Raw genomic sequence first — 57,124 nt, 5'->3', positions numbered from 1 at the left:
TACAAGGGTGACCAGCACCCCCACGCTGCGCAGCAGCCGGTGCCGTTCGAGATCACCCAGGTCGCGCAGTAAGTCCGGCCACCCCCTAAGACTGAACAGAATCTGAGGAGAATCGTGGCCGAGACCACCACCGAGCAGCCGGTCGAAGAGACTGAGCTCGTCGACATCGACAGCTACACCACGGAGTCGGACGTCCCCGTCGAGGGCGAGTACACCTCCGAGTCCATGGCCTCCCGCTTCGGCGACCCGCAGCCGGCCGCCGGCCTGGGCCGTCGCAAGAACGCCATCGCCCGCGTCCGGATCGTCCCGGGCTCCGGCAAGTGGAAGATCAACGGTCGCACCCTCGAGGACTACTTCCCGAACAAGGTGCACCAGCAGGAAGTCAACGAGCCCTTCAAGGTGCTCGAGCTCGAGGGCCGCTACGACGTCATCGCCCGCATCGCCGGTGGCGGTGTCTCCGGTCAGGCCGGTGCGCTCCGTCTCGGTGTCGCCCGTGCGCTGAACGAGGCCGACGTCGACAACAACCGCGGCGCGCTCAAGAAGGCCGGCTTCCTCAAGCGCGACGACCGTGCGGTCGAGCGCAAGAAGGCCGGTCTGAAGAAGGCCCGCAAGGCCCCGCAGTACAGCAAGCGCTAATCGCTCGCTGCCTGCACGTACTCCGAACGCCCCGGCGGCACGCCTGTGCCGCCGGGGCGTTCGTTTATCACAGCCTTCGGGCGTATAACGGCACAAGACGCTCACAGGCTTGTGCGATCGGATGATCAGGCATCGTAGGCCTGGTACGCGGAAGTCCCGTGCGTGGGCCGCACCGGCACAGGACTTCCGTCACTGACGCTTCCTCAGGAGGACACGTGGGACGACTCTTCGGCACGGACGGCGTGCGCGGTGTCGCCAACGCGGATCTGACGGCCGAGATGGCGCTCGGTCTGTCCGTCGCGGCGGCGCACGTACTGGCTGAGGCGGGCACCTTCGAGGGCCACAGGCCGACCGCGGTGGTCGGACGGGACCCCCGGGCGTCCGGCGAGTTCCTGGAGGCCGCCGTGGTCGCCGGCCTCGCCAGCGCCGGCGTCGACGTCCTGCGCGTCGGCGTGCTGCCGACACCCGCGGTCGCCTACCTGACCGGCGCGCTCGGCGCCGACCTCGGCGTGATGCTCTCCGCGAGCCACAACGCCATGCCCGACAACGGCGTCAAGTTCTTCGCCCGCGGTGGCCACAAACTCGCCGACGAGCTCGAGGACCGCATCGAGTCCGTCTACGACGAGCACCGCACCGGCGCGCCCTGGGACCGGCCGACCGGCTCGGGCGTCGGACGCGTACGGACGTACAGCGAGGGCTTCGACCGGTACGTCGCCCACCTCATCGCCGTCCTCCCCAACCGCCTCGACGGGCTGAAGATCGTCCTCGACGAGGCGCACGGCGCCGCCGCCCGGGTCTCGCCGGAGGCGTTCGCGCGCGCCGGCGCGGAGGTCATCACCATCGGCACCGAGCCGAACGGGCTCAACATCAACGAGGGCTGCGGGTCGACCCACCTCGACAAGCTGAAGGAAGCGGTCGTCTCGCACGGCGCGGATCTCGGCATCGCGCACGACGGCGACGCGGACCGGTGCCTCGCCGTGGACCACACGGGCGCGGAGATCGACGGCGACCAGATCCTCGCGGTGCTGGCCCTCGCCATGCGGGAGCGGTCCGTGCTGCGGTCCGACACCGTCGTGGCGACCGTCATGTCCAACCTCGGCTTCAAGCTCGCGCTGGAGCGGGAGGGGCTGACGCTCATCCAGACGGCGGTCGGTGACCGGTACGTGCTGGAGGAGATGAAGGAGCACGGATACGCCCTCGGCGGCGAGCAGTCCGGGCACGTGATCATCCTGGATCACGCGACCACCGGGGACGGCACGCTGACCGGGCTCATGCTGGCGGCTCGGGTCGCGCAGACGGGACGGACGCTTCGGGAGCTGGCGTCCGTCATGGAGCGGTTGCCGCAGGTGCTGATCAACGTGCCGGACGTCGACAGGTCGCGTGTCGGGGACTCGGCCGAGCTCGCTGCTGCCGTGAGTGAGGCGGAGCGGGAGCTGGGGGCTACCGGGCGGGTGCTGCTGAGGCCCTCCGGGACCGAGCCGTTGGTGCGGGTGATGGTCGAGGCGGCGGATATTGATCAGGCTCGGTCTGTGGCTGGGCGGTTGGCCGATGCGGTGAAGTCGGCGCTGGGGTAGTTGGCAGGGCCGGGGAGGAGGCGGGGCTTCTGTGCGTTGCGGGCCGCGGGTTCGTCGTGGCTGGTCGCGCAGTTCCCCGCGCCCCTTTGGCGGTGCTGTTCTACCGCTTGATTGCACGTTGACGAGACCAGAGCCATTTCTGGGCCAGCAGGGTCATCGTTCCCGCCAGGACGATGCCCATGAGGTTCAGGAGGAGTTGTTCTGTTGAGCCCCAGGTCTGGTTCGTGTCGCCGTAGCTGAGGGCCACTGCCGCGTTGGCGGCTGCCGGGACCGTCGTCACCGAGATGGCCACGCCCACCAGGGCGCCGGACTTGGCGGAGGTCAGGGAGAGGGTGCCGGCGATACCTGCGAGGACGGCGACGATGAAGGAGAAGGCGTCGGGGGCGTAGACGAAGCCGGTCTGGGGGCGGTCGGCCTCCAGTTGGGCCTTGCTGAACAGGTCGAGGGCGTCCATGAAGAGGCTGAAGCCCACGGTCACCGCCATGGCCGCGGCGAAGCCCACCAGGAGTGCGATCAGTGAGCGCAGGGCCAGGCGCGGGGCCCGCTGCACGATCGAGGTGGAGATGCCGGCGAGCGGACCGAACTCCGGGCCCACCGCCATCGCGCCGACGATCAGGACCGCGTTGTCCAGCACCACACCGCAGGCCGCGATCATCGTCGCCAGTGTGATGAAGGCGAGGTAGGTGACGGAGAGAGTCGACTCCTCGTGGGTGGCGTCGGTCAGGTGTTCCCACAGGACCGCGTCCGCGCCTTCGCCCGGCGCCTCCGCCTCGGCCTTGTCGGCTCGCTTGGAGAGCGACAGGTCGATGTTCTCGACGGCGATCGAGCCGCTTTTGTCCAGGCCCAACTCCTGGAGGGCGCTGAGGAGTTCGTCTCCCGCCTCACGGGCGACGTCGCACAGGACGACGTCTCCCGCCGGGTTGCGGGCGGCGCCCGGCAGCACGACGAGATGCGTGGTGCCGACCGTCCTCTCGATCAGACGGACCACGTCGTCGGTCTTGTCGGACGGTGTGATCAGGCGCAGATGCAGCATGACGCCTATCTAACAGGTCGCCGTCACAGCTTCCGCAGCCGCAGTCGCTGCACCTTGTGGTCCTGGCCCTTGCGCACGACCAGGGTGGCCCGGCCGCGGGTGGGGGCGATGTTCTCCACCAGGTTGGGCTTGTTGATGGTGCGCCACAGGGTGCGGGCGTAGTCGAGGGCCTCCTCCTCGGAGACCTGGGTGTACTTGCGGAAGTACGAGTTCGGGTTCTGGAAGGCGGTCGCGCGCAGTTTGCGGAAGCGGCTGAGGTACCAGTGCTCGATGTCCTCGGTGCTCGCGTCGACGTACACGCTGAAGTCGAAGTAGTCGGCGAGGCCGACACGGGTGCGGCCGTCGCTGCCGGGGAGGGCGGGCTGGAGGACGTTCAGGCCCTCGACGATGAGGATGTCGGGGCGGCGGACCGTCAGGCGCTGGTCGGGGACGATGTCGTAGATGAGGTGGGAGTAGACGGGGGCCGTCACCTCGTCCTTGCCGGCCTTGATGTCGGCGACGAAGCGGGTGAGGGCGCGGCGGTCGTAGGACTCGGGGAAACCCTTCCGCGACATCAGGCCCCGGGCCTCCAGTTCCCTGGTCGGGAGCAGGAAGCCGTCCGTGGTGACCAGTTCCACGCGCGGGTGCTCGGGCCAGCGGGAGAGCAGGGCCTGAAGGAGGCGGGCGACGGTGGACTTGCCGACGGCGACCGAACCGGCGACGCCTATGACGAAGGGGGTGCCCGACTGGGAGCCCTGTTCGCCCAGGAAGGTGTTGAGGGCGCCTCTGAGGCCGTCCGTGGCGCCGACGTAGAGGTTGAGGAGGCGGGAGAGCGGGAGGTAGATGTCCCGCACCTCGTCGAGGTCGATGACGTCACCGAGGCCGCGCAGCTTCTCGACCTCCTCGGCGGTGAGCGGCAGCGGCGTCTTGTCGCGCAGCGCGCTCCACTCGGCACGGGTGAGGTCGACGTAGGGAGTCGCCTCCGGCTTGTGCCGGTGGGCGCTCCGGGGCATCGAGGAGACCGGAGAGATCACAGTCCATTGTTAACGGAGTTTGAACGCGATGGCGGGTGTGCTCCGTCACGCTCGCCGTTGGAGTGGGTTTTCGTGGCCGTTCGGGGCTGTGGATTTCCGAATTCGGGCACGCGGCGCCGAAAAATGCCGGGCTTCGGCCCGTAGGCTGCGGCTCATGTGCGGAATCGTGGGATACGTGGGGTCGCAGTCGGCCCTCGAAGTCGTGATGGCCGGGCTGAAGCGTCTGGAGTACCGCGGGTACGACTCGGCGGGCGTCGCCGTGTTGGCGGACGGCGGGCTGGCCGCCGCCAAGAAGGCCGGAAAGCTGATCAACCTGGAGAAGGGGCTGGTGGACCGGCCCCTGCCGACGGGGACCACCGGCATCGGGCACACCCGGTGGGCCACGCACGGCGGGCCGACCGACGCCAACGCCCATCCGCACCTCGACAACGCGGGGCGCGTCGCCGTGGTGCACAACGGCATCATCGAGAACTTCGCCGTGCTGCGGGCCGAGCTGGCGGAGCGGGGCCACGACCTGACCTCCGAGACGGACACCGAGGTCGTGGCGCATCTGCTCGCCGAGGAGTACTCCTCCTGCGCCGACCTGGCGGAGGCGATGCGACTGGTGTGCGGGCGTCTGGAGGGCGCGTTCACGCTGGTCGCGGTGCATGCCGACGATCCGGACGTGGTGGTGGGGGCGCGCCGGAACTCGCCGCTGGTGGTGGGCGTCGGAGAGGGCGAGGCCTTTCTCGCCTCGGACGTCGCCGCGTTCATCGCCCACACGCGGTCGGCGATCGAGCTGGGTCAGGACCAGGTGGTGGAGCTGCGCCGGGACGGGGTGACGGTCACAGGCTTCGACGGCCACCCCGCCGACGTGCGCACGTACCACGTCGACTGGGACGCGTCGGCCGCGGAAAAGGGGGGTTATGACTACTTCATGCTCAAGGAGATCGCCGAGCAGCCCAAGGCGGTCGCCGATACGCTGCTGGGGCGCATCGACGCGTCCGGTTCGCTGACCCTGGACGAGGTGCGGATCTCCGCCTCGGAGCTGCGCGAGGTGGACAAGGTCGTCATCGTCGCCTGCGGTACGGCCTTCCACGCCGGGCTGATCGCCAAGTACGCCATCGAGCACTGGACCCGCATCCCGTGTGAAGTGGAGCTGGCGAGCGAGTTCCGCTACCGGGACCCGATCCTCGACCCGCGGACCCTGGTGATCGCCATCTCGCAGTCCGGCGAGACCATGGACACCCTGATGGCCCTCCGTCACGCCCGCGAGCAGGGCTCCAAGGTGCTGGCGATCTGCAACACCAACGGCTCGACGATCCCGCGCGAGTCGGACGCCGTGCTCTACACGCACGCCGGGCCGGAGGTCGCCGTCGCCTCCACCAAGGCGTTCCTGACCCAGCTGGTCGCCTGCTATCTGGTCGCGCTGTACCTGGGCCAGGTGCGCGGCACCAAGTGGGGCGACGAGATCTCCGCGGTCGTCCGCGACCTGGCGCACATCTCCGGCGAGGTGGAGCGGGTCCTGGAGACGATGGAGCCGGTACGGCGACTGGCGCGCACGCTCGCCTCGAAGAACACGGTGCTGTTCCTCGGCCGCCATGTGGGATACCCGGTGGCCCTGGAGGGCGCGCTGAAGCTGAAGGAGCTGGCGTACATGCACGCCGAGGGGTTCGCGGCGGGCGAGCTGAAGCACGGGCCGATCGCGCTGATCGAGGAGGATCTGCCGGTGGTGGTGATCGTGCCCTCACCGCGCGGCCGGTCCGTCCTCCACGACAAGATCGTCTCCAACATCCAGGAGATCCGGGCGCGGGGTGCGCGGACCATCGTCATCGCGGAGGAGGGCGACGAGGCGGTCGTCCCCTACGCCGACCACCTGATCTCGATCCCGGCCACCCCGACACTGCTTCAGCCGCTCGTCGCCACGGTGCCGTTGCAGGTGTTCGCGTGCGAGCTGGCCACGGCACGGGGGAACGAGGTGGACCAGCCCCGGAACCTGGCGAAGTCGGTGACCGTGGAGTGAGGTGAGGCGTCGAGAAGCGGGCGGCCCCGACGGTCACCTCGTGGGCTGGGCAGGATCTAAGGTGCAGCGCATGAGCATCATCGGGGTCGGGATCGACGTCGCCGAGATCGAGCGGTTCGCCGCGTCGCTGGAGCGTACGCCGGGGCTGGTTCGGCGGTTGTTCCGGGAGAGTGAGTTGTTGTTGCCGAGCGGGGAGCGCCGGGGCGTTGCCTCGCTCGCCGTGCGGTTCGCCGCCAAGGAGGCTCTGGCGAAGGCGCTCGGGGCGCCGCCCGGCCTGCTGTGGACCGATGCCGAGGTGTACGTCGAGGACAGTGGGCGGCCCCGGCTGCGGGTGACCGGGACCGTTGCGGCTCGGGCGGCGGAGCTGGGGGTGATGTCGTGGCATGTGTCGTTGAGCCATGACGCGGGGGTCGCGTCGGCCGTGGTGATCGCGGAGGGGTGAGGCGCCGGTCCGTGGCCCGACCCCGTCCGGCCTGCTTCAGCAGATGTTCTGGGTCGTGTTGACCCGGGTGAGGTTGCGGAACGTCGTGTTCTCGCCGCACGGGCTTTCCCGGATCGCCGAGTTCGTCATCGTCAGGTTCTGGACGGTGACGTCCTTGTTGTTCGGGAACTCGGAGCGGGCCGCGAGGCGGATCTCGCCGCCGCCGGTGACGGTGCCGCTCTGGGCGGCGAGGGTGACGTTGTAACAGTTCTCGATCAGGATCGCGTTGTTGCCGGTGTTGGAGAGCGTCACCTTGTCGATGACCGCGCCGCCGCTCTCCGACACGCAGAACACCCCGCGTCCGCCGCCGCGCGCGATGACCTCGCCGACGCGGATGTTGGTCGGATAGCCGCTGCCCACGCGGCCGTTGCGGTTGGCCATGCGGAAGGCGGCGTACCCGGTGCCGGTGCCCGCGTTGTCCGCGTCCACCTTTGTGACGGTGGCGTTGACGGTCTGGTTGAGCAGTAGCCCCGACTCGCCCACGTCACGGGCGGTGACCGTGCCGATGGTGAGCCCGTCGACGCCGTACGTCTCGACCGCGTGGCTGGACGCGCCGGAGACGTACACCGTGTCGATGCGGACGTTGCGCGTCCACTGGCTGGTGTCGCCGCGGTTGTCGATGCGGACGCCGAGGCCGCGGGAGAGGCGCATGTCGAGTTGGCCGAGGACCACGTTCTGGACGTTGCGCAGGAAGACGCCGTACAGCGGGGTGCCGGTCAGGTTGAGGTGCTGGACCTCGATGTCGCGGGTGCCGCGGGAGTAGATCGGGGCCTGGTCACCGGAACCCGTACCGGTGACGTTGATGGTGCCGCAGACGTCGAGGGCCGTGTAGCTGGGGAGGGAGATGCGTGAGCCGGCCGAGACGGAGCCCGAGCCCCGTACGACCACCCTTTCTTTGGCGGTGCGGCCGGCGGTGAGGCTGTTCACGGCCGCCTGGACCGCGGCGCGCAGGTCGGAGCCGGTGTAGACCGTGCTGCTGCCGCGCCGGGCCGTCCAGGTGCTGCCGTTGAGGACGGCTTCGGCCTGGTAGGAGCCTTCACCGCAGGCGGCGGCGCGGGCTGCGGCCGGGGCGCGGAGGGGGTCGCGGCGGGGGCCGCGGTGGCGGGGGCCGTCAGGGCGGCGGCAGCGGTGGCGAGGGTGGCGGCGGCTGTGGTGATGCGGCAGAAGAGTGCGGCTCTGCGTCCCATGAGGTCCGTACCGTCCGTCCTGTCGTCGAATCGAAGGGCCCGTGTTCGACTGAATCGATTCATCCTGTGGGGGCCGCGAGTTTGGCAAAGGGGTGGCAAAGCGTCAATGGGTGCGACGCGGTGAGGCGGGGACGGGGAAGACTCGACCGCATGCGTAGTGCGTACAGCGTGGAGACGGTCAGGACCGCCGAGCGGGAGCTGATGGCGAGGCTCCCGGAAGGGGCGTTGATGCAACGGGCGGTGGCCGGACTGGCCGCCGCCTGCGCCGACTTGCTGGGCCGGGTGTACGGCAGCCGTGTCGTCCTGCTGGTCGGCAGCGGCGACAACGGCGGCGACACCCTCTACGCCGGGGCCCGCCTCGCCCGGCGTGGCGCGGGGGTCACGGCGGTGCTGCTGGCGCCCGAGCGGACCCACGCGGGCGGTCTGGCGGCGTTGCGGAGGGCAGGTGGGCGCACGGTCGCACCCGGCGCCGGGGACGCGCTGATCGAGCGGGCCGATCTGGTGCTGGACGGCATCGTCGGGATCGGCGGCAAGGGCGGCCTGCGGCCGGACGCGGTGCCACTGGCGGCCGCCGCGGAGCGGTCGCGGGCCGCGATCGTCGCCGTGGACCTGCCCAGCGGCGTGGACGTGGACACGGGCGAGGTGCACGGGGCCGCCGTACGGGCGGATCTGACGGTCACGTTCGGTACGCACAAGCCGGGGCTGCTCGTCGACCCGGCGCGGGAGTACGCCGGGTCGGTCCGGTTGGTCGACATCGGGCTGGAGCTGCCCGCGCGGGCCGAATTGGAGGCCCTGCAGCACGCCGATGTGGCCCGGTTGCTGCCCAGGCCGGCCGCCGAGAGCGACAAGTACCGGCGGGGCGTGGTGGGCATCGCGGCCGGGTCCGCGCGCTATCCCGGGGCGGCCGTACTCGCGGTGGCGGGGGCGCTGCGGGGCGGTGCGGGGGCCGTGCGGTACGTGGGCCCCGCGGGGCACGCCGTGATCGCCCGGTTCCCGGAGACGCTCGTGTCGGACCAGGGGCCGCGGCGGGCGGGGCGGGTGCAGGCGTGGGTCGTCGGGCCGGGGGCCGGGGACGACGCGGCGACCGTGGCGGAGGTGCTGGAGGCGGAGGTGCCGGTGCTGATCGACGCGGACGGGTTGCGGTTGGCGGAGGTGGCGGCCGTGCGGGGGCGGGGGGCGCCGACCTTGATGACTCCGCACGCGGGGGAGGCGGCCGCGTTGTTGGGCGTGGCCCGCGAGGAGGTCGAGGGGGCGCGGCTGGCCGCGGTGCGGGAGCTGGCGGGGCGGTACGGGGCGACGGTGTTGTTGAAGGGGTCGACCACGTTGGTGGCGGACGCGGGGGGCGACGGCGTCGTGCGGGTGAACGCGACGGGCACCGGGTGGCTGGCGACCGCCGGGAGCGGGGATGTGCTGTCGGGGTTGGCCGGGTCCCTGCTGGCCGCGGGGCTGTCGGCGGTGGACGCGGGGAGCGTGGGGGCGTACCTGCACGGGCTGGCGGGGCGGTTCGCGGCGGAGGGGGCGCCGGTGGGTGCGCATGATGTGGCCGAGGCGGTGGGGCGGGCCTGGCGGGATGTGGTGTCGTGAGGGTTTCGCCCCCGTCGCCCTTACCCGTCCCATCCCCAGGGGCTCGGCCCCTTCGGCCCCGCCAGGGGGCTGCGCCCCCGGACCCCCGCTCCGGCCCTGGACGGGCCTCGTCCTCGGTCGCCGGACGGGCTGGATGATGTTGGTTGCTGTGGGCTGTCGGGTGGCTCTGAGACACTGGTGACGCCATGAATGAGACAGCACCTGTGCCGACGGCGCCCCTGCGAGCCCGTGCCGAGATCGACCTGGCCGCGTTGCGGGCCAATGTGAGGGCCCTGCGCGGGCTGGCGTCGGGCGCGGAGCTCATGGCCGTGGTCAAGTCCGACGGGTACGGCCACGGCGCGATCCCGTGTGCGCGGGCGGCCGTGGAGGCGGGCGCGACCTGGCTCGGTACGGCCACGCCGGAGGAGGCCCTCGCGCTGCGCGAGCGCGCCGGGGTGCCGGCCGAGGTGCGGATCCTGTGCTGGCTGTGGACGCCCGGCGGGCCGTGGCGGGAGGCGATCGAGGCCGATCTCGACGTCTCGGTGAGCGGGATGTGGGCCCTGGCCGAGGTGCGGGAGGCGGCGCGGACGGCCGGGCGGCCGGCCCGGATCCAGCTCAAGGCCGACACCGGGCTCGGGCGCAACGGCTGCCAGCCGGGGGCGGACTGGGCCGAACTGGTCGGTGAGGCCCTGCGCGCCGAGGCCGAGGGACTGGTCCGGGTCACGGGGCTGTGGTCCCACCTCGCCTGCGCCGACGAGCCCGGGCATCCCTCCATCGAGGCCCAGGTGAGCCTCTTCCGGGAGATGGTGGCGTACGCCGAACAGCAGGGCGTACGCCCCGAGGTGCGGCACATCGCCAACTCGCCGGCCACGCTCACGCTGCCCGAGACCCACTTCGACCTCGTCCGCACCGGGATCGCCCTCTACGGCATCTCGCCCAGCCCCGAGCTCGGCGCCCCCGCCGATTTCGGGCTGCGTCCCGTGATGACGCTGTCGGCGTCCGTCGCGCTGGTGAAGCACGTCCCCGGCGGACACGGCGTCAGCTACGGCCACCACTACGTCACTCCGGGCGCCACCACCCTCGGCCTCGTCCCCGTCGGCTACGCGGACGGCGTCCCGCGGCACGCCTCGGGGACCGGGCCGGTCCTGGTCGGCGGCAAATGGCGTACCGTCGCCGGGCGCGTGGCGATGGACCAGTTCGTCGTCGACCTCGGCGGCGACGAGCCCGAAGTCGGCGCGGAGGCGGTCCTGTTCGGGCCCGGCGACCGCGGTGAGCCCACCGCCGAGGACTGGGCGCAGGCGGCGGGCACCATCGCGTATGAGATCGTCACCCGGATCGGAACACGCGTTCCCCGCGTCTACGTCAATGTGGCCACCTGAATGTGTCCACATGTGTGCGGGCGCACGGATGCGGCCATGTGAATGAGCAACAAGGCGGGTAACCCGCACAGACACGGCATGGGACACACCCGCGTCACCCCCACCGGCGAGACCGGCGACACCAGCGATCCAGCGGCGAAGAGGAGCGGTACGTGAGCGAGAGCAGTGCGGAGGCCGTCGCGCACGCCGCCTCGGCGGCCGTGGCCTCCGCCGCGGACGCGACGGCCGGGGGCTGGCGCAGGGCGACCGGCATCGCGGGCGCCGCGATAGGCGTGCTCGCCGCCGGCGCGGCCGCCGGTGTCGCACTCGAACGGATGACGGTCGGCCGGGGCATGCGCAGAAAGGCGCAGCTCGCCCTCGACTCCACCGGACCGTACGGGTCGCTGCGCGGGACGCCCGGCAAGGCGTACGCGGAGGACGGCACCGAGCTGTACTACGAGGTCGACGACGTCGAGCCCGAGGGCGGCCCGGCACCGCGTCGGCGCCGGCTCTTCGGCCGCAAGGCCCCCCTGCCGGTCACCGTCGTCTTCAGCCACGGCTACTGCCTCAACCAGGACTCCTGGCACTTCCAGCGGGCGGCACTGCGGGGTGTCGTACGGACCGTGCACTGGGACCAGCGCAGCCACGGCCGGTCCGGGCGCGGGGTGGCGCAGATCCAGGGCGACGAGCCCGTCACCATCGACCAGCTGGGCAGCGACCTGAAGGCCGTCGTCGACGCCGCCGCGCCGGACGGGCCGATCGTGCTCGTCGGGCACTCCATGGGCGGCATGACGGTGATGGCGCTGGCCGCCCAGTACCCCGACTTCATCCGGGAACGCGTGGTGGGGACCGCCCTGGTCGGTACGTCGTCGGGGCGGCTCGGCGAGGTCAACTTCGGGCTGCCCGTCGCGGGCGTCAACGCGGTGCGGCGGGTGCTCCCCGGAGTGCTGAAGGCGCTGGGGCAGCGGGCCGAGCTGGTGGAGAAGGGGCGCCGGGCGACGGCGGAGCTGTTCGCCGGGATCATCAAGCGGTACTCGTTCGCGTCCCGGGACGTCGACCCCGGGGTCGAGCGGTTCGCCGAGCGGATGATCGAGGGTACGCCGATCGACGTGGTCGCCGAGTTCTACCCGGCGTTCACCGACCACGACAAGACCGAGGCGCTCGCCCACTTCACCGACATGCCGGTGCTCGTGCTGGCCGGGGTCGCCGACCTGGTCACGCCCAGCGAGCACAGCGAGGCCATCGCCGACCTGCTGCCGGAGGCCGAACTGGTCCTCGTGCCCGACGCCGGGCACCTGGTGATGCTGGAACACCCGGAAGTGGTCACCGACCGCCTCGCCGACCTGCTCACCCGCGTGGGTGCGGTGCCCGCAGGGGCTACCGTGGGTGGCTATGGAAGCACCAGCAGCACCGCGCAACCCCGCTGACCTCGAACTGACCGTCACCTCTCCCGAGCAGATGCGGGAGCTGGGCCGCCGGCTGGCCAAGCTGGCGCGCGCCGGTGACCTCGTGATGCTCAGCGGGGAGCTCGGCGCGGGCAAGACGACGCTCACGCGCGGGCTCGGCGAGGGCCTCGGCGTGCGGGGTGCCGTCACCTCGCCGACCTTCGTGATCGCCCGTGTGCACCCCTCCCTCGGGGACGGCCCGCCGCTCGTCCATGTCGACGCCTACCGGCTCTCCGGCGGGCTCGACGAGATGGAGGACCTCGACCTCGACGTCTCGCTGACCGACTCGGTGATCGTCGTGGAGTGGGGCGAGGGCAAGGTCGAGGAGCTGACCGAGGACCGGCTCCAGGTCGTCATCCACCGGGCCGTCGGGGACACCACCGACGAGGTACGGCACGTGACGGTGACCGGGCTGGGGGAGCGGTGGACGACGGTGGATCTGAGCGTGCTCTCGGCCTGAAGGGTCGGGAGGGCGGCGGGGGGTCGTATGAACGTTCCGACACGACGTCGGCAAGATGTTGCGCCGGGCGTCCCGGGCGTGGTCACATGGTATCCAGTCCGTAGTTAGGTGTACCTAAGTACCCGGGTGCCTGGGTATCTGGGTACCTGACTACGTCCGCCCCCGGCCCTCCAGGAGGCGTCCATGTCCACTGCGGAGACCAAGGCGGTCCAGCCGCGGCCGTACGCGCTGCCCGGGGTGTCCATGCACGACCTGCTGGCCTCCTGCGCGGCCGCCCACACGATCTCGACGCCGCCGCGCCTGCCGGACCCGGAGACGGTGGAGCGGGCCGAACGGGCCGAACGGGCCGAGGTGCGCCGGAAAGCCGCCTAGCGGGTCACCGCAACGGCGGATCGCGGGGTCACCGGATCAGAGGAAACGGCCGGGACGTGGTGTCGCCGGATCAGAGGAAACCGCCGGGACGTGGCGTCGCCGGATCAGAGGACGGCCGGCTCGTGGCGTCGCCTGGTCAGCGGACCACCACGATGGGCTGGCCGATTGTCGCGAAGCGCCACATCGCCTCGCCGTCCGCGCGTGACTCGCGGATGCCGCCCGTGCGCACCGACGGGTCGGCCGACCGGGCGACGCCGTTCGTGGCCGCGCTGAAACCGACGGGCACGCCGTCCAGGATGGCGAAGCGGACGACGTGCTCGATGGGGATGCCGTCGGTGCCGGTGACGGCGTTCGAGCGGGACGTGACCCGGTAGTGGCCCGGAGGCGGGTCGACCGTGCCGGGCGTCACCGTGAACGTACGCCGGATCGCGCCGTCCTCGTCGACGAGCCACACCCGGTCGCCGCCCACCGAGTACACGACGCGCTCGCCCGTGCCGGAGCCGCCGGGGAGGACGGTGGAATTCTTCTTCACCCGGGGGGCCTTCGTCACCGCGGGTGACGCGCTCGTCCTCGGCTTGCCGAGCGAGGCGGGCACGCTCGCCGACGCCTGGTAGGCGAGGAAACCGACCGCCCCGACCGCGGCCACGGTGAGCCCGGCCACGATCCCCGAGCTTCTGCTTGCCACCGTCGCCACCTCTGCCTCTGTGCGCCGCGCCGCGTCGTGCCGCGCTGTGCTTCGTCGTGCTTCGCCGGGCCCGGTCGCGCCTGATCCTGCCTGATCGTGCTTCCAGGTGCTCCTTGGCGACGTTAGCAGTCACCCGGCGCCCGACCGTGACGGCCGACACGGGCCCCGGGGCGCCGTAGGCTGTTTGCGTGCTCTTGCTCGCTCTGGATACCGCCACCCCCGCCGTCACCGTCGCCGTGCACGACGGTACGGACGTCATCGCCTCGTCGAGCCAGGTGGACGCGCGCCGCCACGGCGAGCTGCTGCTGCCGGCCGTCGACCGTGTGTTCGCCGAGGCCGGGCTGAAGCTCGACGCCGTCACCGGGATCGTCGTCGGCATCGGCCCCGGCCCCTACACGGGCCTGCGCGTCGGCCTGATGACCGCCGACACCTTCGGCCTCGCGCTCGGCGTCCCCGTGCACGGCCTGTGCACCCTCGACGGCCTCGCCTACGCGTCCGACATCGACGGCCCCTTCGTCGTGGCGACCGACGCCCGGCGCAAGGAGGTCTACTGGGCGCGCTACGCCGACTCCCGGACCCGCCTGTCGGGCCCGGCCGTCGACCGGCCCGCCGACATCGCCGACCAGGTGGCCGGACTCCCGGCGGTCGGCGCGGGCGCGCTGCTGTACCCGGACACCTTCCCGAACGCGCACGAGCCGCAGCACGTGTCCGCCGCGGCCCTGGCCTCCCTGGCCGCCGAGAAGCTGGCGGCGGGCGAGGAGCTGCCCGCGCCCCGGCCGCTGTACCTGCGCCGGCCGGATGCCCAGGTCCCGAAGAACTACAAGGTGGTCACCCCCAAGTGACCGAGACGACCGCGACTCCACGGCTGCGCGAGATGCGCTGGTGGGACATCGACCCGGTGCTCGAACTGGAGAAGGACCTCTTCCCCGAGGACGCCTGGTCCAGGGGCATGTTCTGGTCCGAGCTGGCCCACTCGCGCGGCCCCGAGGCGACGCGCCGCTACCTGGTGGCCGAGGCGGGGGACCGGATCGCCGGGTACGCCGGTCTGGCCGCCTCGGGGGACCTTGCGGACATCCAGACCATCGCGGTCGCCCGCGACCAATGGAGCACCGGCCTCGGCGGCCGTCTCCTCACCGAGCTGCTGAAGGCGGCGACCGCCTTCGACTGCGCCGAAGTGATGCTGGAGTGCCGGATCGACAACGTCCGCGCACAGAAGCTGTACGAGCGCTTCGGCTTCGAACCCATCGGGTTCAGGCGCGGCTACTACCAGCCGGGGAACGTGGACGCCCTGGTGATGCGCCTGACCGACCCAGCGACCTTTGTACAAGGAACCGAGATCAATGGCTGACGAACCACTCGTCCTCGGCATCGAGACCTCCTGCGACGAGACCGGCGTCGGCATCGTGCGGGGTCACACCCTGCTGGCCGACGCCGTCGCCTCCAGCGTCGACGAGCACGCCCGCTTCGGCGGTGTGGTGCCGGAGGTCGCCTCCCGGGCGCACCTGGAGGCGATGGTGCCGACCATCGACCGCGCGCTGAAGGAGGCGGGGGTGAGCGCGCGGGACCTGGACGGCATCGCGGTGACCGCGGGCCCCGGCCTGGCGGGGGCGCTGCTCGTCGGCGTCTCGGCGGCCAAGGCGTACGCCTACGCCCTCGGCAAGCCGCTCTACGGGGTGAACCACCTCGCCTCCCACATCTGTGTGGACCAGTTGGAGCACGGGGCGCTGCCGGAGCCGACGATGGCGCTGCTGGTCTCCGGGGGGCACTCGTCCCTGCTGCTGTCGACGGACATCACGTCGGACGTCCGCCCGATGGGCTCGACGATCGACGACGCGGCCGGCGAGGCCTTCGACAAGATCGCGCGCGTGCTGAACCTGGGCTTCCCCGGCGGTCCCGTCATCGACCGGTACGCGCGCGAGGGCGACCCGCAGGCGATCGCCTTCCCGCGCGGCCTGACCGGCCCGCGCGACCCTGCGTACGACTTCTCCTTCTCCGGCCTGAAGACGGCCGTGGCCCGCTGGATCGAGGCGAAGCGGGCGGCGGGCGAGGAGGTGCCGGTCCGTGACGTGGCGGCCTCCTTCCAGGAGGCGGTGGTGGACGTGCTGACCCGGAAGGCCGTACGGGCCTGCAAGGACCAGGGCGTCGACCACCTCATGATCGGCGGCGGCGTCGCGGCCAACTCGCGGCTGCGGGCCCTGGCGCAGGAGCGCTGCGAGTCGGCCGGCATCCGGCTCAGGGTGCCGCGCCCCAAGCTGTGCACGGACAACGGGGCGATGGTGGCGGCACTGGGCGCGGAGATGGTCGCCCGAGGGCGGTCGGCCTCCAGTTGGGACCTCTCGGCGGATTCCTCCCTGCCGGTGACGGACCCGCACGTGCCCGGCACCCACGAGCACGTGCACGAAGTGAGCGCGGAGAACCTCTACTCATGACGGTCGCGCTCATGTGGGAGGCACGGGCCATGCCCGGGCGCGGGGACGAACTGCTGGCCTGGGCACGGGCCCAGGCCCTGCCGGCCGAGCCGCTGCGCCGCGAGACCTTCCGGGCACCGCAGGACCGCGTCCTCGTCATCACGTGGTGGGACGCGCCGTACGACGCCGAACTCCCCGAGCTGCCGGAGCCGGACGGGCAGGTGGTGACGCGGGCGGTGCATCGGTGGCGGTTCGAGACGGTGGGGGAGGAGTAGGCGGGGGTCCGCTGCCCGGGCGGCCCACGTGAGCCACCCGGACAGCGGGGGCCGGCCCCCCAACAAGCCGGCCGTCCCTCAGGCGCGCGCCACCGCCGTCTCGCAGCGCAGCCGCCGTTCCGCACCGGCCTCCCGCACCGGCCCGGTCAGGTCGAGCCGCGCCACGTGCCTGGTCTCCGCGCTCGACGCCCCCAACCGCAGCTCCAGCGCCCCCGGTTCGACCACCCGCCGCCCCGTGCGGTCGGTGAACGCCGACAGGTCGGTGTGGAAGTGGAAGGTCACCCGGGCCGACTCGCCCGGGGCCAGTTCCACGCGCTGGTAGCCGATCAGGCGGACGTCCGGGCGGGTCACTGAGGCCACGGGGTCGTGCAGGTAGAGCTGGACGACCTCCGCGCCCGCCCGGTCGCCGGTGTTGCGGACGGTGAGGGAGACGTCGTACGAGCCGTCCGTGGCGATCTCCGCCGGTTCGGCGCCGCCGCTGAAGTCCTCCCAGGCGAAGGTCGTGTACGAGCGGCCGTGTCCGAAGGCGTACAGCGGGGTCGGGTCGAGGTTGCTGACCGCGTCGGCGAGGCCGAGCGGGGGTTGGAGGTAGGTCCACGGCTGGCCGCCCGGCACCTGCGGGACGCTCACCGGGAGGCGGCCCGAGGGGTTGACGCGGCCCGACAGCACTCCCGCCACCGCCGGGCCGCCCTCCTCCCCCGGGAAGAAGGCCTGAACGACCGCGCCCAGGCGGCCGTGCCAGCGGCCGAGCGCGTACGGGCGGCCCGTGAGGAGGACCAGGACCACCGGGACGCCCGTCGAGATCAGGGCGTCCAGCAGCTCGCTCTGGGCGCCCGGCAGCCGCAGCTCCGTGACGTCGCAGCCCTCGCCCGAGGTGCCCCGCCCGAACAGGCCCGCGCGGTCGCCCAGGACCGCCACGCACACGTCGGCCTCCGCCGTCCGCGCCACCGCCTCCTCGAAGCCGGACGTGTCCGGGTCGGACACCGCGCAGCCCTCGGCGAAGGTGACCTTCGCGTCCGGGAGTTCGGTGCGCAGGGACTCCAGCAGCGTCGGGATCTCGATGCCCAGCGGCACCTCGGGATGGTGGGGCAGCACATGGGAGGGGAAGGAGTAGCAGCCGAGCATCGCCAGCGCGTCCGCAGCCCTCGGGCCCACCACCGCGATACGGGTGTCGGGGGAGAGGGGCAGCAGACCGTCGGGGTTGTCCAGCAGGACCACCGACTCCTCGGCCAGCCGGCGGGCCAACAGCCGGTTGGCCGCCGAGTCCAGGTCGATCCGCTCCGACGACTCCGGGCGCCAGTCCTCGTCGAGGAGGCCCAGCTCGCACTTCTGCTCCAGGACCCGGCGGGCGGCGCGGTCCACCAGCGCCTCCGGGACCCGGCCCGCGCGGACGGCCTCGACCAGCGGCTCGGCGTAGCACTTCAGCGTCGGCAGCTCCACGTCGAGGCCGGCCGCCAGCGCCAGGTGGGCCGCCTCGGCGGTGGATCCGGCCACGCGGTGCAGGGTCTCGAGGAAGCCGATGCCGAAGTAGTCGGCGACCACCGTGCCCGTGAAACCCCACTCCTCCCGCAGGAGTTCGGTGAGCAGGACCGGGTCCGCCGACGCCGGGATGCCGTCGGTCTCCGTGTACGCGGCCATCACCGAGCGCGCCCCGCCCTCCCGCAGCGCCATCTCGAACGGGGGCAGGGTCACGTCGGCGAACTCACGGACACCGGCCCGGACGGGCGCGAGGTTGCGGGCGCCCGCCGAGGAGGCGTACCCCGCGAAGTGTTTGAGCGTGGCGACGACCCCGGCCGACTCAAGGCCGCGCACATAGGCCGCGCCGACCGTGCCGACCAGGTACGGGTCCTCGCCGATGGTCTCCTCCACCCGGCCCCAGCGCGCGTCCCGTACGACGTCCAGGACGGGCGCGAGGCCCTGGTGGACGCCGACCGAGCGCAGGTCGCGGCCGATGTGCCGGCCCACCTCCTCGACCAGCGGCGGGTCGAAGCTCGCGCCCCAGGCCAGGGGCACGGGGTACGCCGTGGCGCCCCAGGTCGTGAAGCCGGCCAGGCACTCCTCGTGGGCCACGGCCGGAATGCCGAAGCGGCCCGCGTCGGCGATGCGGCGCTGGGCGCGGGCCAGTGCCTGCGCGCCCAGCGCCGGGTCCACGGGGGCCGTGCCGAAGGAGCGGGTGAGCTGGCCGAGGCCACGGGTGATCAGCTCGTCCCAGTCGTAGTCGGCGGTCATGTCGTGCTGGTGCGGGGCGACGCCCTCGCCGTCCGTGTCGGCGCCCACCCACACGCCGTACAGCTGGGCGGCCTTCTCCTCCAAGGTCATCCGGGAGAGGAGGTCGTCGACACGGGCGGCGGCGGGCAGGGCGGGGTCACGCCAGGGGGCGGTGGTCATGAAACTCCTGTCAGAGGTCGGTGAGCCACCAGGTGGACGTCCGGTTCGTCGAATGTTTCGTTGTGCACGTCGAATGTTCCGGGAACCTATGGCGCCGCACGGGGTTCGTCAAGGGGGCGTGCGGGGATACGATCGCCGCCATGACACCCTCGGAGCCCGCTGAAACACGGACGGAACACCGGCCGACACCACCGACGGGGGACCGCCCGGCCCAGACGGCGACGCTCGCCGAGATCGCCCGAGAGGCCGGCGTCTCGGCGCCGACTGTTTCGAAGGTCCTCAACGGCCGCGCCGACGTCGCCCCCGCGACCCGCACCCGCGTCGAGGCGCTGCTGCGTGCCTACGGCTATCGGCGCCGCCGTGCCGAGGCCACCCGCTCGCCCCTGATCGACCTGGTCTTCCACGAGCTGGAGAGCGCGTGGGCGATGGAGGTGATCCGGGGCGTGGAGAACGTGGCGCGCGACACCGGGCTGAGTGTGGTGCTGAGTGAGAGCGCGGGCCGGCTCACCCCGGGGCGAACCTGGGCCGACCAGGTCGCCGCCCGTCGGCCGCACGGCGTGATCCTGGTGCTGTCCGGGCTCGACGAGTCCCAGCGCGCGTTGCTGACCAGCCGGTCCATCCCGTTCGTCGTGATGGACCCGGCCGGCGATCCGGGCGCCGACGTGCCGTCCATCGGCGCGACCAACTGGCAGGGCGGGCTCGCCGCCACCCGGCATCTGGTCGACCTCGGGCACCGGCGGATCGGCGCCATCAGCGGGCCGCCGCAGATGATGTGCAGCCGGGCCCGCATCGACGGCTACCGGGCCGCCCTGGAGACGGCCGGGCTGCCGGTCGAGCAGGAGCTGATCAAGACCGGCGACTTCCACCACGAGGCCGGCTACCGGCTCGGGCGCGAACTGCTGAGCCAGGACGACCGTCCCACCGCCGTCTTCGCCGGCAACGACCTCCAGGCGCTCGGGCTGTACGAGGCCGCCCGGGAGCTGGGGCTGCGCATCCCCGAGGACGTGAGCGTGGTCGGGTTCGACGATCTGCCGGTGGCGCGCTGGGTGGGTCCGCCGCTGACGACCGTACGCCAGCCGCTGATGGAGATGGCCGAGGCCGCGGCCCGGCTGGTGCTGGAGCTGGGGCGCGAGGAGCAGGCGCAGACGGCGACCAGGGTGGAGCTGGCGACCAGTCTGGTGGTGCGGACGAGCACCGGGGCGCCGCCGGCCGGAAGGTGACCTATTGACGGGGGTGTGGGGTGCCTCCACACTCCTCCGAAGTCAATCGGTTGCACGACCGAAACTTTCGGAGGCCCCCGCATGAGAACCTCCCGAACCTCCCGAACCTTCAGAACGGCCAGGACCGCCGGGACATCCCCCTCGCCTCTGTGGCGCCGCATCTCCACCCTGTGCGCCGGCCTCGCCGCCACGGCCGCCCTGCTCACCGCCGGCATCACGGCCGCTCAGGCCGCCGACGCCCCGCTGCGTGATCTCGCCGCCGCCAAGAACAAGGTGATGGGTACGGCGGTCACCGGCTCCAAGCTCACCGGCACCTACGGCGACACCGCGGCACGGGAGTTCAGCTCGCTCACCCCCGGCAACGCCATGAAGTGGGGCTCCGTCGAGCCGACCCAGGGGAACTTCAACTGGGCCGAGGCCGACCAGATCGTGGCCTTCGCGCAGGCCCACGACCAGCAGGTGCGCGGCCACACCCTGGTCTGGCACAGCCAGAACCCGAGCTGGCTGACGAACGGCAGCTGGACGCCGGCCCAGCTCAGCGGCCTGCTCAAGAACCACATCGACACCGAGGTCGGCCGCTACAAGGGGAAGCTCGCCGCCTGGGACGTCGTCAACGAGGCCTTCAACGAGGACGGCACCTACCGCCCCACCCTCTGGTACAACGGCCTCGGCGCCGACTACATCGCCAACGCCCTGACCTGGGCGCGAGCCGCGGACCCGGCCGCCAAGCTCTACATCAACGACTACAACGTCGAGGGCGTCAACGCGAAGTCCACCGCCCTGTACAACCTGGTGAAGTCGCTGAAGGAACGCGGCGTCCCGATCGACGGCGTGGGCCTCCAGGCGCACCTGATCCTCGGACAGGTGCCCGCCACCCTCCAGCAGAACATCCAGCGCTTCGCCGACCTCGGCGTCGACGTGGCGATCACCGAGCTGGACATCCGGATGACACTGCCCTCCGACAGCAGCAAGCTCGCCCAGCAGAAGGCCGACTACAAGGCGGTCACCGCGGCCTGCGTCGCCGTCGCGCGCTGTGTGAACCTCACCGTCTGGGGCTTCACCGACTCCGACTCCTGGGTGGAGAGCACCTTCCCGGGACAGGGGGCGGCGACGCCGTACGACGCCAACTACGCGCCCAAACCGGCGTACTACGGCATCGCCGAGGCGCTCGGCGGGGGCACGACCACTCCGCCGCCCACCGGGGCGTGCACGGCGGCGTACAGCGTGGGCAGTCAGTGGAACACCGGGTTCACCGGGAACGTGACGATCTCCTGCTCGGGTGCCTCGCTCTCGTCGTGGAAGGTGAGCTGGACCTACGGCGCGGGGCAGCGGATCACGCAGGCCTGGAACGCGACGTGCAGTCAGTCGGGGGCGGCGGTCACCTGTTCCAACGCCCCGTACAACGGGACGGTTCCCAGTGGCGGTTCGGTGAGCTTCGGGTTCAACGGGTCGTGGAGCGGGAGCAATCCGGTGCCGGTGGTGACCCTGGGCTGACGTCCGGAGGGCAATCGGCCTCGCCCTCGCCGGCACCCTGCTGCGGGGTGCCGGCACCCGCCGGAGAAAACTCGTCGAAAAGTTCCGGGGAGCGTGTCGATCCCGATGTCTTCCGTTCGACGTACGGGTGAGAGGCGGGGAGAGGCCCCGCCCGCGAGACTCGTCACCGTACGGGTCGCCGTTCCTGAGGAGACACCATGCCCCGCTATCTGTCGCTCGTGAGGATCGACGAGAACAACGCCCCCGCCGAGGGCCCCAGCCCCGAGCTGATGCAGCGGATGGGTGAGCTGATCGAGGAGATGACGAAGGCCGGCGTGCTGCTGGAGACCGCCGGGCTGACGCCGACCGCCCAGGGCACCCGGGTGCACTACGAGGGCGGCGCGATCTCCGTCACCGACGGGCCGTTCACCGAGACCAAGGAGGCCGTCGGCGGCTACGCGATCATGCAGTGCAAGGACACGGCCGAGGCACTCGAGTGGACCAAGCGGTTCCTGAAGGTGCACGAGGACAAGTGGACCGTGACCTGTGAGGTGCGGGAGATCATGGAGGGCTGACGTCCTCCCCTTGTTCCACTTGGTGGCGTGCCGTTCGGGGTGTTCGATGGTGGGTTGTGGAACAGCAGCCCGCCGCGGACGCCCGCGGTGCCATCGAAACCGGCTCCGGCGCGGACGCCCGCCGCGCCATCGAGACCGTCTTCCGTATCGAGTCCCCGCGTGTCATCGCCGCCGTCGCGCGCATCGTGCGTGACGTCGGCATCGCCGAGGAGCTCGCCCAGGACGCCCTGGTCGCGGCGCTGGAGCGGTGGCCGCGGGAAGGGGTGCCGGACAACCCCGGAGCCTGGCTCACCGCCACCGCCAAGCACCGCGCCGTCGACCTCGTACGCCGCCGGGAGAACTACGCCCGCAAGCTGGCGGAGATCGGCCGCGACCTGGAGACCACGGCGCCCCCGCAGGAACCCGCCGCCTCCTACGACCCCGACGACATCGACGACGACCTGCTCCGCCTCGTCTTCACCGCCTGCCACCCCGTCCTGTCCGCCGAGGCCCGCATCGCCCTCACCCTGCGCCTGCTCGGCGGCCTGACCACACCCGAGATCGCCCGCGCCTTCCTGGCCCCGGAGCCGACGATCGCCCAGCGCATCGTGCGCGCGAAACGGACCCTCGCCGCGAAGAACGTCCCCTTCGAGGTGCCGTACGGCCCCGACCGCGCGGCCCGCCTCGGCTCCGTCCTCGACGTCATCTACCTGATCTTCAACGAGGGGTACGCGGCCACCGCGGGCGACGACTGGCTGCGCCCCGCGCTGTGCGAGGACGCCCTCCGGCTGGCCCGGCAGCTGGCCGCCCTCATGCCGAAGGAACCCGAGGTGCACGCGCTGGCCGCGCTGCTGGAGTTCCAGGCGTCCCGCACCGCCGCCCGCACGGGCCCCGACGGCGAACCGATCCTCCTCGCCGACCAGGACCGCCGCCGCTGGAACCGCCGGCTCCTCGCCCGAGGCGTCGCCGCCCTCTCCCGCGCCGAGGCCACGTCCACCGGCGCCCCGGGTCCGTACGCCCTCCAGGCCGCGATCGCCGCCTGCCACGCGCACGCGTACACCTACGAGGAGACCGACTGGGCGACCATCGCCACCCTCTACGGCCTCCTCGCCGCCCGCGCGCCCTCCCCGGTCGTCGAACTCAACCGGGCGGTCGCCGTGTCGATGGCGGACGGCCCGGCGCCGGCCCTGGAGATCGTCGACACCCTCACCACCGAACCGACCCTCCGCGACTACCACCTGCTCCCCAGCGTCCGCGGCGACCTCCTCCAGCGCCTCGGCCGTACGACGGAGGCGCGCGCGGAGTTCGAACGGGCGGCGGAACTGGCCCGCAACGAACGGGAGCGGGAGCTGCTGCTGAGACGGGCGGCGGCGGCCGCGGGCTGAGGAGTTCCCAGACCGGCCGCCCCGGGCCGAGGAGTTCCCAGACCGGCCGCCCCGGCCCGAGGAGTTCCTAGACCGGCCGCCCCACCAGCATCGTCGGCGCTCCCGCCACCCGGGTCAGGAACACCGTCGCCGAGTGGGGCCCCTGCGGCTTCACCTTGCGGCGCAGCTCCTCGGGCTCGACGGCCGACCCCCGCTTCTTCACGGTGAGGACGCCGACCTCGCGCTCCCGGAGCAGGGCCTTCAGCTTCTTGACGTTGAAGGGGAGCTGGTCGGTGATCTCGTAGGCGGTGGCGTACGGCGTCACGTGCAGCTCGTCCGCGGTGACGTAGGCGATGGTGGGGTCGATCAGCCCGCCGTCCACGTCCTCGGCCACCTCGGCGACCAGATGGGCGCGGATGACGGCGCCGTCCGGCTCGTACAGGTACCGCCCGACGGGCCGGACCTCGGGGTCGGGCAGCATCGTGTCGGGCGTGGCCCGCACGGCCGCGAGCGAGGGCAGCAACACCGCCCGCCGCGCACCGGGGACCGCGGCGCCGAACCACAGCACCGCCTCCTTGACGTCGCCCCGGTCGGAGACCCACTCGGCCTCGGCGTCGGCGGGAATCATCTCGTGCGGAATCCCGGGAGCGATCTTCAAAGCGGCCCGGGGGGCCCTGCGGGCCGTCTCGACCGCCCAGGACAGCGGCGGCGAGTAGGACTCCGGGTCGAAGACGCGCCCGCGACCGCCCCGCCGGCCCGGGTCGACGAACACCCAGTCGTACCCGTGCGTGTCCACCTCCGTGACGTCGGCCTCCCGTACCTCGATCAGGTCCGCGAGCCCGAGCGCGTCGGCGTTCGCGCGCGCCACCGCCGCCGTCAGCGGATCCCGGTCCACCGCGAGCACCCGGATCCCGGCCCGGGCGAAGGCGATCGCGTCCCCGCCGATCCCGCAGCACAGGTCCGCCACGGACTGCGCCCCCAGCGCCCGGAAGCACATCGCCCGGTACGTCGCCACACTCGCCCGCGTCGACTGCTCGACCCCGTTCGGCGTGAAGAACATGCGCTCCGCGTCCTCGGCCGCGAACTTCGCCGCCGCCCGCTGCCGCAGCCGCGCCTGGCCGAGCGCCGCCGACACCAGCTCGGCGGGGTGCTCGCGGCGCAGCCGGGTGGCGACGGCGAGCTCCTGGGCGGGGTCGGTGCCGCGCACCTCGTCGAGGAGGGCGCGGCCCTCGGGGGTGAGCAGGGCGGCGAAGGCGAGGAGAGGGTCGTTCACCGGGTCATTGTGGGCCAGTCGGTGGACGGCGTGCCCGCGGCCCGCGGTGTCGGGGTGGGTTCCGCGGCGGGGGCTGCGAGGATCCGGCACCATGCGAGTGGTCGTACAAAACGATAAAAGCCGGGCGTGTCGGCGCGGGTTGCGTCGCGGTGTCCTCGCCGCCGTCACCGCCGCGGCCGTCCTCTCGGGCTGCGGCCGGGCCGACCCCGCCGACAGCCCCGAGGCCAACCCCGCCCCGGGCCGACAGCAGCGCCTCCAGGCCCCCGCCGCCCGCGCCCTCGACGCCTACGCCACCGAACTGCGCGCCGCGTACAAGGCCCGCCTCGCCGCGGCCAGGCACTGGGGACTGCGGCGGGTCCCGCTCACGCCCCCGCCGGCGCCCGCGAAGAAGCCGAGGATCACCACCCGCGAGGGCTTCGAGGTCGACGACCACGAGGAACTGGGCCTGCCGCCCGTCTTCACCACTGTCCCCACGAAGCGGAAGGTCGTCTTCCTCACCATCGACGACGGCGCCGAGAAGGACCCGGCGTTCCTGCGCATGATGAGCGAGCTGAAGGTGCCGTACACCGCCTTCCTCAGCGACTACCTGGTGAAGGAGAACTACGGCTACTTCGCGAGGATGCAGGCCGCGGGAGTGACCCTGAGCAACCACACCCTGCACCACCCCTACCTGCCCGGGCTGTCCTACGCCCGCCAGAAGCGCGAGATCTGCGGCATGCAGGACGTGATCGAGAAGCGCTACGGCAGGCGCCCGACCCTCTTCCGCCCGCCCTTCGGCGACTACGACCAGGCCACCCTGCGCGCGGCGAAGGCCTGCGGCATCAAGTACGCGCCGCTGTGGGACGAGGAGGTCTTCGTCGACCACTGGGAGTACCGCGAGTGGGACGGCGCCCTGCATCCCGGCGACATCGTCCTCAGCCACTTCCGCGGCCGGCGCGACTGGAAGGGCACGATGCCCGACATGATCCGCCGGTTCCTGAACAAGGTCACGGAGAAGGGGTACGCGGTGGCTCGGCTCGAGGACTACCTGTGAGGCGGCGACTGTGGGCGGGCGTGCTGGCGGCCGCCGTACTCCTCACCGGCTGCGCCCAGTCCGTCGACCCGATCGAGCGGCTGGGCAAGAAGGCGGCCCAGCGCGTACGGCCGCACGAACCGGCCGGGGAGCGCCCCTACGCCCGCTGGGGCCTGGCGGCTCCGCTGCCCCCCGCCCCGAAGCCGCCCGCGCGGTCCGCCGCCGGTGGCGCCGACGCGGGGCGCGGCGGTCTCCCGCCCGTCGTCGACCACGTACCGACCCGCGACAAGGTCGTGTTCCTGACCTATGACGACGGCTCCGAACGGGACCCCCGGTTCGTCGACATGGTCCGTGAACTGCGGCTTCCGGTGAGCATGTTCCTCACGGACAGTGTCGTCGGCCCGGGCTACGGCCACTTCGCGCGCCTGCGTTCCGTCGGCGCGACCATCCAGAACCACACCCTCGACCACCCCTCCCTGCGCGGCCTGCCCTACGCGGGGCAACGCGCCGAGATCTGCGGCCAGCAGGACAAGCTCAGGTCCCGCTTCGGCCTGCGCCCCCGCCTCTTCCGCCCGCCCTACGGCACGTACGACGCGACCACCCTGCGCGCGGCCGCCGACTGCGGCATCGCGGCGGTCGTGCTGTGGCGGGCCTCGACGGAGAACGGCGCGCTCGTCTTCGGCGACGGCGAACGCCGGTTGCGGCCCGGCGACATCGTCTCGGTCGCCTCCGGCGAGGCGACCGGCCCGACCCTGCGGGAACGGACGACGCGGTTGCTGCGGGAGATCCAGGGGCGGGGACTGACCGTGGGACGGCTGGAGGACTACCTGTAGCGCCGATCGGCCTCAGCGGTCGTACGCCAGCGCCGCGAAAGCCACCAGGAGCGCCGCCACCATCAGCTGCGCAGCCCCGGTGCCGCTGTAACCGCGCCGGAACAGCAGGGCGGCGGCCCCCAGCGCCGTCAGCGCCATCACGCCCATCCACACCAGCATCCCCGTCGGATGCCCCGCCCACGCGAAGATCAGCGCGAACACGTACCCGAAGGCGACTTCCGCGACCAGCAGGACGGCGAGCACGCAGCCGTCGGCCGGCGAAGAACGAGACCCCATGAGGGAACGGTACGAAAATCAGCCCGGTCGGCGCTTGATCGTCGCCCGCAAGGGCGCACGCGAGCGCGCCGCGCCCCACGGGATTGGCACTCCGCTTGACCGAGTGCTAATCGCGGTCATAGTCTCAGCTCTGGCACTCCCCCCTGGAGAGTGCCAACAACGCGACGGGCAGGTCCGGCACCCGCGACGACGGATCGACCTGGTCGCCACCTCAGACAGTTAACCCCGTGAGATCTCCGAAGGGGGAGGTCGGATCGTGACGACCACCAGCTCCAAGGTTGCCATCAAGCCGCTCGAGGACCGCATCGTGGTCCAGCCGCTGGACGCCGAGCAGACCACGGCCTCTGGCCTGGTCATTCCGGACACCGCCAAGGAGAAGCCCCAGGAGGGCGTCGTCCTGGCCGTGGGCCCGGGCCGCTTCGAGAACGGCGAGCGCCTCCCGCTCGACGTCAAGACCGGCGACATCGTGCTCTACAGCAAGTACGGCGGCACCGAGGTGAAGTACAACGGCGAGGAGTACCTCGTCCTCTCGGCTCGCGACGTGCTCGCGATCATCGAGAAGTAATTCACCAGGCTTCATCGGCTTCCTAACCGAAGCACATTGCTTTGATCTGCGCCCCTGGCCCCCGCGACCATTAATCAGCCGGGCGCCCGGGGCGCAGTTCGTTTTCGTTCCCATTTTTCCGAGAGGGCTACGCTCCCATGGCGAAGATCCTGAAGTTCGACGAGGACGCCCGTCGCGCCCTCGAGCGCGGCGTCAACAAGCTTGCCGACACGGTCAAGGTGACGATCGGCCCCAAGGGCCGCAACGTCGTCATCGACAAGAAGTTCGGCGCCCCCACCATCACCAACGACGGCGTCACCATCGCCCGCGAGGTCGAGATCGACGACCCGTACGAGAACCTCGGCGCCCAGCTGGTGAAGGAGGTGGCGACCAAGACCAACGACATCGCGGGTGACGGCACCACCACCGCCACCGTGCTGGCCCAGGCGCTCGTCCGCGAGGGCCTGAAGAACGTCGCCGCGGGTGCCTCCCCGGCGCTGCTGAAGAAGGGCATCGACGCGGCGGTCAAGGCCGTGTCCGAGGACCTGCTCGCCTCGGCCCGCCCGATCGACGAGAAGTCCGACATCGCCGCCGTGGCCGCGCTGTCCGCCCAGGACCAGCAGGTCGGCGAGCTCATCGCCGAGGCGATGGACAAGGTCGGCAAGGACGGTGTCATCACCGTCGAGGAGTCCAACACCTTCGGTCTGGAGCTGGACTTCACCGAGGGCATGGCCTTCGACAAGGGCTACCTGTCGCCGTACTTCGTGACGGACCAGGAGCGCATGGAGGCCGTCCTGGAGGACCCGTACATCCTCATCCACCAGGGCAAGATCTCCTCCATCGCGGACCTGCTTCCGCTGCTGGAGAAGATCATCCAGGCGAACGCCTCGAAGCCGCTGCTGATCATCGCCGAGGACGTCGAGGGCGAGGCCCTGTCGACGCTGGTCGTGAACAAGATCCGCGGCACGTTCAACGCCGTCGCCGTCAAGGCGCCCGGCTTCGGTGACCGTCGCAAGGCGATGCTGCAGGACATGGCCGTCCTCACCGGCGCCACGGTCATCTCCGAGGAGGTCGGCCTCAAGCTCGACCAGGCCGGCCTGGACGTGCTCGGCTCCGCCCGCCGCGTCACCGTCACCAAGGACGACACCACGATCGTCGACGGTGCCGGCAACAAGGCGGACGTCGAGGGCCGCATCGGCCAGATCAAGGCCGAGATCGAGAACACCGACTCCGACTGGGACCGCGAGAAGCTCCAGGAGCGCCTCGCGAAGCTGGCCGGCGGCGTGTGCGTGATCAAGGTCGGCGCCGCCACCGAGGTGGAGCTGAAGGAGAAGAAGCACCGTCTGGAGGACGCCATCTCCGCGACCCGCGCCGCGGTCGAGGAGGGCATCGTCTCCGGTGGTGGCTCCGCGCTGGTCCACGCCGTCAAGGTCCTCGAGGGCAACCTCGACAAGACCGGCGACGAGGCCACCGGTGTCGCGGTCGTCCGCAAGGCCGCCGTCGAGCCGCTGCGCTGGATCGCCGAGAACGCCGGCCTCGAGGGCTACGTCATCGTCTCCAAGGTGGCCGAGCTCGAGAAGGGCAGCGGCTACAACGCAGCCACCGGCGAGTACGGCGACCTGGTCAAGGCCGGCGTCATCGACCCGGTGAAGGTCACCCGCTCCGCCCTGGAGAACGCCGCCTCCATCGCCTCCCTCCTCCTCACGACCGAGACCCTGGTCGTCGAGAAGAAGGAAGAGGAAGAGCCGGCCGCCGGCGGTCACAGCCACGGCCACGCGCACTGACGTACGTCAGCACCGAGGCCACGAAGAAGCCCCCGTCCCGCAACCGGAACGGGGGCTTCTCCCCTCGCGGGCGACCTTGTGACCCAGGCCCCTGGTCCCGGGTCCGTCCCCTACCTCTCCAGTGCGTCCAGCGCCCCCAGCTGTGCCATCAGCCCCAGCCGGTCGTACTGCCACCACGCTTCGGCGATCTTTCCGTCGTCACTGAACCGGTGGATGGTCGAGCCGGTCATGGTGACCTGCTTCCCGGTGGCGGGAAGGCCCATGAACTCACCCTTGTGGGTGCCGCGCCAGGTCCAGCGGCTGCACACGCGGTCGTCCTGGGCGATCTGGTCCTCGACGGAGAAGGCGAAGTCGAAGCCGCTGCGCCACATCTCGACCTCCCGCCGCATCGCGTCCATCCCGATGGTGTCCTGCTCGTTCGCCGGATCGTGGTCGTGGTAGCTCTCCGCGATCAGGCCGTCGAGCGGCGGCAGGTTCCCGTGGATCGCGACCGTGTCGAAGAACCGTCGGGCGGTTTCCGCGTCCAGCTGCTCGTCCCGCACCACGTCCAGATCGGTGAAGGTCGGCATCTCGTCACACAGCGCCACCAGATCCCGGAATATCTTGTCGGTCTCCGGAAGGTTCGAGTTCCGCATCGCCTCCTCGTACGACGGGAACTCCACGATCTCGATGAAGTGCGACGCGTCCGAGCGGTCCTTGCCGACCACCGCGTGCGTCGCCGTCCGCTTCCCCTTGGTCTGCTCGACCCATGTGTCCATCAGCCGGTCCATCTCGTCGAACCGGCTGGTCCTGCAGTCGATGAGCTGTACGAACGTCATGACACCGCCTCCGGCCCCCCTGGGTCCGGTTCCGTCACGCCCATCTTCCCACCGGAGCGTCGACGTCACCCGTTACGGCCAACCGCTCACTGCGGCCCGTACTTGCGCCCCGTCTTCGAGCTGATCCCGCCCAGCAGCGAGCGCGGGGTCACCTTCACCAGGCCCATCAGCGCCTTGTACCGCGGATCCGGGATGGACAGCGACTTCCCCCGCGCCAGATCGTTCAGCGCCGCCGCCACCAGCTTGTCCGCGTCCAGCCACATCCAGCCCGGGATGTTGTCCGTCCCCATCCCGGCCCGCTGGTGGAACTCCGTCCGTACGAACCCCGGGCACAGCGCCATCAGCCGCACCCCGCTGCCCGCCAGATCCCGCGCCGCACCCTGGGTGAACTGCACGACCCACGCCTTGGACGCCCCGTACGTACCCCGGGGCACGAACGCGGCGACCGAGGCCACGTTCACGACTCCGCCGCGCCCCCGCTCCCGCATCGCCTCCGTCGCCGCCGAGGTCAGCCGCAGCACCGCCTCGCAGTGCACCTTGAGCATCTTCAGTTCGTCGGACATCGATACGTCGAGGTAGCGGCCCTTGTTGCCGAAGCCGGCGTTGTTGATCAGCAGGTCGACGGCGTTCCTGCGGTTGGCGAGCCGGTCGGCCACCACCTCGATGCCCTTGTCCGTCGCCAGGTCGGCGGTCAGCACCTCCGCCTCGATGCCGTGCCGGTCGTGCAGTTCGGTCGCCTGCTCCCGCAGCCGCTTGGTGTCCCGTGCGACGAGGACCAGGTCGTGCCCGTCCGCCGCCAGTCGCCGCGCGAACGCGGCGCCGATGCCCGCGGTCGATCCCGTAATCAGAGCCGTTGTCATGGCCCAAGCGTAGTTACCCGGACCGCCCCGATCCGCTCCGGCGCCTGGTCGGACGCGGGGGTGCCCTCATCCCCACCGGTCCCGGATGACCGCACGTCAGGCGCCCTGCCCCGGGTCGGCGACAGTGGGCAAGCGTCCTGGCTCTCGACGGCGCCCGCAGCACAGGTGTCCCGCCTCCCCGCCCGGCGCCGGTACCGCACGGGCCCACCCCGCGCCCGCCGCCAGGACATCAGCCCCCGTACTTCTCCACGTACCTCCGCGCCTCCGCCAGCGACTCCGGATGCAACGCCTCGCCCGCCGCGAGCAGCTGCGGCAGCAGCTTCCGTTCCCGTGTCACCGCCCGGAACTGGAGGGCGACGGTCACGTCGTGGTCGGGGCGGTGCACGACCTCGACGGGGTCGCCCGCGCGGATGTCACCCGGCTGGACGACGCGCAGATACGCACCGGGCGCGCCCTTGGCGGTGAACCGCTTCACCCACCGCTGCTCACCCAGATGGCCCTGGAAGGTCAGGCAGGGAATCCGTCCGCAGGTGACCTCCAGCACCACCTCGGGACCTATGCGCCAGCGCTCACCGATCCGCGCGCCGGAGACGTCGAGGCCCTCCGTGGTGAGGTTCTCGCCGAACGAGCCGCTGGCCAGCGGGCGCCCCAGTTCGCGTTCCCAGTCGTCGAGGTCCTCGCGGGCCACGGCGTAGACGGCCTGGTCGTCGCCGCCGTGGTGGCGGGTGTCGCACACCGCGTCCCCGGCCAGCCCGCTCGCCCCGACCCCCTTGGGCCCGGGGGCCGCAACCCGTACCGGCCCCTGGACCGGCTGCTTGTCGATGCCGGTCAGGCCCTCCGCCTGGTCCGTGTACGGCACGGACCTCGGTCGGCCCAGGTTCAAGGAAAGAAGCTTCATGGCCCGCACGGTAGGTGACCGGCACCCCAAGCGTCGACGCATTATTCGGCGCCGTACCCAAGGCTCGCTTATGCTCTAGGGGTGATCGAGGCCCGTCATCTGCGCGTGCTGCGCGCCGTAGCCACCACCGGCTCCTTCTCGGCGGCCGGCCGCGAACTCGGCTGCACCCAGCCCGCCGTCAGTCAGCAGATGAAGGCCCTGGAGACATCGGTCGGCACGCCGTTGCTGATCCGCAGCGGCCGCGAGATGCGCCTGACCCAGGCGGGCGAGGCGCTGGTGCGGCACGCGACCGGCATCCTCGCCGGGCTCACCGCGGCCGAGGAGGAGGTCGCGGCCATCGCGGGCCTGCGGGCCGGCCGCGTCCGGCTGGTCTCCTTCCCCAGCGGCAGCTCCACACTGGTCCCGACCGCCCTCGCCGCCCTGCGCGCCGCCCACCCCGGCACCCGCGTCTCCCTGGAGGAGGCCGAACCGCCGGCCTCCGTCGAGATGCTGCGCCAGGGCGACTGCGACCTCGCGCTCGCCTTCCGCTACGAGGGTGCGGCGGGCGTGGAGGAATGGGACGACCTGGTCGTACGGCCGCTGCTGACGGACCGGCTCGTCGCCCTCGTCCCCGAACGGCACCGGCTCGCGCGCGCGGAGTCCGTCGCCATCGGCGAACTCGCCGCGGAGCCGTGGATCGCGGGCTGTCCCCGCTGTCGCGGCCAACTGGTGGAGGTGTGCGAGAGCGCGGGCTTCACGCCCCGCATCGACTTCGCCACCGACGACTACCCGGCGGTGGTGGGACTCGTGGGCGCCGGACTGGGTGTCGCCGTCCTGCCCCAGCTCGCCGTCGAGTCCGTACGGCCCAGGGGGGCGCGCACGGTGACGCTGGAACCGGCGGTGCGGCGGGAGATCGTGGCGCTGACGCTGCCCGATCTGGCGCAGGTGCCGGCGGTGGTGGCGACGCTGGAACAGCTGGCCGTGGCGGCGGAGCGGCCGCGAGGGCCCGTGGGGCACTGAGCGCGAGGGCCCGTGGGGGCACCAATAAGGGCACGCGTGCGCGTGCCCTGCGTTTTTGCGCGTGAACGCCCCGTGTTTCGCGTGTGCCCCGTGCGTGTCCTGTTTGGGTCCCTGTCTGTGCCCCGTCTATGCAGAAACGTTCCTTCAGGTGTTCGAGGCGGTGTCCCCGCCGGTCGTCGATGCCGACACCAGCCGGTTGCGCGCCCGCCCCATCAGCTCCTCGCGCTCGTCCTCGGTCAACCCGCCCCACACGCCGTACGGCTCTCTCACCGCCAGCGCGTGCGCCGCGCACTGGGCGCGTACCGGGCACCTCATGCAGACCTCTTTGGCCGAGTTCTCGCGAGCGCTCCGAGCCGCTCCGCGCTCGCCCTCCGGATGGAAGAAGAGCGAGCTGTCCACCCCGCGACAGGCAGCCAGCAGCTGCCAGTCCCACAGGTCCGCGTTCGGTCCGGGAAGGCGGGAGAAATCTGCCATTGCGTGACCCCTTGCAGCCGTTCTGAGCGGATACGGTGCTCACGACCGTACATCTACCATCTAAGGAGATGAAAATATGACTCATTTAGAATCTAGCCTCAGACACCAAGAAATGGGAAGAAAAGGGTCTGAATGGGGCATAGGTTGTGATGAAACGTTGTGGGTCTGTCGCGCATGTCTGCACCGTGTTGGCCTCCTCACGTAGAGTGCCGAAGACGGCATGTGGCCCCGTAACTCTTTCGAGTGACCGTCGTTGAGAGTGCGGAGGCGGTTGAAAACACAAGAGCTCGGGCAAGCGTCCGAGACGGTCGACCGCACAGGTGACGATTTCGTACCAGCCTGGAGGCACAAGGTGACGCGCATCAGCTGCGGAGGGCGGCCATGACTTCCGTCCTCGTCTGCGACGACTCCCCGCTTGCCCGAGAGGCGCTCCGCCGCGCGGTCGCGACCGTGCCCGGCGTCGAGCGCGTGACGACGGCGGCCAACGGCGAGGAAGTCCTCCGCCGCTGGGGGGCCGACCGCTCGGACCTGATTCTGATGGACGTACGCATGCCCGGACTGGGTGGCGTCGAGACCGTCCGGCGGCTGCTGTCCGCCGACCCCGGTGCGCGCATCATCATGCTCACCGTCGCCGAGGACCTGGACGGCGTGGCCCTCGCCGTCGCCGCCGGAGCCCGTGGCTACCTGCACAAGGACGCCTCCCGCGCGGAGTTGCGCGCCACGGTGACCCAGGCCCTCGCCGACCCGACCTGGCGGCTCGCCCCGCGTCGGCTGCGCTCGGCCGAGATGGGCGCCGCCCCGACGCTCACCGCGCGTGAGATCCAGGTGCTGGAGGGCATGAGCCACGGCCGCTCCAACGCCGAGATCGGCCGCGAGCTGTTCCTCTCCGAGGACACCGTCAAGACCCACGCGCGGCGGCTGTTCAAGAAGCTGGGCGCCTCGGACCGGGCCCACGCGGTGGCGCTCGGTTTCCGGTGGGGTCTGGTCCGCTGAAGCCGCTCCGGCCGACCGGGCCGGAGGAAGGCGACGGCAGGTGGGGCCCGCCGGTGCGGCGGGACCCGCCGGAGCCGCAGGCCGTGCAGAGTGTGTCGCAGCGGGGGTACGGAAGTCCGGGAAAACCCCGCTCACCGCAGGTGGGCGGGGGTGACGACCGGGCTCGCCAGGTGCCCGCTGCTCGTTTCGCCGCGGATGCCGCATCCTTGAGGGTGTGGAGTTCCTCGCGGACAAGTCGGTCGAGCGGAAGGGGAGGGCGCAGGGGATGAGTTCCGGCGCACCTGCTCATAACGCTTCGGTGCACAACCACGAAGGCGGTGCCACGGACCGTGCGGCCGCAAGGCACCATGGTCCGATGCGCGAGGACGAGGCGGTCACTGCCCATGGGGCGATCGGTGCGCTCGTCCACCGCGCCGTCGACGGCGACGAGCAGGCCACGCACGACCTGCTCGCCCACGTCCACCCCCTCGCCCTGCGTTACTGCCGCACTCGTCTGTCCCGCCTGCCGGGCGACGCCCGCCACTTCGTGGAGGACCTGGCCCAGGAGGTCTGCGTGGCGGTCCTCCTCGCCCTGCCCCGCTACCGGGACACCGGCCGTCCCTTCGAGGCCTTCGTCTTCGCCATCGCCGCCCACAAGGTCGCCGACCTGCAGCGCGCGGCCATGCGCCACCCGGGTTCGACAGCCGTCCCCTCCGACGAGATGCCGGAGCGGCCGGACGACTCCCTCGGCCCGGAGGAGCGCGCCCTGCTCAGCAGCGACGCCGAGTGGGCGAAGAAACTGCTGGCCAACCTGCCCGAGAACCAGCGCGAACTGCTCCTGCTGAGGATCGCGGTGGGCCTCACGGCCGAGGAGACCGGCCAGATGTTGGGAATGTCACCCGGCGCGGTACGGGTGGCACAACACAGGGCGCTCAGCCGCCTGCGCGCGCTCGCCGAGCAGTAGCGCCAGCGGCGGTACTCCCTTGCGGGCGCCCCCGGATGAACAGGCGCCCACCTGATTCCGTACGACATTCCGTACGAACATACGAAGCCCGGAGCCATCCGGAACCGTGGAATTCGAGACCCGCGCTTCCCGTTAGCATGGACATCCGCACCGATCAAGGCCATTTGGGGAAGGTGTCATGACTGCCAACGTCGACGGAGTACCCGGTAAATTCGCGACACTCGGGCTGACCTACGACGACGTGCTGCTGCTGCCGGGTGCATCCGAAGTGCTCCCCAACGCGGTCGACACCTCGTCCCGCATCTCCCGCAACGTCCGGGTCAACATCCCGCTGCTCTCCGCGGCGATGGACAAGGTGACCGAGTCCCGCATGGCGATCGCGATGGCCCGCCAGGGCGGCGTCGGCGTGCTGCACCGCAACCTCTCCATCGAGGACCAGGTCAACCAGGTCGACCTCGTGAAGCGCTCCGAGTCCGGCATGGTCACCGACCCGATCACGGTGCACCCCGACGCGACGCTGGCCGAGGCCGACGCCCTGTGCGCCAAGTTCCGCATCAGCGGCGTCCCGGTCACCGACGGCAACAAGAAGCTGCTCGGCATCGTCACCAACCGCGACATGGCCTTCGAGACCGACCGCACGCGTCAGGTGCGCGAGGTCATGACCCCGATGCCGCTGGTCACCGGCAAGGTCGGCATCTCCGGTGCCGACGCCATGGAGCTGCTGCGCCGCCACAAGATCGAGAAGCTTCCCCTGGTCGACGACGCGGGCGTCCTCAAGGGCCTCATCACCGTCAAGGACTTCGTCAAGGCCGAGCAGTACCCCAACGCGGCGAAGGACGCCGAGGGCCGACTGCTCGTCGGTGCGGCCGTGGGCGCCAGCCCCGAGGCCTTGGAGCGCGCCCAGGCGCTCGCCGGGGCCGGCGTGGACTTCCTGGTCGTCGACACCTCGCACGGCCACAACAGCAACGCCCTCAGCTGGATGGCGAAGATCAAGTCGAGCGTGGGCGTCGACGTGATCGGCGGCAACGTCGCCACGCGTGACGGCGCCCAGGCGCTGATCGACGCCGGTGTCGACGGCATCAAGGTGGGCGTGGGCCCCGGCTCGATCTGCACCACCCGCGTGGTTGCCGGCATCGGTGTCCCGCAGGTCACCGCCATCTACGAGGCGTCCCTCGCGGCCCGCCCGGCAGGCATCCCCCTGATCGGCGACGGCGGCCTGCAGTACTCCGGCGACATCGGCAAGGCCCTCGCCGCCGGCGCCGACACCGTGATGCTGGGCAGCCTCCTCGCGGGCTGTGAGGAGTCCCCGGGCGAGCTGCAGTTCATCAACGGCAAGCAGTTCAAGTCGTACCGCGGCATGGGCTCGCTCGGTGCGATGCAGTCCCGTGGCCAGGCGAAGTCGTACTCCAAGGACCGCTACTTCCAGGCCGAGGTCGGCTCCGACGACAAGCTCGTGCCCGAGGGCATCGAGGGCCAGGTGCCCTACCGCGGCCCGCTGGCCAACGTCCTGCACCAGCTCGTCGGCGGTCTGCGCCAGACGATGGGCTACGTGGGCGCCGCCTCCATCGACGAGATGGAGGCCAAGGGCCGCTTCGTCCGCATCACCTCCGCGGGTCTCAAGGAGAGCCACCCGCACGACATCCAGATGACGGTCGAGGCGCCGAACTACAGCAGGAGCTGACTCGCACGCGGGCGTGAGACACACACGAGGGCGGCCCCGGGACTCCCGGAGCCGCCCTCGGTGTGTCCCGGGCCACCGGCGGGGCGGCCGCTGTCGTACCCGTCGGCGATACTGGAAGACGCTGCAACGCATCAGGGAAAGGCCACAGACGTGACTGAGATCGAGATCGGGCGCGGCAAGCGCGGCCGCCGGGCGTACGCCTTCGACGACATCGCCGTCGTCCCGAGCCGTCGTACGCGGGACCCGAAGGAGGTCTCGATCGCCTGGCAGATCGACGCCTACCGCTTCGAGCTGCCCTTCCTGGCCGCCCCCATGGACTCGGTCGTCTCCCCGGCCACCGCGATCCGCATCGGTGAGCTCGGCGGCCTCGGCGTGCTGAACCTCGAGGGCCTGTGGACGCGGTACGAGGACCCGCAGCCGCTGCTCGACGAGATCGTCGGGCTCGACGCGGAGACCGCGACCCGACGCCTCCAGGAGATCTACTCCGCCCCCATCAAGGAGGAGCTGATCGGCGCGCGCATCAAGGAGGTGCGCGACTCCGGCGTGGTCACGGCCGCCGCGCTCTCCCCGCAGCGCACCGCCCAGTTCTCCAAGGCGGTCGTCGACGCGGGCGTGGACATCTTCGTCATCCGCGGTACGACGGTGTCGGCGGAGCACGTCTCCGGCTCGCACGAGCCGCTGAACCTGAAGCAGTTCATCTACGAACTCGACGTCCCGGTGATCGTCGGCGGCTGCGCCACCTACACCGCCGCCCTGCACCTGATGCGCACCGGCGCGGCCGGGGTCCTCGTCGGCTTCGGTGGCGGCGCGGCCCACACCACGCGCAACGTGCTCGGCATCCAGGTCCCGATGGCCACGGCCGTCGCGGACGTGGCCGCCGCCCGCCGCGACTACATGGACGAGTCCGGCGGCCGGTACGTGCACGTGATCGCGGACGGCGGTGTCGGCTGGTCCGGCGACCTCCCCAAGGCGATCGCCTGCGGCGCCGACGCGGTCATGATGGGCTCCCCACTGGCCCGCGCCACCGACGCGCCCGGCAAGGGCAACCACTGGGGCATGGAGGCCGTCAACGAGGAACTGCCCCGAGGCAAGAAGGTCGACCTCGGCACGGTCGGCACCATCGAGGAGGTCCTGACGGGCCCGTCCCACACCCCCGACGGCTCCATGAACCTCTTCGGCGCCCTCCGCCGCGCCATGGCCACCACCGGCTACAGCGAGCTGAAGGAGTTCCAGCGCGTGGAGGTCACGGTCGCGGACTCCCAGCACAAGCGGTAGGCGCTACGAGGACCTCGGAAGGGGCCGGTCATCTCACTCGGGTGAGGTGACCGGCCCCTTTTGCGTGGCCGGGCGGGCGCGGGGGCGTGTGGGGCGGGCTGGGGGCGCACGGTTGCCTTCGACGTCGATCTGCGCTGGTCAGCAGGGTTGAGAGCGATAACGTGCGCGTGGCGCCCCAGGTTTCTGGAGCGCCCCCTTCCAAGGACTTGTTCCGGGCCCCCGCCTTCGGGGCCCGGCCCGATTTCCGACGGACCGCCTACCGGGTCAATGGGTGGTGTCGTGGAAGGGGGCGCCCATGGGACGCCACCGCAAGCCCACTCGATGGGATCGGATCCGGCTTTGGCTGGTGAAGTGCCGGAGGAGGTGGATCTTGCGGATTTTCGGATGGTGAGCGGCCGCCCCTAGGAAACATAGGGGCGGACACTCCGTGATCCATCCTGGAGCCTGCCGCAGTACCCCCTGCGGTGGGCTCCGCCTTGTTGCAAGGATAGTGAGCGGCCGCCCCCACGTAACCTAGGGGCGGACACTCCGTGATCCATCCTGGAGCCTGCCGCAGTGACCGCTGCGGTGGGCTCCGCCTGTTTCCACCGTACTGGCGCAGAGAACCGCGTGCCACTAACCGCAGCGGTCGGCAACCCCACGCGCCCCCCTTCACAACCGATGCGCCGCCCCCGTAGGCGTGGCCCCCCGCGTGTCCAGCAGCAACTGTGCCTTCACCGAGAGGCCCTGGAGGTCGTACGTGCGGTGGTTCTGGAGCAGGATCGTCAGGTCGGCGTCGGCGGCGGCCTCGTAGAGGGAGTCCGCGCGGGGGACCGGGCGGTCGAGGACGTTCCAGGACGGGACGTGCGGGTCGTGGTAGCTGACGGCCGCCCCGAGGTCCATCAGACGGATCGCGATCTCCCGCGCGGGAGTCGCCTTCTGGTCGGCCAGGTCGGGCTTGTAGGTGACGCCGAGCAGCAGCACGCGCGCGCCCCTGGCCGACTTGCCGTGCTCGTTGAGCAGCGCGGCGGCGCGCTGGACGACGTACCGGGGCATCCGGCTGTTGACCTGCTGGGCCAGCTCCACCATCCGCAGGGGGTGAACGGGGCGGCCGTCCAGGCCCGACAGGTCCTGCGGGGAGGAGTGGCCGCCGACACCGGGGCCGGGGCGGAACGCCTGGAAGCCGTACGGCTTGGTCTCGGCGCAGCGGACCACGTCCCACAGATCGACGCCCAAGTCGTGGCACAGGACGGCCATTTCGTTGACGAGGGCGATGTTGACGTGCCGGTAGTTGGTCTCCAGCAGCTGCACGGTCTCGGCTTCTCGTAGCCCACGCGCGCGTACCACCTTGTCGGTGAGTCGGCCGTAGAAGGTGGCGGCGGACTCGGTGCAGGCTGGGGTGAGACCGCCGATGACCTTGGGGGTGCCGGCCGGGGTGACGTCCCGGTTGCCGGGATCGACGCGGCTGGGGGAGTGGGCGAGGTGGAAGTCGCGGCCCGCGCGCAGCCCCGAGCCCTCCTCGAGAAGCGGACGCAGGAATTCCTCCGTCGTGCCGGGGTAGACGGGCGATTCCAGGATCACCGTGGTGTGCGGGCGCAGATGTGCGGCCAGGGTGCGGGCGGCCGCCTCCACCTGACTCAGGTCGGGCCCGCCGTCCGCGCGGCGCGGTGTCGGCGCACAGATGACCGCGGTGCGCACCCGGCCGAGCTCGGCGGGGTTGGTGGCGGGCCGGAAGCCCCCCGAGAGCATCCGGCGCAGTTCGGCGGGGCTGAGGGAACCGGCCTCCGGCCCGGTCCGGTAACCGAGCGTGGAGATGCCGGCGGCGACCGCGGCCTGCGCCAGCGGCAGACCGAAGGGGCCGAGTCCGATGACGGCGAGATCTGCGGGCATGGCTGGGCCGTCCTTCCCGATAGCCGAAGTGGGACAGGTGCGCAAGCCCTGTGGACAGGATGGGCGAGCGCAATGTCAGACTAGGAGTAAATATGACCGTTATGCGGGATTGGTCGGCTGTGTTTCTTCGGCGGACACGTGGCGGTTGTCCACAGGCTGGGAGCGAGTGGTGGCTGAAGTCGGGCAACCCGGTCAGGATTGTGGGCAGGGGGAACCGAACCGGGCCTCGCCCTGAGGATGCGGCCGGCCCGGCCGACAGCGGGAGGCAGCGGTGAGGACAGCGACACTGGGGCCGGCGCAGCGCGCCGAGTCACTGGCAGCCATGGCCGAGCGCGAGCTGGACGTCCTGGTCGTCGGCGCCGGCGTGGTGGGCGCCGGCACCGCCCTCGACGCCGCGACCCGTGGCCTGTCCACGGGACTGGTCGAGGCGCGCGACTGGGCATCGGGCACGTCCAGCAGGTCCAGCAAGCTGATCCACGGCGGACTGCGCTATCTGGAGATGCTCGACTTCGCCCTCGTCCGGGAGGCGCTCAAGGAACGCGGCCTGCTGCTGGAGCGGCTGGCACCCCACCTGGTCAAACCCGTGCCGTTCCTGTACCCGCTCCAGCACAAGGGCTGGGAGCGTCTGTACGCCGGTTCGGGCGTCGCGCTCTACGACGCCATGTCGATGGCGCGCGGCCACGGCCGGGGCCTGCCCCTGCACCGGCACCTGACCCGCGGTCACGCCCTGCGCGTGGCCCCCGCCTTGAAGAAGGACGCCCTGGTCGGCGCCCTCCAGTACTACGACGCCCAGATGGACGACGCCCGCTACGTGGCCACGCTGGTGCGCACGGCCGCCGCGTACGGCGCGAAGGTCGCCAACCGCGCGCGGGTCACCGATTTCCTGCGCGAGGGCGAACGGGTCGTCGGCGCCCGGGTGCAGGACGTGGAGAACGGCGGCGCGTACGAGGTCCACGCCAAGCAGGTCGTCAACGCCACGGGCGTGTGGACCGACGACACCCAGGGCATGGTCGGCGAGCGCGGACAGTTCCACGTCCGGGCCTCCAAAGGCATCCACCTGGTCGTGCCCAAGGACCGCATCCACTCGACGACCGGACTGATCCTGCGCACCGAGAAGTCCGTGCTGTTCGTCATCCCCTGGGGCCGGCACTGGATCATCGGGACCACCGACACCGACTGGGACCTCGACAAGGCGCACCCCGCCGCCTCCAGCGCCGACATCGACTACCTCCTGGAACACGTGAACTCGGTGCTGGCGGTACCGCTCACGAGGGACGACGTGGAGGGCGTGTACGCGGGGCTGAGGCCGCTGCTCGCCGGGGAGTCGGACGCCACCAGCAAGCTCTCGCGCGAGCACACCGTGGCGCATCCCGTGCCCGGACTCGTGGTCGTCGCGGGCGGCAAGTACACGACGTACCGGGTCATGGCCAAGGACGCGGTGGACGAGGCCGTGCACGGGCTCGACATGCGGGTCGCCGAGTGCGTCACGGAGGACGTCCCGCTGCTGGGCGCGGAAGGGTACCGGGCCTTGTGGAACGCGCGGGCGCGCATCGCCGCCCGGACCGGGCTGCACGTGGTGCGCGTGGAGCACCTGCTGAACCGGTACGGCGCGCTGGCCGAGGAAGTCCTCGACCTCATCAGCGCAGACCCCTCACTGGGCCAGCCCCTGAGCGCGGCCGACGACTATCTGCGCGCCGAGATCGTCTACGCCGCCTCGCACGAGGGGGCACGGCACCTGGACGACGCCCTGACCCGGCGCACCCGCATCTCCATCGAGACCTTCGACCGCGGCACCCGCACCGCCCGTGAGGCCGCCGCGCTGATGGCTCCGGTGCTGGGCTGGGACAAGGACCAGATCGAGCGCGAGGTCGAGCACTACGAGAAGCGGGTGGAGGCCGAGCGGGAGTCCCAGCGGCAGCCGGACGACCTGACGGCGGACGCGGCACGGCTGGGGGCCCCGGACATCGTGCCGCTGTGAACAGCGACAGGACCGGGCCTCTTCACCCGAACGAGTGTCACGTACCGGGATCTCCGTTCGGAACCCGCTCGTTCAACGAGTGCGAGGACAGAACTCGGCGGTGAGCAGAGCCGGTTCGAGGCCGGGATCTGCGATCGCCGTCGTGTGCACAGAAGGTGAGGACACGTCGGCCGCCGACGGCGGCTGACCACGGCGCGCCGGCCCGGGCGTGGCGGACGTCGGTCTCCTCCCGGGCCGGCAGCGCGGCCGGGGCGGCGGTGCGGGGGCCTCGGACGGGGCCCGGGAAGGACTCGGGTGCCCCAACAGCCACCCTGGGCGTTGGGCACTTGTCGGGTGAGGGACAATGGAGGCTCTGTCAGGGCGGGTTGCATGAGGGGACGCATGTCGGAGGCGGAGCGGGCGGGGACATCCCGTCAGGACAAGAGCGCACGTCTCCTCGCCGGGCGGTACCGGCTGGGAGAAGTGCTCGGCCGCGGCGGCATGGGTACGGTGTGGCGCGCCGAGGACGAGACCCTCGGCCGAACGGTCGCCGTGAAGGAGCTGCGGTTCCCGGGGAACATCGATGAGGACGAGAAGCGCCGGCTGATCACACGGACGCTGCGCGAGGCCAAGGCCATCGCCCGGATCCGCAACAACAGCGCGGTGACGGTCTTCGACGTGGTCGACGAGGACGACCGGCCGTGGATCGTGATGGAGCTCGTCGAGGGCAAGTCGCTCGCCGAGGTCATCCGCGAGGACGGCGTGCTGGAGCCGAAGCGCGCGGCGGAGGTCGGACTGGCGATCCTCGACGTGCTGCGCTCGGCGCACCGCGAGGGCATCCTGCACCGTGACGTGAAGCCGTCGAACGTGCTGATCGCGGAGGACGGCCGGGTCGTGCTCACCGACTTCGGCATCGCCCAGGTCGAGGGCGACCCGTCGATCACCTCGACCGGCATGCTCGTCGGCGCGCCCTCCTACATCTCCCCGGAGCGGGCCCGCGGGCACAAGCCGGGACCGGCGGCCGACCTCTGGTCGCTCGGCGGACTGCTGTACGCGTCGGTCGAGGGCGCGCCCCCGTACGACAAGGGTTCCGCGATCGCGACGCTCACCGCCGTGATGACCGAGCCGTTGGACGAGCCTAAGAACGCCGGACCGCTGAGGGACGCCATCTACGGGCTTCTCACCAAGGACCCGGCCAAGCGGCTCGACGACTCGGGTGCCCGGGCCATGCTCAACGCGGTGATCCACGCGCCCGAGCCGAAGCAGGCCGAGCCGGAGCCGCCGCTCGACGCGACGAGGGTCGTACCGCTGCCGGTGCAGCCGGACGGGCCCGGGGACGAGGGCGGTTCGGCGGGCGCCGGGGGCAAGCGGGGCGAGGAGGCCGGGGAGAAGCTGCGGGGCGCGCTGCGTTCCATGCGGAAGGCGGCCGTCGCTGCGGGGGCGGCCACGTCGGCGGCTGCGACCCGCGCCAAGTCCGGTAGCGGGACGGGAACTTCGGGGCCGGACCGTGGGGCTTCGGCGGGGGATGTCGAGTCCGGGCCTTCGGGCGGTGCTGGTTCGGGTGCTTCGCGTGGTTCCGGTGGCTTGAGCGGGTCGGGCGGTTCCGGTGGCTCGGGCGTCTCCGGTGGTTCCGCGGCCGGTGTTCGGGAGCAGGGGACGCGGAGCGCGCTCGGGGTTCCGGCGGCGCGGGGAGCCGAGGGGGCCGCGGGGGCCCGGAGCGCCCAGGGGGCGCGAGGGGTGCGGACTGCCTCGGGTGCTGAGGGTGCGTCGGGTGCACCCAGCGCATCCGGCACGTCGGGCACTCCTGGTACCCCGGGCGCTTCCGGTGCGAACGGGAACGGGAACGGTCGGAGTTCCGGGTGGCCTGTGATGACGCCGCCGGACCTGGATCTGCCGCCGCGGCCCGTGCCGAGGGCACCGCTCACCGATGTGGTGCCGCGGCGGACGCTGCTGATCATCGCGGTGGTCGTGGCGCTCGCCGTGATCGGTACCGTGCTCGCCATCGCGTTCAGCGGCGACGACGACACGTCGAACGGGTCGAAGGGCAGCGGCGGTTCGAGGACTGTCGCCGGCGAGAGCGCCCGTGCGGACACCAAGGAGGACAAGAGCGGCGGGACGCGTACGGACGGTGACACGTCCAAGTCCGCGACGGCCGGTTCGGACTCCAAGGACACACCCGCCACGGAGGTGAGCGCGTCCGGCGGCAGCGGGGCGTCCGCCGGTGGCTCCGGCGACACCGCCGCGGCGAAGACGCACCGGGGGAGCCAGGGGTACTCGATAGGCCTGCCCGACGGGTGGAAGTACCAGTCCACGGGCTCGGCGGGGGACCGTTTCACCGGACCCGACGGGCAGAAGCTGCTGGTCGCCTGGACGTCCACGCCGAAGGGCGACCCCGTCTCGGACTGGAAGAACCAGGAGCGCTACATGGTGCGCTCGCAGTACGACCGGATCCGAATAGAGAAGGTGGACTACCGCAGCTGGAACACGGCCGACTGGGAGTTCACCTATGTGGAGAGCGGGACGAAGTACCGCACCGTCGACCGGGGTTTCGTCGTCAACGACCATAGCGGGTACGCGCTGATGTACACGGCGAAGGCCGACGACTGGGGTTCGGAGCTGCGTGAGACCACGTGGCGGACGCTGACGGAGACCTTCCAGCCGAAGAAGTGACCGGGCCGCCTCCCGGTTCGGGGCGGGTTCGGGGCGTCAGATCTGACATCCCCTCCTTGCAGGTTGCCTCCGGCACGTATCGTGAATGGCTGCGGACCATACGCAATCCAGTTCTTGCGGGAACGGGACGCGGCACGAGCGAAATTGAGCGACCGGGCGGCCGGGGGAGGCAACGTGGACGACTATGCGGGTCGGGTACTCGCCGACCGCTACCGCCTGCCGCTGCCGCCGTCCGACGAGTACGAACTCAGCGAGACCCGGGCCTTCGACACCTACAGCGGGCAGGAAGTCCTGGTCAGGCAGGTGCCGTTGCCGGAGGTCGTCGAGGCGGAGGTGCTCGACGCGGAGGGGCTGCCCGACGGGTTCACGGCGCGTGACCGCGGGGCGCGACGCCCGCAGCCGCGGGCCGGGGGCGGCACGCGGCGGCCCGCCGACCCGGTGGTGCGGCGCGCGGTCGAGGCCGCGCAGGCCACGGCCCGGATCCCCGACCACCCACGGCTCGACCAGGTCTTCGACGTGTTCGCCGAGGGCGGGTCGCTGTGGATAGTGAGTGAGTTCGTGGCCGCGCGGCCGCTTTCCGCGCTGCTCGCCGAGAAGCCGCTGACGCCGTACCGCGCTGCCGAGGTCGCCTCCGACGTGCTCATGGCGCTGCGGGTGCTGCACGGGCACGGCTGGGTGCACCGGAACATCACCGCGCGCACGGTGCTCGTCTGCGACGACGGCCGGGTCATGCTGACCGGACTGGCCGTCGGCGCGGCGGAGGAGGCGCTGTGCGGGTACGACCCGGTGCCGGCCGAGGAGGGTGAGGCGGGCGGTGGGGCCGGAGGTGCCGCTGGGCCCGGTGGTGCGGGTGGCGTGGCCGGTGGCGGTGGTTCCGGTGCCGGCGTGGTCGGTCTGGGCGGTCCCGGTGGGCCCGGTGGCCCCGGTGTCGTGAGCGGTGGGGTGGACCCCGAGGCCGCTCGGCGGGCCGCCATTCAGGCGCGGGCGGCGGGAGCGTTGCCGGCGGCCGGCGTGGAAGCGGCGAACGGGGTGAGTGGAGCGGGTTCTTCGGCCGCGCTCGCGCGGAGAGCCGAGCCGGAGAGCGGCGACGACATCCGTGCGGCGCGTGCGGGAGCGATCGCCGCGTACCGCGCGGGCGCGCGGGCCGCCGCCCGGGTGCAGGAGGCGCAGGACGGCCGTGCGGCCCTGCCCGGGGCCCGGCCCCCCGCCGAGGGCGACCTCGGCCCCCGTGCCAACGGGGCGTCGCAGTCGGCGTACGAGGTCGGCCCCGGTACGACGGCCAACGGGCTGTCCCAGCCGCCGTACGAGGTCGGCCCCGGTACGAACGTCAACGGCGTGTCGCAGTCGCCGTACGGCTCGCGGACCGGTGGGGACGTGACGCGGCCCGGTGTGCCGCCCGGGCGGGTCGCCGACCCCTACGGCGTGCGCGGCGCGTCCGTTCCCGCTCAGGGGCACGGTCCGAACGGTCCCGCGCTGCCCGCCCCGTCGGCGGAGGCGCCCTCCGGGGCCTGGGGCGAGCCGGCTGCCGCTGGGGCGGCACGGCGAGGCCCCGCGACCGCGTTGGCCGCTGAGCGGGCGCGGCAGGCGCGGATGGCCGTGGTGGGGCCCGTGACCGAGCGGTGGGCGCCGGAGCAGGCCGGGCCGGTGCACGAGAACTGGCAGTTGGCCGCGCCGATCGGCCCCGCGACCGACCTGTGGGCGCTCGGCGCGCTGCTGTTCAGGGCCGTACAGGGGCACGCGCCGTACCCCGAGGAGTCGACGGCCGAGCTGGTGCAGATGGTGTGCGCGGAGCCGCCCGCCTACGCGGAGGAGTGCGGGCCGCTCAGGCCGGTCGTGGAGTCGCTGCTGCGTCAGGACCCCACCGAGCGCATCGACTTCGAGGAACTGCGCGGCTGGCTGCGGTCGCTGGTCCGCTCGGCGCCCGAGCCGGAGGCCGGCGCGCACGTGATCGCCGCTCCGCCCGCCGACCCGAACCGGCTGCCGATCGTCCGCCGCCGGGGCGAGCTGGTGCGCAGACGGCGCGCCGGTCTCCCCGTCTCCACGCACGGTCGGCACAAGCGGGCCCGGCAGGAGACGGGCCGCTCACCCCGCAGCCTCGGCCGCACACTGCTCGTGCTGATACTGCTGGCGCTGGCCGCGGCGGTCGCGTACGCCGTGCTGTTCATGCCCAAGTCCGACGAGAGCGGCGGCGCGAGCGGCACGGACGGCGCCGAGCGGACGGGCGCCAGTGGCCAGGTCGGTCAGGCACCCGACGCGAGCAGCGAGCCCCGGCCCGACCAGACCTCGCCGAAGCAGGACGCCGACCCCTCCGGGTCCGCCGACTCCACCGAGACGCAGGCCGGTGACGACCCCGACGTCCCCGCCGGGTTCACCGTGCGCAAGGACGCCGAGGGCTTCCGCGTGGCCGTGGCGAACGGCTGGGACCGTACGCCGCGCAACGGGCTCGGTCAGGTCCGGTACACGCACGGCGCGTTCGAGCTGCTCGTCGTGCCCGGGCGGGACTCCGCGAAGAAGTACGGCAGCGATCCGATGGTCTACCAGCGGGAGAAGGAGCTCGAACTCCAGCCGTACCGCGACTCCAGCTGGGCCACCTCCACCGGACTGCGCACCATCGAGGTGGGCGGACGGACCATGGCGGAGGGCCAGTTCACCTGGACCGCGGAGGGCAAGGACCTGTTCGTACGGAACATCGCGATCCTCCTCGACGGGCGCTACCACGTGCTGCAGGTGCGCGGCCCGGAGGCCGAACGGGACGAGGTGACACGGCTGTACGAGCAGGCGTCGGCCACCTACCGGTACACACGTTGAGCCACGGTTTCCCCGCGGTTCCCTTTTCTTCCTGCAAGCGATAACCATCACAGTGAGGTTTCCTTGGGACCCCGCTTGTTCCCTGGAGGGGGGCCGGTCCCTAGTCTGACCCTGTCAAGAGCATTGCGGGGCAACGTGAATCAGATGCAGGGCCAGCTCGTCGCCGGCCGCTACCGGCTCGCCGACTCCATCGGCAGCGGCGGTATGGGCCGTGTGTGGCGTGCCCACGATGAGGTGCTGCACCGGGCGGTCGCCATCAAGGAGCTCACCGCCGCGCTCTACGTCTCCGAGAGTGACCAGGAGCGGCTGCTCGCCCGTACCCGGGCGGAGGCGCGGGCGGCCGCGCGGATCAACCACTCCGCCGTCGTCACCGTCCACGACGTGCTCGAACACGACGGCCGGCCGTGGATCGTGATGGAACTCGTCGAGGGCCGCTCGCTGGCCGACGCGGTCAAGGAGGACGGCCGCGTCGAGCCCAAGGAGGCCGCACGGATCGGCCTGTGGGTGCTGCGCGCACTCCGCGCCGCGCACTCCGCCGGAGTCCTGCACCGCGACATCAAGCCCGGCAACGTCCTCCTCAGCCAGGACGGCCGGGTCCTGCTCACCGACTTCGGCATCGCCCAGATCGAGGGCGACACCACCATCACCCGTACCGGAGAGGTCGTCGGGTCCGTCGACTACCTCGCCCCCGAACGCGTACGCGGCCACGACCCGGGCCCGTCCTCCGACCTGTGGGCGCTCGGCGCGACGCTGTACACGGCGGTGGAGGGCAGGTCACCGTTCCGCCGCACCTCACCGCTGGGCACCATGCAGGCGGTCGTCGAGGAGGAGGCCGCGGACCTGCGGTACGCCGGTCCACTCGAGCCCGTCATCGTCGCGCTGCTGCGCAAGGACCCCGCCGACCGGCCCGGTGCCGCCGAGGCCGAGCAGCTCCTCGCCGAGGCGGCGGAGGGACGACGGCCCAACGGCGCGCAGATGTACGTACCGACGCGGCACACGGGCCCCCGCTTCGAGTCGGCGACCCATGAGACCCCGGCGAGCTCGGCGACCCACGCCGTACCGGGCGCGGGGACCAGCGGTCACCCCATGACGGGAACCTCGGCCCACGCCCTCCCCGATGCGACGTCCACGCCCCTCCACCACATGACCGGTCCGACCTCCATCGGGCCCTCCGGACACGCCCCCGCCCCCCGGCCCGGACGCCGCCGACTGCGCACGCTCGCGCTCGTGGTGACCGTCGCCGCCCTGGTCGGCGGCGGTACGGCGGTGGTGCTGCAGAAGCTGGACGACAGCAGACAGCGGGGCAACCACGCGTCCGCCTCTGCGAGCCCCGCGTCGAACCCCGGCTCGAAGGCCGGGCAGAGCACGGTCCCCGACACCTGGGTCTCCGTCACGGATCCCCTGGGCTTCGGGCTCTCCCTGCCCGACAAGACCTGGGAGCGGAAGGTCTTCGGCATCCAGGGCGACCTCAAGCAGATCGACTACACGCCCGACGGCGGCGAGCACTTCGTCCGCATCGCCGTCGACACCTCCTCCGACTTCAACGACGCGTACGAGCACCAGCTCGACCTCGAACAGCAGCTCACCCGGCTGGTCGACTACAAGCGGGTGAAGATGGAGAAGAACATCTACCGCGACCGCGAGGGCTCCCTCTGGGAGTACACGTGGACCGCGCAGGCGAAGGACACCCCGTTCCCGGGGCCGCGCCGCGCCGTCGAGGAGACGTACTTCAGCCGCGACGGCGTCGAGTACGCCATCTACATGTCGGGGCCCGCGCAGGACTGGGCCACGACCAGCAGGCAGTTCAAGACGGTCCTCCAGGGGTGGCGGCCGAACGGAGGCTGACCTTCGGGGCCGGCGGCCGAAAGGTGGCTGACGAGGGGCCCCCGTCCGTGGGGCATGATGGGGCTCATGGGGACCGAGGGGGCCGACTTCCGGGTCATCGCGGGCCGTTACCGGCTGGAGGCGCGGCTCGGGCGCGGCGGCATGGGCGTCGTCTGGCGTGCCACCGACCAGTTGCTCGGGCGTCAGGTGGCCGTCAAGGAGATCGCCCAGGACGACTCGCTCTCGGCCGAGGAGGCCCGTCGGCAGCGCGAACGGACGCTGCGTGAGGCCCGTGCCGTGGCGCAGTTGAGCCATCCGCACATCATCGTGGTGCACGACGTGGTCGAGGACGACGAACGCCTGTGCATCGTCATGGAGCTGATCGACGGCGGCTCCCTCGCCGACCGCATCTCCGCCCGCGGCCCCGTCGGCCCGCACGACACGGCCCGTATCGGCGTCGCCCTGCTGAGCGCCCTGGGCGCTGCGCACGCGGCTGGTGTCCTGCACCGGGACATCAAGCCGGCGAACGTGCTCATGGAGTCGGGCACCGACCGTGTCGTCCTCACCGACTTCGGCATCGCGCAGGTCGCGGGCGCCACCACGCTCACCGAGACGGGCGCCTTCGTCGGCTCGCCCGAGTACACCGCGCCGGAGCGGATGTCCGGGGCCAGGACCGGCCCCGAGTCCGATCTGTGGTCCCTCGGCGCACTGCTGTGCACGGCCCTGAGCGGGAAATCACCGTTCCGCCGGGACTCGTTGGGCGGCATCCTGCACGCGGTGGTCTTCGCCGAGATCCGCCCGCCCGAACAGGCCGCGCCGCTCCTGCCCGTCGTACGGGGCCTGCTGGAGCGGGATCCGGAACGGCGGCTGGACGCGGCACAGGCCGAGCGGATGCTGCGGGCCTTCCTGGACACCGGCCGCACTCCGCAGTCCTCGCAGTCCGCGCAGACCCCGCAGCACGGCTACACACCGACCCAGCGGGACCTGCCCCGACAGCCGCCGTCGGCCGCTCCGCCCCGCTCCGGGCAGTCCACGCGGGGCATGCTGATGGCCGCGCTGCTGGTCGCGGCGATGGCGGGCGCGGGCGTGTCCGCCGCGGCCCTGCTGATGAACGGGGACGGCGAAGGCGGCGGCAGACCGACCAGCCCGGCACCCCGCACCCCGGGGAGCGCGTCCTCGAAGGCCACACGTCCGGCCTCCCCCACCACGCATACGCCCTCCACGACACCGAACACGTCAACCGCCCCGGCGCCCGCCCCCGCCCTCACCAGCGCCCCCTCCGGCTACCGCATCGCCCACGACCCCACCGGTTTCGCGCTGGCGGTCCCGGAGCGCTTCACCCGTGCTCCGCAGGGCGAACGCGTCTTCTATCTCTCCCCGGGTGACACCTTCCGCATCGGCGTCAAGGTCACCGACCCCGAACCGGGCGGCCCCCTGGAGGTGATGCGGCGCGCGGCCGCCGAGGGGCCGGACACCAACCCCGGTTACCGGGACGGCCGGGTCACGGAGACCACGCAGGGCGGACGCCCGGCCGCGCTCTGGGAGTTCACCTGGAACGGCTTCAGCGCCGCCGAGGGCGCCCGGCACACCTACGACCTGTGCTGGGAGGAGGACGGCCGGATGTACGACGTGTGGGTGTCGGCGCCGGTCGGGAAGGTGCGGGAGGCGCGCGAGTACTTCGACGTCGCGGTCGACACGTTCGTACGTACGTGAAGGGTCACGGCTCTGTGACTGAAAAGCGCCCAAGCTGGATGCGGAGCGCCTCCCGCGATATGGATGTACGCATGAGCAACAACGGGGGAGCCGGCAACGGGACCGACGAGCCGACGAGTTTCGTTCTGCAACCGCCGGACCCGCAGGCCGCGATACCGCACCCGAACAACCCGTACGCGACACCCGCGCCGCCCGTCGCGCCGCACCCGGCACACGGCGGCCCGACGAAGGACCTCGGTGCCGGTCGCCTCATAGCCGGTCGTTACCGCCTGCTCGGGAAGCTCGGCCATGGTGGCATGGGCACGGTGTGGCGGGCCAAGGACGAGACGGTGGACCGGGAGGTCGCCGTCAAGGAGCCGCGCGTCCCCGATCATCTTCCCGACCGCGAACGGGCCAACGCCTTCGAGCGGATGCGTCGTGAGGCGCGTGCAGCGGCCCGGCTCGACCACCCGTCGGTCGTGAACGTGCACGACGTGGCGGTGGTCGACGATCGGCCATGGATCGTCATGGAGCTGGTGCGGGGACGTTCCCTCGGTGACGCCCTCAAGGAGGGCACCCTGAGCGCACGCGAGGCGGCGACCATCGGCCTGGAGGTGCTCGGCGCGCTGGAGGCCGCGCACGCGGCGGGCATCCTGCACCGTGACGTCAAGCCGGACAACGTGCTGCTGGGCCGCCATGACCGCGTGGTCCTCACCGACTTCGGCATCGCCCAGATCGAGGGCGAGACGAACCTGACCGACACGGGCGGCTTCGTCGGATCGCCCGAATACATCGCGCCGGAGCGGGTGCTGGGCCGGCGCCCCGGCCCGGCGTCCGACCTGTGGTCGCTCGGGGTGGTGCTGTACACGGCGACGGAGGGCGTCTCACCGTTCCGCCGCAGCAACACCCCCGCGACCCTCCAGTCCGTCGCCAACGCCGAACCCGCGCCGCCCGCGGCCGCCCAGGGGCCGCTCGCCGAGGCCATCAACGGGCTGCTCCAGAAGGACCCGGCGCGCCGACCCACCGCGGCCCAGGTCCGCGCGTTGCTGGAGGCGACCGCGAACCCGCCGGCGCCACAGCCCACGCAGGCCGTGCGGTACGTCCAGGCGGGCGGGAAGGGTGTACGCCTGGGCCGCACGGCATGGTTCGGGCTCGGTGCCGCGGTCGTCGCGGCGGCGGTGACGGCGTACCTGGTGCTCGCCGCCCCCTTCGCGGGGCCGCTGCCCGACGGCTGGAAGACGGCCCATGAGAAGGACGTCGCCGCGACCCTGGCGGTGCCCGCCGACTACCAGCGCAGCCTGCCCGACCGGAAGACGGACCAGACCCACTGGGTCGGCTACAGCGACTACAGCGGTGCCATCTCCGTCGTCCTCACCCTCAGGAAGAAGTCCGAGGACACGAGCAAGACCATCGCCGACTCCGCCGCCGCCGAGATGTACGCCGACAACGGCGACTTCAAGGCGAACGGCGACTACAACCTGGACATGCCCAAGGGCGCGAAGACCACCCCGAAGCTGACGACGTACCAAGGCAAGCCGTCCGCCGAGAACACCGTCGTCTACACCACCGACGACAGCGAGGACCCGCGCCCCCGCGAGCTGCGGATCCTCTACTACAAGACCTCCGCCGGCGACCTCTACCGGCTCACCATCGGCTACCCGGGCAAGGGCGACTTCACGGAGCGGGGCCGCGCGGTGGCGCGGACGGCCGTCGCGAACCTGGGCATCGACAAGCTCTGAGCTACTTGATGCGTCGGGCGATCGCCCGCAGCAGGTCCACCTTGTCGACGCGCAGCGCGAAGCTCTTGGTCTTGCCCTTGGTCGGGATCGACTTGGCGTACCAGGGCTTGCCGTGGTTGCGCCACTTGGCCGGTTCCAGGGTGAGCGGAAGGGGTGCGAGCGGGACCGACCAGACGGTGCCGAGGCGGAGTTCCCCGCTCCACAGGCCCGGGGTGAGCCGGCCGACCTGGACACGGATGGTGAACAGGTCGGTGTGCGGGGTGCGTTCGGCGGTGAAGGCCGCGCTCTCCCCGCTGTCGCTGGTCAGGACGACCGTCATCTCGCCCTCCGGGAACGCCGCCAGCGTGCTGTGGCCGCTGATCACCAGCTCGGACGGGTCGTTGGCCGACCAGCGGGCCGAGTCGATGAGGAGGTGCCGGGCGACCTTGTGCTTCTGCTCGCCCAGGTCGAGCGTGTAGTTGCCGTACGGCTTGGTGGTGTACACGGTGGCGGCGCGTGAGCCCTTGACGGTCTGGACGACCTGGGTCTCAGGCTGGCCGCTGAGCTGCTTCGCGCGCTTGCTGCCGATGCGGACCTCGCGGACCGCGCTCTGGGCGCCGATCGCGAGGGAGATGTCCCACAGGCCGTCGGCGAGGGGCTTGCCGTCGGCGGCGGTGTCGATGTCGATGGCGGCCTCGAAGCCGGCGTTGTCGTAGACGTAGACGCCCTCGTCCTCGTCGGAGCCGAGGCCGGGCGTCTCGGTGTGCCGCACGGGCAGCCGGTACTCGACCTTGGTGTCGCGCTCGCGCAGCACCAGTTCGGTCGTCACGTCGCGGGTCTCCACCCGGTGGAGGTAGCCGTGCCCGGCCAGGTGCAGCGTGGAGCCGACGAGCTCGGCGCGGCTGACGTGGTGGCGCACACCGATCGCGTTCGTGACGTCGTAGCACTCGTCGGGGACGACGTGCTCGGGGTCGCGGAAGAACGGGTAGCGCGCGTAGATCCGGCCGTTCTCGACGTGGACGGGCGTGGACACCTTGCGCTTGCCCAGCGAGCGCTCGAAGCGCAGGAGCTCCATGGACTCCTCCAGCATCTTGTGCCGGACGAGGTACAGCCGCAGCCGGGCCATCGCGGAGAGGTGCTCGTTGATGCCCTCGTGCCACAGCGGCTCGATGGTGTCGGCGAGCCGGGCGAGGGTCTTGTCCGCCTCGTCGGCCGGTTCGCGCGAGATGTGGGCGAGCAGGTTCTGCACCTCGATGGTGAGGTGACGGTGGGCCAGGTGGTCGCGGTCGCGGCCGGGCGGCACGTTCTCGAGGAGCAGGTCGATCATGGTCGGCAGGAACCGCAGGCGCGGCTCCGAGCCCTTGGTGCGGGAGGTGGTGTTGCCGCCGTCGTCGCGCAGGGTGCAGAACAGGCAGTCGTAGTCGGCGATGACGGAGATGCCGCCCTTGGCCGCCAGGTACGCCAGGGCCGTGAATGGCTGGTCCTCGCCGATGGGCAGGCCGGTCGGGAAGCGCAGGTTGTTCTTCTCGATGAGCTCGCGGCGGAACAGCTTGAGCGGGTTGAGGGCCCAGTAGACGCGGGAGTGGAAGACGTCGGTCTTGGGCTGGGTGCTCTTGAACATCGACGCGGGCAGACCGCGGCCGTTCACGCCGACCATCTTGCCGAGGACGATGTCGGTGCCGTTCTCCCGGGACATGGCGACCATGCGTTCCAGGGTTTCCGTGCCCAGCCAGTCGTCGGCGTCGAGGAAGAAGACGTACTCGCCCCGGGCGTGGCCGAGTCCGACGTTGCGGGGCGCGGAGGGGCCGCCGGAGTTCTCCTGGTGGAAGACGCGTATGAGCTTCGGGTACAGGCCCGCGAAGCGCTCCAGCTCGTCAGGCGTTCCGTCCGTCGAACCGTCGTTGACGACGATCACTTCCAGCGCGGACTGACCGATGGTCTGCTCGACGACGGACTCGAGGCACCGCGTCAGATAAGGCATCGCGTTGTAGGCAGCGATAATTACCGAAACGGTGGGGGTGGCCATCGTCACGCTCTCCAGAAATTAAGGGGCAACACCCCACCTGGATGGACGGCCTGAACACCGGCGGTATTGGTTCTGGTACGACGGCTCGGGTGCCATTTGCTGGGGGGAAGAAGCCAATGGGAATGTGAAGGTACCATGAGATGGCTATGTCCTGGAGGTGAACTGGACAGCTGAAACCAGCCAATTGCGTGATGTGGATCACGATTTGTGCGGTTACTTCGTCCGCGTTCGTCCCGAGGTGCGGTGCTCTGATCATTTGGCGCCCGTGAAGCCCAAGTAACAAGCCGCTTTCCGGTTCGCGTAACGGTATGGACTCGATCAGATATCGGGATGCGCGGAATCCCTTATTCCGCGAAACCGCCCCGGTGTGATTCCGAACTCGCGGCTGAAGGCATGCGACAGCGCATAAGGGCTGCCGTATCCGGCTTCCCGTGCCACGGTCGCCAGCGGTACGTCCGTGTCGCGCAGCCGGGTCGCGGCGAGCGTCAGCCGCCACCACGTCAGGTACGCCATCGGCGGGCGGCCCACCAGTGAGGTGAAGCGGCGGGCCAGTGTCGCCCGGGAGACGCCCGCCTCACCGGCCAGGCGCTCGTTGGTCCAGGGCGCGGCCGGGTCGGCGTGCAGGGCACGCAGCGCGGCCGTCGTCACCGGGTCGCCGAGCACCGCCGGCCAGGTGCCCGCCGCCGCCTCCGTCATCCACGCACGGACCATGTAGACGAGCAGCAGATCGAGCAGGCTCGGCAGCGCCAGGGACGAGCCCGGGCGGCGGCCGTCCAGTTCCGTCGCCAACAGCTCGACGGCCGCCCGCAGTTCGGGATGCCGGCCGACCCGGCTCGGCAGGTGCACCACCTCGGGCAGCTCCGCCATCAACGGGTGCACCCGGCTGCGGTCCAGGCGGTACTTCCCACACAGCAGCTCCACCTCGCGGTCGCCGTCCCGGACGCCGAGCACCTCCCGCGCCTCCTCGAACGGCACGGCCCGCGCCAGTCGCGCCGCGTCCACCGGCCCGTCGGCCAGCACATGCCCCGCCCCGTGCGGCAGCAGCACCACGTCACCCGTGCCGAGCGTCACCGGCCCGCCGTCGCTGTCCGGCCCCTCGGGCAGGAGCCAGCAGCCGCCCGACAGCACGACGTGAAAGCCGGCGCCCTCGTACGGGGCGAGCCGCGTGCACCAGGAGCCGCTCACCCGCAGCCGGTTGGAGGAGGGGCGCCCCACGCGCACGGCGGAGATCGCGTCACTGACCACGTCCATGAGCGGAAGGGTAGCCCGCTTGAGACGTACGCGTATTCAGCAGAGCCGATCAGGCATCGTCACGCTCATTCCTGTCTCCCTACGCTGCGAAGCATGACCGACACCAACACCGCGCAGCCCATCGTCCTGGGGGACGTCGAGATCCTCCGCATCGTCGAATGGCAGGCTCCCTTCGCCCCCGCCCGCGACCTGGTCCCCGGCGTCGGACCCGAGGTGTGGGAGAGCAACAGGGAATGGCTCGCCCCCGATCACTGGGAGCCCGACACCGACCGGGTGGTGGCCGCCCTGCAGACCTGGGTCATCCGCAGCGCCGGCCGCACCGTCCTCGTCGACACCGGCGTCGGCAACGGGCGCGAGCGTCCCGGCAATCCGCTGTTCCACCAGCGGCAGGGCGACTTCCCGGGCCGCCTGGCACAGGCGGGGGTACGGCCGCAGGACGTCGACCTCGTCGTCAACACCCACATCCACGCCGACCATGTCGGCTGGAACACCCACGCCGTCGAGGGCGACGAGGCGTGGCAGCCCACCTTCCCCAACGCGCGGTACCTGCTGCCCGCCGCCGACGACACCCACTTCGGCCCTGCGGGCGGGTACGGCGGCGGTGTACGGCCGGACGACCGGCTGACCTACGAGGACAGTGTCGCGCCCGTGCACCGGGCCGGGCAGGCCGTGCTGTGGGACGGGGAGTACCGCATCGACGACCACCTCACCCTGGAGGCCGCCCCCGGGCACACCCCCGGCTCGGCCGTGCTCCGCCTCTCCTCACGCGGCGAACGCGCGGTGTTCGTCGGTGACCTGCTGCACAGCCCCGTACAGGTACTCCACCCCGACTGCAGCAGCTGCTTCTGCCTGGACCCGCGCCAGGCGGCGACCAGCAGGCGCCGGGTCCTGGAACGGGCTGCGGACGAGGGTGAGTTGGTGATCCCGGCGCACTTCGGAGGATCGGGGGTGGTGCGACCGCGCAGGCAGGGTGGCGGGTTCGGTCTGGAGCCGTGGGCCGTGTCGTAGCGCGGGCGCGCACCGCGCTCGGCATGCCCGCGTCGACAAGCTGGGGCCCCGCACGGTAGGCATGAGGCATGAGCAACGACGGGGGCCCGGGCGGCGGCAACGGGCGGACGATCGGCGGGCGTTACCGGCTCGTCGAACGCATCGGCT

General features: G+C 71.6%; 49 protein-coding genes (2 of these 49 cut by a window edge). 35 read left to right on the top strand and 14 right to left on the bottom strand.

Annotated elements, in window-relative coordinates; translation table 11 throughout:
- From rplM to glmM, 3 genes are all read left to right on the top strand, one after another.
- Window positions 1-72 carry the final stretch of a 50S ribosomal protein L13 gene (gene rplM, locus ACGFNV_RS10505; protein ID WP_037680366.1) on the top strand. Its footprint begins 372 nt before the window's first position, so the window shows 72 of its 444 coding nt (coding positions 373-444); its start codon lies off the left edge, out of view; the stop codon is at window positions 70-72.
- Window positions 73-114: 42 nt separating this feature from the next.
- Window positions 115-636, top strand: a complete 522-nt coding sequence (gene rpsI / locus ACGFNV_RS10500; RefSeq protein WP_393621143.1) for a 30S ribosomal protein S9 — start codon at window positions 115-117, stop codon at window positions 634-636.
- A gap of 215 nt (window positions 637-851) precedes the next feature.
- A complete protein-coding gene (gene glmM, locus ACGFNV_RS10495; RefSeq protein WP_393621141.1) occupies window positions 852-2,210 on the top strand; it encodes a phosphoglucosamine mutase in 1,359 nt (452 codons plus the stop codon).
- Between the two features lie 100 nt (window positions 2,211-2,310).
- Here glmM and ACGFNV_RS10490 read toward each other — a convergent pair whose 3' ends face one another.
- Window positions 2,311-3,243 carry a DUF389 domain-containing protein gene (locus ACGFNV_RS10490; protein ID WP_393621139.1) on the bottom strand — a complete coding sequence of 311 codons (933 nt, stop codon included), beginning with the start codon at window positions 3,241-3,243 and terminating at the stop codon, window positions 2,311-2,313.
- Between the two features lie 23 nt (window positions 3,244-3,266).
- Window positions 3,267-4,235 (bottom strand): type I pantothenate kinase, encoded by a 969-nt coding sequence (gene coaA, locus ACGFNV_RS10485; protein WP_393621137.1) that lies wholly within the window; start codon window positions 4,233-4,235, stop codon window positions 3,267-3,269.
- A 175-nt stretch (window positions 4,236-4,410) separates the two neighbouring features.
- Here coaA and glmS point away from each other — a divergent pair, with 175 nt between their 5' ends.
- Entirely contained in the window at window positions 4,411-6,258 is a 1,848-nt protein-coding gene (gene glmS, locus ACGFNV_RS10480; protein WP_393621136.1) for a glutamine--fructose-6-phosphate transaminase (isomerizing), read from the top strand.
- 70 nt (window positions 6,259-6,328) lie between these two features.
- Window positions 6,329-6,700 carry a holo-ACP synthase gene (locus ACGFNV_RS10475; RefSeq protein WP_393621135.1) on the top strand — a complete coding sequence of 124 codons (372 nt, stop codon included), beginning with the start codon at window positions 6,329-6,331 and terminating at the stop codon, window positions 6,698-6,700.
- A gap of 36 nt (window positions 6,701-6,736) precedes the next feature.
- Here ACGFNV_RS10475 and ACGFNV_RS10470 read toward each other — a convergent pair whose 3' ends face one another.
- Window positions 6,737-7,666: a hypothetical protein gene (locus ACGFNV_RS10470; protein WP_393621134.1), complete on the bottom strand. Its 930-nt coding sequence runs from the start codon at window positions 7,664-7,666 to the stop codon at window positions 6,737-6,739.
- Window positions 7,667-8,076: 410 nt separating this feature from the next.
- Between ACGFNV_RS10470 and ACGFNV_RS10465 the strand changes: the two genes are divergently transcribed.
- From ACGFNV_RS10465 to ACGFNV_RS10445, 5 genes are all read left to right on the top strand, one after another.
- Complete coding sequence (locus ACGFNV_RS10465; protein ID WP_393621132.1) at window positions 8,077-9,510, top strand: NAD(P)H-hydrate dehydratase; 1,434 nt, start codon at window positions 8,077-8,079, stop codon at window positions 9,508-9,510.
- Between the two features lie 185 nt (window positions 9,511-9,695).
- Window positions 9,696-10,868 carry an alanine racemase gene (alr, locus tag ACGFNV_RS10460; protein WP_393621130.1) on the top strand — a complete coding sequence of 391 codons (1,173 nt, stop codon included), beginning with the start codon at window positions 9,696-9,698 and terminating at the stop codon, window positions 10,866-10,868.
- A gap of 152 nt (window positions 10,869-11,020) precedes the next feature.
- Window positions 11,021-12,274 carry an alpha/beta fold hydrolase gene (locus tag ACGFNV_RS10455; protein WP_393621128.1) on the top strand — a complete coding sequence of 418 codons (1,254 nt, stop codon included), beginning with the start codon at window positions 11,021-11,023 and terminating at the stop codon, window positions 12,272-12,274.
- Window positions 12,240-12,752 carry a tRNA (adenosine(37)-N6)-threonylcarbamoyltransferase complex ATPase subunit type 1 TsaE gene (gene tsaE / locus ACGFNV_RS10450; protein WP_393621127.1) on the top strand — a complete coding sequence of 171 codons (513 nt, stop codon included), beginning with the start codon at window positions 12,240-12,242 and terminating at the stop codon, window positions 12,750-12,752. Before ACGFNV_RS10455 ends, tsaE begins: the two co-directional genes overlap by 35 nt.
- A 183-nt stretch (window positions 12,753-12,935) precedes the next feature.
- The gene (locus ACGFNV_RS10445; protein ID WP_393621125.1) at window positions 12,936-13,124 is read left to right on the top strand and encodes a hypothetical protein; all 189 of its coding nucleotides are present in this window, start codon (window positions 12,936-12,938) and stop codon (window positions 13,122-13,124) included.
- 136 nt (window positions 13,125-13,260) lie between these two features.
- On the opposite strand, the gene ACGFNV_RS10440 is transcribed toward ACGFNV_RS10445, so the two are convergent.
- Window positions 13,261-13,809 (bottom strand): hypothetical protein, encoded by a 549-nt coding sequence (locus tag ACGFNV_RS10440; protein WP_393621123.1) that lies wholly within the window; start codon window positions 13,807-13,809, stop codon window positions 13,261-13,263.
- Between the two features lie 188 nt (window positions 13,810-13,997).
- Between ACGFNV_RS10440 and tsaB the strand changes: the two genes are divergently transcribed.
- From tsaB to ACGFNV_RS10420, 4 genes are read left to right on the top strand one after another with little or no spacing between them, the layout of a single operon-like run.
- Window positions 13,998-14,651 carry a tRNA (adenosine(37)-N6)-threonylcarbamoyltransferase complex dimerization subunit type 1 TsaB gene (gene tsaB, locus ACGFNV_RS10435; protein ID WP_133927629.1) on the top strand — a complete coding sequence of 218 codons (654 nt, stop codon included), beginning with the start codon at window positions 13,998-14,000 and terminating at the stop codon, window positions 14,649-14,651.
- A 32-nt stretch (window positions 14,652-14,683) separates the two neighbouring features.
- Window positions 14,684-15,157: a ribosomal protein S18-alanine N-acetyltransferase gene (rimI, locus tag ACGFNV_RS10430; protein ID WP_393621496.1), complete on the top strand. Its 474-nt coding sequence runs from the start codon at window positions 14,684-14,686 to the stop codon at window positions 15,155-15,157.
- Window positions 15,150-16,238, top strand: coding sequence for a tRNA (adenosine(37)-N6)-threonylcarbamoyltransferase complex transferase subunit TsaD (tsaD, locus tag ACGFNV_RS10425; protein ID WP_393621120.1), 1,089 nt, complete (start codon window positions 15,150-15,152; stop codon window positions 16,236-16,238). Before rimI ends, tsaD begins: the two co-directional genes overlap by 8 nt.
- Complete coding sequence (locus ACGFNV_RS10420) at window positions 16,235-16,492, top strand: hypothetical protein (RefSeq protein ID WP_393621118.1); 258 nt, start codon at window positions 16,235-16,237, stop codon at window positions 16,490-16,492. Before tsaD ends, ACGFNV_RS10420 begins: the two co-directional genes overlap by 4 nt.
- A gap of 78 nt (window positions 16,493-16,570) precedes the next feature.
- Here the strand turns inward: ACGFNV_RS10420 and ACGFNV_RS10415 are convergent, their stop codons facing one another.
- The gene (locus tag ACGFNV_RS10415) at window positions 16,571-18,880 is read right to left on the bottom strand and encodes a glycoside hydrolase family 3 N-terminal domain-containing protein (protein ID WP_393621116.1); all 2,310 of its coding nucleotides are present in this window, start codon (window positions 18,878-18,880) and stop codon (window positions 16,571-16,573) included.
- A 140-nt stretch (window positions 18,881-19,020) separates the two neighbouring features.
- Between ACGFNV_RS10415 and ACGFNV_RS10410 the strand changes: the two genes are divergently transcribed.
- The 4 genes from ACGFNV_RS10410 to ACGFNV_RS10395 all read left to right on the top strand — a co-directional run bounded on the left by ACGFNV_RS10410 (window position 19,021) and on the right by ACGFNV_RS10395 (window position 23,512).
- Window positions 19,021-20,100, top strand: coding sequence for a LacI family DNA-binding transcriptional regulator (locus tag ACGFNV_RS10410; protein WP_393621114.1), 1,080 nt, complete (start codon window positions 19,021-19,023; stop codon window positions 20,098-20,100).
- A gap of 81 nt (window positions 20,101-20,181) precedes the next feature.
- Complete coding sequence (locus ACGFNV_RS10405; protein ID WP_393621112.1) at window positions 20,182-21,594, top strand: endo-1,4-beta-xylanase; 1,413 nt, start codon at window positions 20,182-20,184, stop codon at window positions 21,592-21,594.
- Between the two features lie 197 nt (window positions 21,595-21,791).
- Window positions 21,792-22,148, top strand: a complete 357-nt coding sequence (locus ACGFNV_RS10400; protein WP_393621110.1) for a YciI family protein — start codon at window positions 21,792-21,794, stop codon at window positions 22,146-22,148.
- 56 nt (window positions 22,149-22,204) lie between these two features.
- A complete protein-coding gene (locus ACGFNV_RS10395; RefSeq protein WP_393621109.1) occupies window positions 22,205-23,512 on the top strand; it encodes an RNA polymerase sigma factor in 1,308 nt (435 codons plus the stop codon).
- Window positions 23,513-23,579: 67 nt separating this feature from the next.
- Here ACGFNV_RS10395 and ACGFNV_RS10390 read toward each other — a convergent pair whose 3' ends face one another.
- A complete protein-coding gene (locus ACGFNV_RS10390; RefSeq protein WP_393621107.1) occupies window positions 23,580-24,764 on the bottom strand; it encodes a methyltransferase domain-containing protein in 1,185 nt (394 codons plus the stop codon).
- 91 nt (window positions 24,765-24,855) lie between these two features.
- Between ACGFNV_RS10390 and ACGFNV_RS10385 the strand changes: the two genes are divergently transcribed.
- Both ACGFNV_RS10385 and ACGFNV_RS10380 read left to right on the top strand, forming a co-directional pair.
- The gene (locus ACGFNV_RS10385; RefSeq protein WP_393621105.1) at window positions 24,856-25,797 is read left to right on the top strand and encodes a polysaccharide deacetylase family protein; all 942 of its coding nucleotides are present in this window, start codon (window positions 24,856-24,858) and stop codon (window positions 25,795-25,797) included.
- Entirely contained in the window at window positions 25,794-26,609 is an 816-nt protein-coding gene (locus ACGFNV_RS10380) for a polysaccharide deacetylase family protein (protein ID WP_393621103.1), read from the top strand. The genes ACGFNV_RS10385 and ACGFNV_RS10380 overlap by 4 nt, the downstream gene beginning before the upstream one ends.
- A 12-nt stretch (window positions 26,610-26,621) precedes the next feature.
- Here the strand turns inward: ACGFNV_RS10380 and ACGFNV_RS10375 are convergent, their stop codons facing one another.
- Window positions 26,622-26,885 (bottom strand): hypothetical protein, encoded by a 264-nt coding sequence (locus ACGFNV_RS10375; RefSeq protein ID WP_393621102.1) that lies wholly within the window; start codon window positions 26,883-26,885, stop codon window positions 26,622-26,624.
- A gap of 256 nt (window positions 26,886-27,141) precedes the next feature.
- On the opposite strand from ACGFNV_RS10375, the gene groES reads away from it, so the two are divergent.
- Both groES and groL read left to right on the top strand, forming a co-directional pair.
- A complete protein-coding gene (groES, locus tag ACGFNV_RS10370) occupies window positions 27,142-27,450 on the top strand; it encodes a co-chaperone GroES (RefSeq protein WP_003998759.1) in 309 nt (102 codons plus the stop codon).
- Between the two features lie 137 nt (window positions 27,451-27,587).
- Window positions 27,588-29,213, top strand: coding sequence for a chaperonin GroEL (groL, locus tag ACGFNV_RS10365; protein WP_393621100.1), 1,626 nt, complete (start codon window positions 27,588-27,590; stop codon window positions 29,211-29,213).
- 110 nt (window positions 29,214-29,323) lie between these two features.
- Here groL and ACGFNV_RS10360 read toward each other — a convergent pair whose 3' ends face one another.
- From ACGFNV_RS10360 to ACGFNV_RS10350, 3 genes are all read right to left on the bottom strand, one after another.
- Window positions 29,324-30,031, bottom strand: a complete 708-nt coding sequence (locus tag ACGFNV_RS10360) for an ester cyclase (RefSeq protein WP_393621098.1) — start codon at window positions 30,029-30,031, stop codon at window positions 29,324-29,326.
- A gap of 86 nt (window positions 30,032-30,117) precedes the next feature.
- The gene (locus ACGFNV_RS10355; protein WP_393621096.1) at window positions 30,118-30,891 is read right to left on the bottom strand and encodes an SDR family NAD(P)-dependent oxidoreductase; all 774 of its coding nucleotides are present in this window, start codon (window positions 30,889-30,891) and stop codon (window positions 30,118-30,120) included.
- A gap of 229 nt (window positions 30,892-31,120) precedes the next feature.
- Window positions 31,121-31,789 (bottom strand): MOSC domain-containing protein, encoded by a 669-nt coding sequence (locus ACGFNV_RS10350; protein ID WP_393621094.1) that lies wholly within the window; start codon window positions 31,787-31,789, stop codon window positions 31,121-31,123.
- Window positions 31,790-31,870: 81 nt separating this feature from the next.
- Between ACGFNV_RS10350 and ACGFNV_RS10345 the strand changes: the two genes are divergently transcribed.
- Window positions 31,871-32,788: a LysR family transcriptional regulator gene (locus ACGFNV_RS10345; protein ID WP_393621092.1), complete on the top strand. Its 918-nt coding sequence runs from the start codon at window positions 31,871-31,873 to the stop codon at window positions 32,786-32,788.
- A 144-nt stretch (window positions 32,789-32,932) separates the two neighbouring features.
- Here ACGFNV_RS10345 and ACGFNV_RS10340 read toward each other — a convergent pair whose 3' ends face one another.
- Window positions 32,933-33,262, bottom strand: coding sequence for a WhiB family transcriptional regulator (locus ACGFNV_RS10340; RefSeq protein WP_133927605.1), 330 nt, complete (start codon window positions 33,260-33,262; stop codon window positions 32,933-32,935).
- 381 nt (window positions 33,263-33,643) lie between these two features.
- Between ACGFNV_RS10340 and ACGFNV_RS10335 the strand changes: the two genes are divergently transcribed.
- The 4 genes from ACGFNV_RS10335 (at window position 33,644) to ACGFNV_RS10320 (ending at window position 38,154) form a co-directional block, all read left to right on the top strand.
- Complete coding sequence (locus tag ACGFNV_RS10335; RefSeq protein WP_003948568.1) at window positions 33,644-34,255, top strand: response regulator transcription factor; 612 nt, start codon at window positions 33,644-33,646, stop codon at window positions 34,253-34,255.
- Window positions 34,256-34,610: 355 nt separating this feature from the next.
- On the top strand, window positions 34,611-35,198 hold the full coding sequence (locus ACGFNV_RS10330; RefSeq protein WP_393621090.1) for a sigma-70 family RNA polymerase sigma factor: 588 nt from the start codon (window positions 34,611-34,613) through the stop codon (window positions 35,196-35,198).
- A gap of 178 nt (window positions 35,199-35,376) precedes the next feature.
- The gene (gene guaB / locus ACGFNV_RS10325) at window positions 35,377-36,879 is read left to right on the top strand and encodes an IMP dehydrogenase (RefSeq protein ID WP_393621088.1); all 1,503 of its coding nucleotides are present in this window, start codon (window positions 35,377-35,379) and stop codon (window positions 36,877-36,879) included.
- 150 nt (window positions 36,880-37,029) lie between these two features.
- Entirely contained in the window at window positions 37,030-38,154 is a 1,125-nt protein-coding gene (locus ACGFNV_RS10320) for a GuaB3 family IMP dehydrogenase-related protein (RefSeq protein WP_037681310.1), read from the top strand.
- A gap of 651 nt (window positions 38,155-38,805) precedes the next feature.
- On the opposite strand, the gene ACGFNV_RS10315 is transcribed toward ACGFNV_RS10320, so the two are convergent.
- Entirely contained in the window at window positions 38,806-40,023 is a 1,218-nt protein-coding gene (locus tag ACGFNV_RS10315) for a nucleotide sugar dehydrogenase (protein ID WP_393621086.1), read from the bottom strand.
- 271 nt (window positions 40,024-40,294) lie between these two features.
- Between ACGFNV_RS10315 and ACGFNV_RS10310 the strand changes: the two genes are divergently transcribed.
- From ACGFNV_RS10310 to ACGFNV_RS10285, 6 genes are all read left to right on the top strand, one after another.
- Window positions 40,295-42,001, top strand: coding sequence for a glycerol-3-phosphate dehydrogenase/oxidase (locus ACGFNV_RS10310; protein ID WP_393621084.1), 1,707 nt, complete (start codon window positions 40,295-40,297; stop codon window positions 41,999-42,001).
- Window positions 42,002-42,382: 381 nt separating this feature from the next.
- On the top strand, window positions 42,383-44,650 hold the full coding sequence (locus ACGFNV_RS10305) for a serine/threonine-protein kinase (RefSeq protein ID WP_393621494.1): 2,268 nt from the start codon (window positions 42,383-42,385) through the stop codon (window positions 44,648-44,650).
- Window positions 44,651-44,824: 174 nt separating this feature from the next.
- The gene (locus ACGFNV_RS10300) at window positions 44,825-47,458 is read left to right on the top strand and encodes a protein kinase (RefSeq protein ID WP_393621082.1); all 2,634 of its coding nucleotides are present in this window, start codon (window positions 44,825-44,827) and stop codon (window positions 47,456-47,458) included.
- A 144-nt stretch (window positions 47,459-47,602) separates the two neighbouring features.
- Entirely contained in the window at window positions 47,603-49,303 is a 1,701-nt protein-coding gene (locus tag ACGFNV_RS10295) for a serine/threonine-protein kinase (RefSeq protein WP_393621080.1), read from the top strand.
- 66 nt (window positions 49,304-49,369) lie between these two features.
- Entirely contained in the window at window positions 49,370-50,995 is a 1,626-nt protein-coding gene (locus ACGFNV_RS10290) for a serine/threonine-protein kinase (protein ID WP_393621078.1), read from the top strand.
- 71 nt (window positions 50,996-51,066) lie between these two features.
- Window positions 51,067-52,713, top strand: coding sequence for a serine/threonine-protein kinase (locus tag ACGFNV_RS10285; RefSeq protein ID WP_393621076.1), 1,647 nt, complete (start codon window positions 51,067-51,069; stop codon window positions 52,711-52,713).
- A gap of 1 nt (window position 52,714) precedes the next feature.
- Here ACGFNV_RS10285 and ACGFNV_RS10280 read toward each other — a convergent pair whose 3' ends face one another.
- Complete coding sequence (locus ACGFNV_RS10280; RefSeq protein WP_393621074.1) at window positions 52,715-54,718, bottom strand: glycosyltransferase family 2 protein; 2,004 nt, start codon at window positions 54,716-54,718, stop codon at window positions 52,715-52,717.
- A gap of 318 nt (window positions 54,719-55,036) precedes the next feature.
- On the bottom strand, window positions 55,037-55,969 hold the full coding sequence (locus ACGFNV_RS10275) for an AraC family transcriptional regulator (protein WP_393621072.1): 933 nt from the start codon (window positions 55,967-55,969) through the stop codon (window positions 55,037-55,039).
- A 93-nt stretch (window positions 55,970-56,062) separates the two neighbouring features.
- Between ACGFNV_RS10275 and ACGFNV_RS10270 the strand changes: the two genes are divergently transcribed.
- Together ACGFNV_RS10270 and ACGFNV_RS10265 are read left to right on the top strand one after the other, a co-directional pair.
- The gene (locus ACGFNV_RS10270; RefSeq protein WP_393621070.1) at window positions 56,063-56,977 is read left to right on the top strand and encodes an MBL fold metallo-hydrolase; all 915 of its coding nucleotides are present in this window, start codon (window positions 56,063-56,065) and stop codon (window positions 56,975-56,977) included.
- A gap of 68 nt (window positions 56,978-57,045) precedes the next feature.
- Window positions 57,046-57,124, top strand: partial view of a serine/threonine-protein kinase gene (locus ACGFNV_RS10265; protein ID WP_393621068.1) — the start only. 1,556 nt of this gene lie beyond the right edge of the window; only the first 79 of its 1,635 coding nucleotides appear in the window; the start codon lies at window positions 57,046-57,048; the stop codon falls past the right edge of the window.

The organism is Streptomyces sp. NPDC048751, from assembly GCF_043198595.1.
Classification (GTDB): domain Bacteria; phylum Actinomycetota; class Actinomycetes; order Streptomycetales; family Streptomycetaceae; genus Streptomyces.
The sequence above is the reverse complement of the archived record's forward strand: the minus strand, read 5'-3'. Positions and strand labels throughout refer to the sequence as shown.

What these genes read in the sequence shown, in the direction of transcription:
- alr (WP_393621130.1), top strand. Translation starts at nt 9,696, where the DNA reads ATGAATGAGACAGCACCTGTGCCGACGGCGCCCCTGCGAGCCCGTGCC.
- ACGFNV_RS10360 (WP_393621098.1), bottom strand. Translation starts at nt 30,031, where the DNA reads ATGACGTTCGTACAGCTCATCGACTGCAGGACCAGCCGGTTCGACGAG.
- ACGFNV_RS10275 (WP_393621072.1), bottom strand. Translation starts at nt 55,969, where the DNA reads ATGGACGTGGTCAGTGACGCGATCTCCGCCGTGCGCGTGGGGCGCCCC.
- ACGFNV_RS10285 (WP_393621076.1), top strand. Translation starts at nt 51,067, where the DNA reads ATGAGCAACAACGGGGGAGCCGGCAACGGGACCGACGAGCCGACGAGT.
- ACGFNV_RS10445 (WP_393621125.1), top strand. Translation starts at nt 12,936, where the DNA reads ATGTCCACTGCGGAGACCAAGGCGGTCCAGCCGCGGCCGTACGCGCTG.
- ACGFNV_RS10375 (WP_393621102.1), bottom strand. Translation starts at nt 26,885, where the DNA reads ATGGGGTCTCGTTCTTCGCCGGCCGACGGCTGCGTGCTCGCCGTCCTG.
- rimI (WP_393621496.1), top strand. Translation starts at nt 14,684, where the DNA reads ATGCGCTGGTGGGACATCGACCCGGTGCTCGAACTGGAGAAGGACCTC.
- ACGFNV_RS10420 (WP_393621118.1), top strand. Translation starts at nt 16,235, where the DNA reads ATGACGGTCGCGCTCATGTGGGAGGCACGGGCCATGCCCGGGCGCGGG.
- ACGFNV_RS10400 (WP_393621110.1), top strand. Translation starts at nt 21,792, where the DNA reads ATGCCCCGCTATCTGTCGCTCGTGAGGATCGACGAGAACAACGCCCCC.
- ACGFNV_RS10290 (WP_393621078.1), top strand. Translation starts at nt 49,370, where the DNA reads ATGGGGACCGAGGGGGCCGACTTCCGGGTCATCGCGGGCCGTTACCGG.
- ACGFNV_RS10410 (WP_393621114.1), top strand. Translation starts at nt 19,021, where the DNA reads ATGACACCCTCGGAGCCCGCTGAAACACGGACGGAACACCGGCCGACA.
- ACGFNV_RS10405 (WP_393621112.1), top strand. Translation starts at nt 20,182, where the DNA reads ATGAGAACCTCCCGAACCTCCCGAACCTTCAGAACGGCCAGGACCGCC.
- ACGFNV_RS10340 (WP_133927605.1), bottom strand. Translation starts at nt 33,262, where the DNA reads ATGGCAGATTTCTCCCGCCTTCCCGGACCGAACGCGGACCTGTGGGAC.
- ACGFNV_RS10295 (WP_393621080.1), top strand. Translation starts at nt 47,603, where the DNA reads ATGCAGGGCCAGCTCGTCGCCGGCCGCTACCGGCTCGCCGACTCCATC.
- ACGFNV_RS10415 (WP_393621116.1), bottom strand. Translation starts at nt 18,880, where the DNA reads ATGACCACCGCCCCCTGGCGTGACCCCGCCCTGCCCGCCGCCGCCCGT.
- coaA (WP_393621137.1), bottom strand. Translation starts at nt 4,235, where the DNA reads ATGCCCCGGAGCGCCCACCGGCACAAGCCGGAGGCGACTCCCTACGTC.
- ACGFNV_RS10335 (WP_003948568.1), top strand. Translation starts at nt 33,644, where the DNA reads ATGACTTCCGTCCTCGTCTGCGACGACTCCCCGCTTGCCCGAGAGGCG.
- ACGFNV_RS10305 (WP_393621494.1), top strand. Translation starts at nt 42,383, where the DNA reads ATGTCGGAGGCGGAGCGGGCGGGGACATCCCGTCAGGACAAGAGCGCA.
- groL (WP_393621100.1), top strand. Translation starts at nt 27,588, where the DNA reads ATGGCGAAGATCCTGAAGTTCGACGAGGACGCCCGTCGCGCCCTCGAG.
- ACGFNV_RS10355 (WP_393621096.1), bottom strand. Translation starts at nt 30,891, where the DNA reads ATGACAACGGCTCTGATTACGGGATCGACCGCGGGCATCGGCGCCGCG.
- ACGFNV_RS10280 (WP_393621074.1), bottom strand. Translation starts at nt 54,718, where the DNA reads ATGGCCACCCCCACCGTTTCGGTAATTATCGCTGCCTACAACGCGATG.
- ACGFNV_RS10315 (WP_393621086.1), bottom strand. Translation starts at nt 40,023, where the DNA reads ATGCCCGCAGATCTCGCCGTCATCGGACTCGGCCCCTTCGGTCTGCCG.
- ACGFNV_RS10330 (WP_393621090.1), top strand. Translation starts at nt 34,611, where the DNA reads ATGCGCGAGGACGAGGCGGTCACTGCCCATGGGGCGATCGGTGCGCTC.
- tsaE (WP_393621127.1), top strand. Translation starts at nt 12,240, where the DNA reads ATGGAAGCACCAGCAGCACCGCGCAACCCCGCTGACCTCGAACTGACC.
- ACGFNV_RS10475 (WP_393621135.1), top strand. Translation starts at nt 6,329, where the DNA reads ATGAGCATCATCGGGGTCGGGATCGACGTCGCCGAGATCGAGCGGTTC.
- ACGFNV_RS10350 (WP_393621094.1), bottom strand. Translation starts at nt 31,789, where the DNA reads ATGAAGCTTCTTTCCTTGAACCTGGGCCGACCGAGGTCCGTGCCGTAC.
- ACGFNV_RS10465 (WP_393621132.1), top strand. Translation starts at nt 8,077, where the DNA reads ATGCGTAGTGCGTACAGCGTGGAGACGGTCAGGACCGCCGAGCGGGAG.
- ACGFNV_RS10270 (WP_393621070.1), top strand. Translation starts at nt 56,063, where the DNA reads ATGACCGACACCAACACCGCGCAGCCCATCGTCCTGGGGGACGTCGAG.
- guaB (WP_393621088.1), top strand. Translation starts at nt 35,377, where the DNA reads ATGACTGCCAACGTCGACGGAGTACCCGGTAAATTCGCGACACTCGGG.
- tsaD (WP_393621120.1), top strand. Translation starts at nt 15,150, where the DNA reads ATGGCTGACGAACCACTCGTCCTCGGCATCGAGACCTCCTGCGACGAG.
- glmS (WP_393621136.1), top strand. Translation starts at nt 4,411, where the DNA reads ATGTGCGGAATCGTGGGATACGTGGGGTCGCAGTCGGCCCTCGAAGTC.
- ACGFNV_RS10490 (WP_393621139.1), bottom strand. Translation starts at nt 3,243, where the DNA reads ATGCTGCATCTGCGCCTGATCACACCGTCCGACAAGACCGACGACGTG.
- ACGFNV_RS10385 (WP_393621105.1), top strand. Translation starts at nt 24,856, where the DNA reads ATGCGAGTGGTCGTACAAAACGATAAAAGCCGGGCGTGTCGGCGCGGG.